This is a genomic window from Pseudorhizobium endolithicum (assembly GCF_902153245.2).
Classification (GTDB): Bacteria; Pseudomonadota; Alphaproteobacteria; order Rhizobiales; family Rhizobiaceae; genus Neorhizobium; species Neorhizobium endolithicum.
In genome coordinates this window covers 394744-436898 of record NZ_CABFWF030000010.1, presented here as the reverse complement: position 1 = coordinate 436898, position 42155 = coordinate 394744, and the positions used below count along the sequence as shown (strand labels likewise).

Here is a 42155-nt window from a genome sequence, read left to right as displayed (position 1 = left end):
ATCCGCCTTCACCCCCGAGGAATGCCGGAACTACTTCGAGGCCGCCGGATATGACCCGGACTAAGTCGAATCCGCTCTAGACCGCTGCCGCCTTTGGGCTATTCTTTTGGCGGTTGTGACGGCGGAAGCAGACGCGTGCTGCCACGTGCATCGGAGAGGATGGGCCGCTTCGACCAAGGCGAGGGCCTCGCCGTCTAACCGGAGGTGTGAGCTATGTGGTTCAAGCCATTTAGCATCACACTCACCATACGGAAAACCCGCACGAGCTGGCAGGCAAGCGTGCGGGTGCTATTCCGAAGGTGAGCAAGAGAGGCGGGCGAAAGCTCGCCTCTCCCTTCCTTATATAGTACCGGCGTCCGAAACCAGCAAGATCACGACATCGCCTGAACCAGATCAGCGCGTCGGCACGGGCGTTTCGCCGCGATAATCATAGAAGCCGCGGCCGGACTTGCGGCCGAGCCAGCCGGCCTCGACATATTTCACGAGCAGCGGGCAGGGGCGATACTTTGAATCCGCCAGTCCGTCATGCAGGACCTGCATGATGGAGAGACAGGTGTCCAGACCGATAAAGTCGGCGAGTTGCAGCGGCCCCATCGGATGGTTGGCGCCGAGCTTCATCGCCGTGTCGATCGCTTCCACCGAGCCGACACCTTCATAGAGCGTGTAGATCGCCTCGTTGATCATCGGCAGCAGGATGCGGTTGACGATGAAGGCCGGGAAATCCTCGGCGACGGTAATCGTCTTGTCGAGCGTCGCGACGAATTCCTTCGCCGTTGTGAAGGTTGCCTCTTCGGTTGCGATGCCGCGGACGAGTTCCACCAGCTTCATCACCGGTACCGGGTTCATGAAGTGGATGCCCATGAAGCGCTCGGGCCGATCCGTTGCCGAGGCGAGGCGGGTGATCGACAGCGACGAGGTATTCGTCGCCAGCAGCGCTTCCGGCTTCAGGATCGGGCAGATCTGCGCATAGATCTTGCGCTTGACGCTCTCGTCCTCGGTGGCGGCCTCTATGACGAGGTCCATCGGCGCCAGATCGTTGAGATCGGCGGAGCCGGTTATGCGCGACAGTGCCGCCTTCCGGTCCTCGTCCGACAGCTTGCCGTTCGTGAACTGGCGGGCAAGATTGCCGTTGATCGTGGCAAGGCCGGCCTCGATCCTCTCCTTCGAGAGGTCGTAGATGTTGACCTTGTAGCCGGCGATGGCGGAGACCTGGGCGATGCCGCAGCCCATCTGCCCCGCCCCGATCACGCCGATGTTCTGAATTGTAGCCAAACCCATGGATCTACTCCCCGAGGCGTCCGGCGGCGCCCGTAGTGATGCCGGTCCCCGCGGAACCGGCATGCCGTTGTTTCGGCCGACTGGCCTCAGTTCTAGCGTTTTTCGCAGGTGCGAAGCAACGCTTAAAGCGCCTTTTCGAGTTCCGGCAGGATTTCGAAGAGGTCGCCGACGAGGCCGTAATCGGCCACCTGGAAGATCGGCGCTTCCTCGTCCTTGTTGATGGCGACGATGACCTTTGAATCCTTCATCCCGGCGAGGTGCTGGATGGCACCGGAAATGCCGGCTGCGATGTAGAGATCGGGCGCGACGACCTTGCCGGTCTGGCCGACCTGCCAGTCGTTCGGGGCATAGCCTGCATCGACGGCGGCACGCGAAGCCCCAACGGCGGCGCCGAGCTTGTCGGCGACCGGCAGGATGACCTCGTTGAACTTCTCGGCCGACCCGAGGGCACGGCCGCCGGAAATGATGATCTTGGCGGATGTCAGTTCCGGGCGCTCCGACGAGGCGATTGCATCGGATACGAAGCTGGACAGACCGGGATTGGCCGCTGCCGAAACGGTCTCGACCGAAGCCGAACCGCCTTCGCCGGCGGCGGAGAAGGCTGCGGTGCGAACGGTGATGACCTTCTTGGGGTCGGTCGACTGCACCGTCTGGATCGCATTGCCGGCATAGATCGGCCGCTTGAACGTGTCCGGCGAGATCACTTCGATGATTTCCGACACCTGCATGACGTCGAGCAGGGCGGCCACGCGCGGCATGACGTTCTTGGCCGATGCCGTCGCCGGCGCAATGATCGTGTCGTAGCTGCCGGCGAGCGAGACGATCAAGTCCGCCAGCGGCTCCGCCAGGTTGTTGGCGAGATCGCCGCTGTCGGCGAGCAGGATCTTCGATACGCCGTCGAGCTTGGCGGCCGCATCGGCGGCGCCCTGTGCGCCGGAGCCGGCGACGAGGACGTGGATGTCTCCGCCGATAGCCTTGGCTGCGGTGAGCGCCTTGGCGGTCTGGTCGGAAACGGAGGTGTTGTCGTGTTCTGCCAGAAGAAGAATGGCCATGATGTTGTCTCCCTGATCTTCCGACTTAGAGCACGCCGGCTTCGGTCTTGAGCTTCTCGACGAGTTCGGCGACGGTTTTTACCTTGATGCCTGCCTTGCGACCGCCCGGCTCCTCGGTCTTCAGAACCTTGAGGCGCTGTGCGGTTTCGACGCCGAAATCGGCCGGCGACTTCTTGTCGAGCGGCTTCTTCTTGGCCTTCATGATGTTCGGCAGCGAAGCGTAGCGCGGCTCGTTGAGGCGCAGGTCCGTGGTGACGATCGCCGGAAGTTTCACCTCGATCGTCTGCAGGCCTCCGTCCACTTCGCGGGTGACCTTGGCGGCACCCTCTGCGACTTCGACCTTCGAGGCGAAAGTCGCCTGACCCCACTTCAGGAGTGCGGCAAGCATCTGCCCGGTCTGGTTGGAATCATCGTCGATGGCCTGCTTGCCCATGATGACCAGACCGGGCGCTTCGGCTTCGGCGACGCCCTTGAGGATCTTGGCCACGGCCAGTGGCTCGACCGTGTCGTCCGTTTCGACGAGGACCGCCCGGTCGGCACCCATGGCGAGTGAGGTGCGGAGCGTTTCCTCGGCCTTGGCCGGGCCGATAGAGACCACCACGACTTCCTCGGCCTTGCCGGCTTCCTTCAGCCGCAGGGCTTCCTCGACGGCGATTTCGTCGAAGGGGTTCATCGACATCTTGACGTTGGCGAGTTCGACGCCCGTCCCATCCGGCTTGACGCGGATCTTGACGTTGTAGTCGACCACTCGCTTCACAGGCACCAGGATCTTCATGGGGTCCTTCCTTGACTTGTCGAGCCGCAAGAACGCGGCCTCTCCCGTTCTTTCTCTAGTCGGTGGGCGACATGGATACCCATTTTTCCCGCGAATACAACGTGGTTTTGGGCCGCATGTCCTGCCCTTTCGTCATATCCCTATGACGTCCGTCTGTCTCGGTCGCGAGCCGGCGGACGGGACGCTCGTCCTTGTTTCCATAGCCTTCGGCAGAACAACCTGACGGTCGAACAGAGGCACACCCTTTCGCCGGAAGAAGATGACCAGTATCGCGCCTGCGAGGATGCCGCCTACATGGGCGCTCCACGAGACCATGCCTTCCATGTCGAGCGCGAGCATCGCGAACTGCTGGAGGAGCCAGAGCGTCAGCGGAATGAAGGCGGGGAGCGGCAGCGGGATCCGGAACAGCACCAGCACCCAGAGCCGGACGCGCGGATGCAGCATGAGATAGGCTGCGACGACGCCCGATATGGCGCCCGATGCGCCGATCAGCGGTCCCTCCGAGACGGGCGCTATGACGGCATGCAGCATTGCTCCGGCGGCTGCGCAGAGAAGGTAGAAGACCAGGAAGCGCCAATGTCCGAGCGCGTCCTCGACATTGTCGCCGAAGACCCACAGGAACAGCATGTTCGAAGCGAGATGCCAAATGTCCAGGTGCAGGAACGCATAGGTGAGGTAGGTCAGGCTCTCCGGCACCAGGACAAGTCCCGGATCGAGATAGGCATGATCGTAAACAACGGCCGGGATGAAGCCGAGCCCCAGTGCAGCCAATTCGCCCACCATTTCCGGTGCCACGGCGGTGAAGGCCCATATCACGGTATTGAGAGCGATCAGGCCGATCGTCACGTATTGGACGCGGATATGCTTGAGCGTATTGGCGTCATGCAGCGGGATGAACATCGGCCGTCTCACCGCTCCCGTCAGCGGTTCTTGCCCGGCACCCACAGCACGTCGGCGCGGCCGTCATCGTTGGCGTGGCGGGCCGCGACGAACAGGAAGTCCGACAGCCGGTTGATGTATTGCAGCGCAGGCTCCGCCACGCCCTCGCGCCGCGACAGTTCCACCATCAGCCGTTCGGCCCTCCGCGCCACCGTGCGCGCCAGGTGCAGGGCGGCCGCAGCCGGGGACCCGCCGGGCAGCACGAAGGAGCGCAGCGGCTCGATGACGGCATTGAGTTCGTCGATCTCCCCTTCTATCCGCGTCACCTGTGCCGGTACGACGCGCAGAGGTTCGTATTCCGGGTTTTCCGGCACCTCGGGATTGGCAAGGTCGGCGCCGAGGTCGAAGAGATCGTTCTGGATTCGGGCGAGCATGGCATCGAGCTTCTCCATCCCCGAGGTATGGAGCCGAGCCATGCCGACGGCCGAGTTCGTCTCGTCGACGGTGCCGTAGGCCTCGACGCGCAGGTCGTGCTTGTCCCGCCGCGGGCCGCTCACCAGCGAGGTCGTGCCCTTGTCGCCGGTGCGGGTGTAAATTCGGTTGATCCTGACCATGTTACCTGCCGCCGCCGGTGATCCAGAGGGTGAGCATGATGAGCACGATGGCGACCGCCTGGAGCATCAGCCGCAGTTGCATCAGCTTGTTCGACTTGTTGGCGTCGGTCCCCTTCATCATGTTGAACAGGCCTCGGATCAGGACCAGGACGACAAGTCCCATCACGATGACGGTGAGGATGGTGGTGAATGTGGACATTTGGATCTTGGGCCTTTTCGTTGTCAGTCCAGCCTGCGCATCAGTCGGTAGAAGAGATCGGCCGGGAGGAGCCGCTTGAGCAGGGCTCCCTGCTTGGCAGGTGTCGTGACCAGATAATGTGGTTTTGGGCGGGAGGCGGTCAAGGCATGCCGCAGCACCTCGTGGACCGCTTCGGGGCCGAGTCGGTGCCGGTTCCTCGGCCCCTGGCCGGTGAGGCGGGCGAGCTGCCGCTTGTATTCCTCGGCATGCGCCGAGTTCTCCAGATCGATGTGCTCCTCGATCTTCGCCAGCGCATTGGCGGTGAAGCGCGATGCGATCGGGCCGGGCTCGATCAGGCTGACATGGATGCCGCTCCCCTGCAGTTCCATCCGCAGCGTCAGCGTCAGGCCCTCCAGCGCGTATTTCGAGGCGGTATAGGCGCCGCGATAGCGATAGGGAAGGAGTCCGAGGATGGATGAGCAGTTCACGATCCGCCCATGGCCCTGCTCGCGCATGGGCGGGATGACCTGGCGGGTCAGTTCATGCCAGCCGAACAGATTGGTCTCGAACTGCTCGCGCAGCACGTCGGTTGCGATGTCCTCGACCGCACCGGGCTGGCCGTAGGCGCCGTTGTTGAAGAGGGCATCGATCCTGCCTCCCGTCCGTGTCCGGACGGCATCGACCAGGGCGGCAATCGTGTCGCTCTTCGTGTAGTCCATCAGCAGGGTCTCGATCCCCTCGGCCTCCAGCCTGGCCAGGTCTTCGGTCTTTCGTACCGTCGCGAAGACCCGCCAGCCTTCGGACTTGAGCGCGCGGGCGCAATGGGCGCCGATGCCGGAGGAGCAGCCGGTGACGATGATGGTTCGGGGGTGCGGCATGAAAGGGTCCTGTACAAGGTGCCCGTGCATCCCATATTTCGGAGGCAGTGACAACGGAGCCGGTTTTGGCCGAGAAGAAGAGCAGGATCCGCGGGCTGGGGCTCGCCTACAAGGTTGCCTATGACGCCTACTGTCACTTCAATGAGGACGACGGGTGGGCGATGGCGAGCCATGTCGCCCTATCCGGCCTGCTCGCCCTCTTTCCGTTCCTGATCTTCGGGACGGCTCTCGCCGGTCTCCTGGGAGCAGACACGTTTTCGGAGACGGCGGTGCATCTGCTGTTCGATACCTGGCCCGAGGATATCGCCGAACCGCTCGCGGCGGAGATCCGCCAGGTGCTGACCATTCCGCGCGGCGGCCTGCTGACCGTCTCGGTGCTCGCGGCGGCCTATTTCGCCTCCAATGGCGTGGAGGCTTTGCGCGTATCGCTGAACCGTGCCTATCGCGTCACCGAGACACGCTCCTGGTATGTCACGAGGCTGGCGAGCCTCGGCTATATGCTGGCGGCGGCAATCATCTTCGCGTTCATCAGCATTCTGCTGGTCGCCGTCCCCGTCGCCCTGCACTATGCGGAGCGGTTCTTTCCGTGGCTGGAGGACGTGTTGCGGGCGGCCTCCGACTGGGGCGTGTACGGCACCGTCATCGTGCTGATGATCGGCCTCATCCTGTCCCACAAATGGCTGCCGGACGGGCAGCGGCGCATCATCGACGTGTTGCCGGGAGTCGTGGTCACCCTGGTTTTCTGGACCATCGGTGCGTTGATCTTCGCCTCCTACCTCGCCACCTTTGCGAACTATGCAGCCACCTATGCGGGGCTCGCTTCGGTGATGATCGTGCTCGTCTTCCTGTACATGGTCGGCGTGATCTTCATGCTGGGCGCAGAGATCAATGCCGCGCTGATGAAGTACCGCGTCTATTCCGTTGTCGTGCATGCGCGCCGCAGGCGCAACAACAGAGAGAGCCGCATCAAGGATGCCTCAGAGCCCGATCCGTCGGCGAATCTCGGCAGTTGAGACGCCGGCCTCCCGGAGTGACGCGAGCCCGGTCGAGCGCTCGCTCTTGGAGAGCTTCCGACCGTCAACGCCCAGGACCAGCCGGTGGTGGTGGTAGATTGGTTCCGGCAGGCCGAGCAGTTCCTGCAACAGCCGGTGGACGGAGGTCGCATGGAAGAGGTCCAGGCCGCGTACGACGTGGGTGATGCCCTGCAGCGCATCATCCACCACGACCGACAGGTGATAGCTGGACGGGGCATCCGAACGCGACAGGACGACATCGCCCCAGGCGGATGGATCAGCCCTTTCGGTTTTCGCGTCGGCTCCGCCGGTCTCCTGCCAGTTCAGAGGCTTCCCGACGAGGGTCAGCGCCCTGGCCATGTCGAGGCGCCACGCGTGCCGGACTCCGTCCGCCAGCAGGCGCCGGCGCTCCGCCGGGCTTCTTTCGCGGTCTTCGCCGGGATAGTGCGGCGAGCCGTCCGGGTCGCGGGGCCAGTATCGCCCTTGCGCCCCATGGGCGGCGACGATCGATTTCACTTCGCCGCGCGTCATGAAGGCGGGATAGACGAGGTCCATTTCCTTCAGCCGCTCCAGCGCCGCAGCGTAATCGGCGAAATGCTGCGACTGGCGCCGGACGGGTTCCTCCCATCGCAGCCCCAACCATGCGAGATCTCGATAGATCGCCGCTTCGTATTTCGGGGTGCAGCGGGCGCCGTCGATGTCCTCGATGCGCAGGAGGAATCGTCCGCCGCTTGCCTGCGCCATGTCGTGATTCAGGACGGCGGATAGCGCATGGCCAAGGTGCAGGAGGCCATTGGGACTTGGAGCGAAACGGAAGACGGGTCTTTGACCGGGTGTCGCAGGCATGGTTTCTTCTGGCACGAAAATTCACATCCGGCCACAGGGAGAAGACATGCGGATCATCCGAGACGCCGAGGATGTAGGAGCTGGCCTCACGATGCTCGCAGCGGCGGACCCCCGGCTCGTGCCCGTGATCGCGGTCGCGGGACCCGTCCCCTTGCGGCTCATGGAGCCGGGGTTTGCCGGCCTTGCCTTCATCGTCGTGTCGCAGATGATCTCCAAGGCAAGCGCTGCCGCGATCTGGAATCGCATTTGTGCGGCAGGCCCCGCCACGGCGGAGGGCTATCTCCTCCATGACCCCGACCGCATCGCCACCTTCGGCCTGTCGCGCGCCAAGGCCGCCACGCTTCACAACCTCGCGAGGCTTGTGGCCGATGGCGATGTCGACCTTCACGGCCTGGCGCAGGCCGAGCCCGAGGCCGCGATGGCGCAACTGACGGCGCTTCCCGGGATCGGGCCATGGACGGCGGAAGTCTATCTGATGTTTTGCGGCGGCCACGCGGACGTTTTCCCGGCAGGGGACGTCGCCTTGCAGGCTGCCGCCGCCGCTGCCTTTGGTCTGCCGGAAAGGCCATCGGCGCGGGAGCTTTCGGAGGTCGCAGCCGCGTGGCGCCCCTGGCGATCGGTCGCGGCGCGTCTTCTTTGGGCCTATTATTCCGCTCGCCTTCGCAAAGATGTTGCCCCAGTTGTAGTTTAAACTCCGTTCCTCATTGTTATTTCTGCTTCACAATTCTGTGGCAACGGACGTAATATAATTCTGCAGATGCCGAATCGGTAAGGAGTACCCTTGACGATTGCAGTCTCTCCCCAGGCCTTGCCGGCGCTCGTGCTGAATGCCGACTACAGGCCGCTGAGCTATTATCCCTTGTCGCTGTGGTCCTGGCAGGACGCGATCAAGGCGGTATTCCTCGACCGGGTCAACATCATCGCCGAATACGAGCACTCGGTCTCCTCGCCCAGCTTCTCCATGCGTCTGCCGAGCGTCGTCAGTCTCAAGACCTATGTGCAGCCGACCCGTCATCCGGCTTTCACCCGGTTCAATGTCTTCCTGCGGGACCGGTTTGAGTGCCAGTATTGCGGCTCCCGAGACGAACTGACATTCGATCATGTGATCCCGCGGGCGCATGGCGGCCAGACGACCTGGGAGAACGTCGTAGCGGCCTGCTCTCCCTGCAACCTGCGCAAGGGCAGCAAGCTGCCGAAACAGGCGGGGATGTTTCCCAGCCAAAGGCCCTATCCGCCCACGGTGCAGGATCTCCACAACAACGGCCGGCTCTTCCCGCCGAACTACCTGCATGAAAGCTGGATGGACTATCTCTACTGGGATACCGAACTGCAGCCCTGAGGCCGTTCAGGCCGCTTTTCTCGTCGCGCCGAGGAAGGCGAGGGCGGCCAGAATGATGCTCGCGATCACGTTCCAGCCCGCAAACGATAGGCCGAGCACCCGCAGGGAAGCCTGCGTGCACGAAGGGCCATGGAAGGCATTGAGGTCGTCCAGGAGGCTGCCGGCATTGGTGGTTATGCCTGGTGAACTCGTGGCACAGGTTGCCGGGCCTTCCCAGAAGCCCCATTCAACGCCTGCGTGATAGACACCCATTCCCGCGCCGACCAGCATCATGATGCCGACGAGCACGAGCAGACTGCGGCTCACCCAGGCGGGCAGGCGAAACATGCTCGCCAGAATAGCGGCGATGCCGACGGGGATACCGTAGTAGTAGGGATCGCGCTGCAGAAGGCAGAGTGCGCAGGGGATGTAGCCCCCGATATGTTCGAAGGCGAGCGCGCCGCCCACGGTGGCTACCATGCCCAGGGTCACCGCGGAAGCAGCGATCACACCATGTGGAAGGGCAGGGGAGCGTTGTTCGGATGCCATGCACGTCTCCGGGGCCGGAAGCCAATCAGCGTCGACGCTCTCTAGAACATCAGGCGTGACGGCGCAATTCTCCCGTGTCGGCGCATGTTATCCGCGCCCCATCTTCGTGAAACGGTTTCCGGATGTGGAGGACCCGGCAGGTGATGCTCCGTGCCGGCGCCTAAGGTTCTCGATGATCCGAATAAATCAATCGGTTAAGCTTCCTTATCTGTCTCGCTCTGTAGCACCTCCCTCTAGCAAACTTAAGAGGAACGACGCCGGTGCTGCGTTGGCGAGTAGTGCGAGGAGCCACAGCAGGCCGAGAAGTGAGCAGCCGGAATAGATGCCTTGCGCGATGAAGTATTCGGCTTGAGACATCCCGATCTTGTTCCGCAGAGCGGCCATGTGAGCTGCCGATGGAACGATCGCGAGAGCCGTGGTCAGAAGGCAAGGAACTGAGTGACCTTGATGATCATCTTTAGGTCTGCTGTCTGCTCTCTGGTTAGGTGCGGCGTGTTTCCAAGTAGTGCCATAGACCCGCTGTGATCGCACCAGCGGCAATGCAGATGGCAATACCTATCGGCGTGTTCCCTCCGGCATATCCGAATGCAGCGCCTAAAATGACACCCCCGAGAATGCCCCAGATCAGCTTTCCAGCCATGATGATCTCCTCAAGTTGTGGACGAACCATCTGCCACGGCAATTTGATCATTTCTGGACAGAGGACAGGTAACGCGTGCCAAGTTAACGTCCTGCAAGGCGGCAGTGTCGGAGGCAAAGCCGATTCTCGCCGCCAAATAACCTGCTTCTATCCAGACGATCTTGACGTGAGCTGATTGCTTGATCTTGTAACGCAAGAGGCGGTCCAAAGTGGAGCGCCGTTAGCCGCAACGTTCATCTGAACGTGTTTTCAATCACGCATTGAATGGTATTGGAGAGCCGTCACGGGGAGGAATGCTGGAAGGCGCTTCGAGCTACCGTGAGGACGCCTTCCGCGATCGGTTCTCCTAAGCTCCACCGATGGCTTCGATAAGCCGTCTCAGAGGACTAGGTTTGCCAACAATGGGAGCCTCAACAAGGGCCTCAGAGTGCTGCCCTGACGCTGCCGCCAACGGACTTGATCATCCATGGCTGTACGGCTGGTGCCTTAGCGAGAATGCCCTTTTTCTTCGCAAAAGCGCGGATCGCATCGCGAGCTGCCCTAAGAGGTTTTAGACCGTCATGCGCCATGTAGCAGGTCTTTAGTGCCGCCTCATGAACAAGATCACGCTCCCGTTCCGGCCAGTCCTCCAGAAAGTCGATGGCCTCCTCGACTGCAACAATCTCGCGAACGAGATCTTTGCGTTCTTTCAGATAGACAGGACGATCGAAAAGCTTCGAGATCATTTCTACCTCACTGACTCTGTTGGTGATCAACAAGGAAGGCGCTGCGTCAACGCCGATCGATCATGTGGTTCGTCGCACCTTCTCGTTCAAGTCGTGCGACCTGTTGCGGCCAGCCGCGCGATCGTTGTCAAAGAGGACCATTCCGGTGCGTGATCGCGAGGGAGTAAAATCCTGATCGAAGGATCTTGAACAGCCAATTTCTGCCAACCAGATTAATCGCATCGGCAGCCTTATAGGGGCCGATAAGCCGGAGACGCAGGTTTCGGTGGCGTCTCCAATCCATGTTGCTTTACGGAGGATATGGTAATGAGAACGGAACTTGATTTCGCACCCCTGTTTCGGTCCAGCATTGGCTTCGACCGTGTCTTCAATCTCCTCAACAACGCGCAACGCCTTCAGGCGGTTGATCTCTGGCCACCTTATGACATCCTCAAACTTGGTGACAACCAGTATGAGATCACCATGGCAGTTGCGGGCTTCGCTCAAAGCGACCTCGACGTCACTCAGGAGCGCAACGTCCTGATCGTCAAGGGCGGCAAAGCAGAGAAGAAGGAGGGAGAGTACCTCCACCGGGGCATCGGCGGGCAGTCGTTCGAGCGCCGCTTTGAATTGGCTGACCACGTTCACGTCGAGACGGCAACTCTTTCCGATGGGCTCCTGCGAATTGTCTTGAAGCAGGAGATCCCGGAGGCGATGAAACCCCGGCGGATCCAGATTGGAGCTACCTCGGAGACAGCCCCGCCGTTGCAGATCGAAGCCGATAAACACGTGGCCTAACTGGTTCACATCTCCGGTGCTGAGAGAAAGTTCGGAAACGGGGCCCGCTTCGCGCGGGCCCGCAGTACCCCCCTTCGCCTCTCATAGGTACATTGGGCCGCCTCGAAACTTTTTCTCGGGCTCAGGGACCTCCAGATTTCTCGGCGTCCGAACGACCCAACAATGTCAGCAGGTACAGGAGCGCGGAGGTAGTAGGTGCGGCCTCTCAGGGCTAACCAAGGATAAGATGTCACGTCGTCTTTGCCTTCGCTGTAGCAGTTTGCTGTAGCAGAGGAAGACTTAAGCCCTTGATTTTCCTTCATGTCCTTGAATAACATAAAGAATTTTGGTGCCCCGTGCCGGAATCGAACCAGCACTCCTTTCGGAACCTGATTTTGAGTCAGGCGCGTCTACCAATTCCGCCAACGGGGCACGGAAGGTATGGGAAGGCGTCTATCATGGGCGTGCATCGCCGCGCAAGGGAGGAAGTCGCTGGCGAGGAGGCCTGCTGTCCGCATCCGGCACACCGGCCCTGGCTTCGAGGATCCTCTTAACCATCCCCGAGTGGCGGAGCCGCCGGCCGAAACATTCCTGCTTTTCTTCAGTTTTCATTCCTGCCCGCCATGATGTGCGGGCTTTACGTGGAGGAATGAGCATGACGACAAGAAGAAGAATGCTACTCGTCACCGCCTGCCTTGTCCTGCCGGCGCTGGGGTCGGCGGGCGCGCAGGAGACGGGCCTATCGGTCGGCGGCGTGAGCGTTGGCGTCGATACCAGTGATGGTCTGGGCGTCGGAGCCTCGGTCGGCGGCGCCGGGGGTATCAATGCGGATGCAACGGTCGGGGGCAGCGGCGGTATCGCTGATGTCGGTGCATCGGTGGGTGGAGCGGACGGCGTGAATGCCGACGCGAATGTTGGTGGTAGCAGCCTTGCTGACGTCAACGCATCGGTCGGCGGGGCCAGCGGTTTGAACGCCAACGTGAATGCCGATGTCAGCGACGGCGTGGATGTCGGTGCCACGGCTTCCGTCGGCGGGGCCAGCGGGCTCAATGCCGGTGCCGGCGTGGGTATCGGCGGCGGGTCGGGCGCCGGCATCGACGCGAATGTCGGCATCGGCGGGGCAGCGCCCGGTGCGGGTGGTCCCGGCGCAGGCGGTCCTGGCGCGGGCAGCTCCAGCCCTGGTCTTACCCCTGCGCAGCAGCAGGCCTTCAACGCCATGTCGGATACGGAGAAGGCCCGCCTCCTCAACCGCTGCTCCGACCTGCTCGCCGGCGGTACCGATGCGGAACTGGCGGCATTGTGCCGGATGCTGCGGATGACCGCGCAGCGATAAGGCAAGAGGCATGATGATGGGCCGGGGGAGCAGCCATGGCTGCTCCTTGTGGCCGGCCGCCGCCGGTGGTAGCAGAGCGCAACGCTGAAAGCGAAACCTTGCATGCTGCTTCCCGCCCGATCCTCCTATCCCGATACCTTGCGCCATTTCGAGTGGCAGATTCCTTTCGTCTTCAACATCGGCGAAGTCGTAAGCGATGCCTGGGCCGCGAAGGAGCGTTCGCGCGTCTGCCTGCAGCGTTTCAGCCCGGACGGCCGGCATCTCCAGATGACCTATGGCGAGCTCTCGGACCGATCCTCTTCCCTCGCAAACGGCCTACGGTCCCTCGGTGTTCGTCGTGGAGACCGCGTGGCGCTGTTGCTGCCGCAGGGCTTCGATACCGTGGTCGCGCACGTCGCCATCTACAAGCTCGGCGCCATCGCGCTGCCGCTGGCGCTGCTGTTCGGGGAGGAGGCGCTGGAGTACCGGCTCCAGGCATCCGGCGCATGTGCCATCGTCACCAATGCCTTCGGGCTGTCGCGGCTCGACGCGATTGGCGATGAGCAGCCGGCCCTGCAGCATGTCCTGCTGACGGAACCCGTGCGAGCTGGCGACGGGTGCATATCCTTCCACGACCTCATCGCGCAGCAGCCGCCATCGTTCGAGGCGGTGCAAACCGGCCCGGATGATCCGGCCCTCATGATCTTCACATCCGGCACCACCGGGCCGCCCAAGGCTGCCCTTCACGGTCATCGGGTCCTGGCGGGTCATCTTCCGGGTTTCCAGTTCGGCCACGACTTCGCGCCGCAGGATGGGGACCGTATCTGGACACCGGCCGACTGGGCCTGGGCGGGCGGCCTCCTGAACGTGCTCCTGCCCGCGCTGATGCTCGGCATTCCGGTCGTGTCCTCGCCGGCCCAGAAGTTCGATCCCCACATGGCTTTCCGCATCATCTCCGAGATGGAGGTGCGCAACGCCTTTATTCCGCCGACGGCGCTCCGCCTCATGAAGGCGGTGGAGAACCCGCGTCTCCGCTACGGCTTTCGGCTGCGCACCGTCGCCTCCGCCGGCGAATCGCTGGGGCGCGACACCTGCGAATGGGCGCGGGAGGCGCTGGGCGTTGCTGTCAACGAACTCTACGGGCAGACGGAATGCAATTTCGTCCTCGGCTCCTGCGGCGCGCTCGGCGTCAGCCGCCCGGGATCGATCGGGCGGGAAGTGCCGGGGCATGTGGTGGAGGTTCTCGACGAAGCCGGAAACAGCCTCCCCGCCGGAGCCGTGGGCGAGATCGCGGTCAGGAGTCCGGACCCGGTGATGTTCCTCGGCTACTGGAACGATCCCGATGCGACGGCGGAGAAGGTCAGGGACGGCTGGCTGCGGACGGGAGATCTGGGCCGCAAGGATTCCGACGGGTTCATCGCCTTCGTCGGACGCGACGACGATGTCATAACATCCTCCGGCTACCGTATCGGCCCCGGCGAGATAGAGGATTGTCTTGTTGGGCATGCCGCCGTCCGACTCGCTGCGGTCGTGGGAAAGCCTGATCCGCTGCGCACGGAGATCGTGAAGGCCTTCGTCGTCCTTCAGGCCGGATACCTGCCGAGCGAAGAACTTGCGGCCGAACTTCGCGACTGGGTGAAGCACCGGCTGTCGATGCACGAATATCCGCGCGAGGTAGCGTTCGTCGACGAACTTCCCCTCACCACGACAAGCAAGGTGATCCGCAGGCTGCTTCGGGAACGTGCAGCAGCGGAATGAGGTGAGCCTTAGCCGGGCCTGCCCGCGATCGACAGGATCTTCTGCCGCAGCAGGCGGGCCATGTTGCGGGTGCTTTTGTACATATGGAGCTGTGCCGCGACCTGCCGGACGTCCCGATCGGTATTACTCGCAAGCCCGATGACCAGGGTGCCCATCTCTTCCCGTTCACGCCAGAAGCGGCTCATGATCGGATGGTCTTCCCTGGCGCAGGAATCGGTGCGCAGGATGTTGGCGTCGTCGAGATGCCATTCGGTCAGCTTCATCATCAGCAGCTTGCCCGGCGACCATTTGGCGAAGGTCTCGTCATAGGCGGTCTTCCAGGTATATGCCTCACCCGCCATGACGAAGACGATCACAGAGGCGATTGCGCGACCGTCGAGGTCCAGCGTGTGGATGCGCACGGCATCGATCTCGGCAAGATTTGTAATGGCTTCGCGGGCAAAGGCCGCGCGGTAGCGGTCGCTGATCAGTGCGGATCGCTTGCGCCCCTTCCATCCCCCCGCCTCCAAGGCAAGGAATTCCTCCATCCGAAGCCTGACCTCTTCCGGCTGGCGCGCGACGCAATATTGGAGCTGGCCCTTTTCCGCGAGCTTGCGCCACTGGCGCCGCATCTCGCCATAGTGATGCGACGAGATTGCCGTCCGAAGATAGGTCTCGGCAGGCGCGAGGCTTTCCAGCATCGGCCGGACATCCCGTTCGGCCAGCGTCAGCGGCAGGTCCCGCCCCACCGCGACGGCGCGGGCAAGCTGTGCGAACCGTCCGTTGATGCGCACTTGTGGCAGAACGAGAACGGAGGGTAGGTGCATGTCGTGCCTGCCCAGTGCCTCCAGCAGGTTGTCGATCGTTTCGGCCGCGTCCTCCGCGTCCACCAGCGGCGTACCGAGCGGACCGAAGGGATTGGCCCAGGCCCGTGTGATTGCGGGGCCAACGGAGAAACCGGGCTTCTCGATCGTGAAGGGCATCAGAAGCCGCATCCGGCTGTGAGTCCCGCTTTCGTCGCGGATCACTGCAAATTGCACATGCCGGTCGTCGATCCGCGGCATGGCGGGCGCAAGCAGCCGCGCGCTGAAGAAGATGTTGGGCTCCATCGCGCGATTGGTGAGGAATTCCAGCTCCTGCTGCAGTTCATAGCCGAGGGCCGCAGAATAGAGGCAGAGTTCGCGTCCGGGACGTCCCACCTCGGCTCTCTTCTCGGCCTCGGGACGGGAAGCCCCAAGTGCGGGCGCCAAGGGCGGCGGCCAGGACTCCGTTGCGACCTGGCGATTGTCGGGAGGTACCGCCATCGTCATTCAGCCTTTGCCTGCGGGAGGACGGGATTTGCGAGGGCGAACATGGAAAATCCGAGCGTGCGCCGGAGGGCGACATGCAGCAATACGGCCTCCAGCATCATCGCACAGGCGGTTGCCGAAGCCGCGCCGGCCAGTCCGAACCGTGGGATGAGAATGATGTTCAGGATGATGTTCGTGAGCAGGATGATGCCATAGAGCAGCACGCAGAGGTTCTGGCGGCCTGCCATGCTGAGGAGGACTTCTGCAGGCCCGACGAGCGACTTGGCGAGGATGCCGGCGAAGAGGATGGGCAGCAGCCAGTATCCCACGGTGAAGGCGGGGCCGAAGAGCGCCAGCAGGTGTTCGCCGACGAGCAGGATCGCGAGGCCGATCGCCAGCGCGGGCCAGAAGCTCCATCGTGCCGTTTGGCCGGCGAAGGCCGACAGAGCGGCAGTCTCTCCGCCGGCCAGCATGGCGGAGAAGCGGGGGCCTGCGGCGGCCTTGACGGCAAAGGCGACGAACTGGACCAGCACGATCGTCTTGGCCGCGGCGAAGTAGACTGCGACCTGGTCCGGCGGCAGGTAAAGGCCGACCACGACGACGTCGGCATTGGTCACCAGGAAGCCTATCCCGTCGATCAGGAAGACCGGCAGCGAATAGCCGAACCAGTCTCCGGTGCGCAGCCGCAGCGGGCCGCGGCCATAGGTGCGCCGCAGACGGCGGCGCAGCCGGACGTACTGCAGCAGCGTCGTCACATAGGTGGCGGCAAGCGCCGCCTCCATCGCCGTCACCGCCGTGTCCGGCGCCCCGAGCCGGACCGCGCCGATCATGAAGAGCAGGATCAGCGTCGGGCGGATCAGGAAGGTGGGGCTGAGCGCCGTCACGGTCCATCCGCTCGCCCTGGCGGTTCCGTCGAGGACGTCTCCCAGCGCGATCATCGGCAGCGTGAACAGCGCCAGGAACAGCGGCGCAAGCCAGTAATCCTCGAAGGAGCCGGCGAACAGGCGCAGGAAGAGCAGCCCGAGCAGTGCCAGGATGCTCGCGGAAAGCATGGAGAAGATGCGGGCGGTGAAATGCAGCCCGCGGGCCGAAGCAAGGTCCCCCTCCGCCTGGTGCTGAGGCAGGAACCGGATGATGGAGGTATGGAAACCGAGGCAGGACAGGTTGCCCGCCAAGACGACGATCACCCAGACGAAGGCGAAGATGCCGTATTCGAATTCGCCCATCATCCGCGCGAGGACGACCTGGGAGATGAAGGCGATGGCGGCGCTGACGACACGGATGGCAAATGCTGTGAGCGCCTGCCGCTGCGCGCGGGCGGTTTCGCTGTCGGAAGCACCCGAGGAGCCAAGCAGCCGGTCGACGAGGGGCCGCAGCCTGGCGCGCAGGCCCGGCGGCAGACATCTCTCCGCTGTCTCGAGAACCGCCATGATCGGCACGCTATACTCACATCAACCGGATACGGAACGCCCATCCTGCCACGACAGGGTTAACAATCCTTTGGGAGCGCGCCGTACTTCGTCGGCAACGAAAAATGCCGCCCGGAGGCGGCATTCAGAAGTCTATCCCAGCGTTCTCAAACCTGCTCGAAGGCGCCGTGGCAGTGCTTGTACTTCTTGCCCGAGCCGCAGGGGCAGGCCTCGTTGCGGCCCACCTTGCCCCAGGTCTCCGGATTACCGGGGTCGCGATCATCGGGCGGTACCTGCAGGCCGGAATCATTGCCGCCGGCGAAGTCGTCGTCACCGGTGGAGGCATCGATATGATGCGGCTCCATCACGGGAGGGGGCGTCGGTGCCGGCTGGTCCTCGCGCACCAGTTCGACGCGCATCATCTGCGCGGTCACGGCCTCGCGCAGGTTGGCGAGCAGCGCCTGGAATAGCTCGAACGCCTCCGACTTGTATTCCTGCAGCGGGTCGCGCTGGGCATAGCCGCGGAAGCCGACGACGGAACGCAGGTGATCCAGGTTGACGATGTGCTCGCGCCATAGATGGTCCAGCGTCTGGAGCACGATGGAGCGCTCGACATAGGTCATGATGTCGGCGCCGAAGCGCTCGGCGCGGTCTGCGGCAGCCTTGTCCGCCGCCTCGGTGATCCGCTCGCGGATATCGTCTTCGCCGATCCCCTCTTCCTTTGCCCAGTCATCGACGGGCAGGTCGAGGTTCAGCAGGCGCTGCACCTCGTTCCTCAGCCCGGCCGTATCCCACTGCTCCGCATAGGCGCGCTCGGGAATATGCTTGGCAACCATCACCTCGATCACCTCGTTGCGCATGTCCGCAACGATCTCCTTGAGGTCGTCTGCATCGGCGTCCATCAGCTCGATGCGCTGTTCGAAGATCACCTTGCGCTGGTCGTTGGTGACGTCGTCGTACTTCAGGAGGTTCTTGCGGATGTCGAAGTTGCGGGCCTCGACCTTGCGCTGCGCGCGCTCCAGCGCCTTGTTGATCCACGGGTGGACGATCGCCTCATCCTCCTTCAGCCCAAGCTTCTGCAGCATGCCGTCCATCCGGTCGGAGCCGAAGATGCGCATCAGGTCGTCCTGCAGCGACAGGTAGAACTTCGAGCGGCCGGGGTCGCCCTGGCGGCCGGAACGGCCGCGCAACTGGTTGTCGATGCGGCGGCTTTCGTGACGTTCCGTGGCGATGACGTAGAGCCCGCCGGCGGCGAGTGCCTTTTCCTTGAGCTGCCGGACTTCCTCGCGTACCGAGGCTTCCTTCGCGTCACGCTCGGGGCCGGGTTCCATGCCTTCGAGCTCCCGCTCCAGCCGCATGTCGATGTTGCCGCCGAGCTGGATGTCCGTGCCGCGGCCCGCCATGTTCGTGGCGATCGTGACGGCACCCGGAACGCCGGCCTGGCTGACGATATAGGCTTCCTGCTCGTGATAACGGGCATTCAGCACCTGGAACTTGTCGAAGCCGGACTGCCGCAGCATGTTGGCGAGCAGCTCCGACTTCTCGATGGAGGTCGTGCCAACCAGAACCGGCTGGCCACGTTCGTGCGCGGCCTTGATCTCGGCGATGATCGCCTTGAACTTCTCGTCGAAGGTCCGGTAGACCTCGTCATCCTCATCGATGCGCTGGATCGGCAGGTTGGTCGGAACCTCCACGACTTCCAGCTTGTAGATGTTGCCGAATTCCTCCGCTTCCGTCGCAGCCGTTCCGGTCATGCCGGCCAGCTTGTCGTACATACGGAAGTAGTTCTGGAAGGTGATCGAGGAGAGGGTCTGGTTCTCCGGCTGGATCTGCACCTTCTCCTTGGCTTCCAGTGCCTGGTGCTGGCCTTCCGAATAGCGGCGGCCCGGCATCATGCGGCCGGTGAACTCGTCGATGATGACGATCTCCCCGTTGCGGACGATGTAGTCCTTGTCGCGGGTGAAGAGCTTGTGGGCCTTCAGCGCGTTGTTGATGTGGTGGACGATGGCGACGTTCTCGACGTCGTAGAGGCTTTCGCCCTTCAGCAGGCCGGCCTGACGCAGCAGGTTCTCCAGCTTTTCTGTGCCGACCTCGGAGAAGTTGGCGGAGCGCTGCTTCTCGTCGATCTCATAGTCGCCCTCGTCCAGCATCGGGATGAAGGCATCGATCGTGTTGTAGAGTTCGGAGCGGTCGTCCAGCGGACCGGAGATGATGAGCGGCGTGCGCGCTTCATCGACCAGGATGGAGTCCACTTCGTCGACGATGGCGTAGTTGTGACCGCGCTGCACCATCTGGCCGCGGTCGTATTTCATGTTGTCGCGGAGGTAGTCGAAGCCGAGTTCGTTGTTGGTCGCGTAGGTGATGTCGCAGGCGTAGGCCGCGCGGCGCTCCTCGTCGCTGAGGCCGTGGACGATGACGCCGGTGGTGAGGCCGAGGAAGCCGTAGAGGCGCCCCATGGTGGCGGCATCGCGGCGAGCCAGGTAATCGTTCACGGTAACGACATGCACGCCCTTGCCGGCAAGGGCGTTGAGGTAGACGGCGAGTGTCGCGACCAGCGTCTTGCCTTCGCCGGTCTTCATCTCGGCGATCGCGCCGTCGTGAAGGATCATTGCACCAGTGAGCTGCACATCGAAGGGGCGCATGCCGAGAACCCGTCGCGAAGCTTCGCGAACGACGGCAAAGGCGGGAACGAGAATGTCGTCGAGGCTCTTTCCGGCCGCAAGCTGTTGGCGGAATTCGGCCGTCTTGCCCGCCAGTTCGGCGTCGGACAGAGCCTTCGTCTTCTCCTCGAGGGCGTTGACAGCATCGACGCGGGACTTGTAGGAGCGGACGCGGCGCTCATTCGCCGAACCGAAAAGTTTGCGGGCCAATCCGCCAAAGCTGACCATCCGAATGGTCCTTTCTGATTATACGTACTTGTGATCGCAGGCCCGCCGGCGGCTCTGCAGAACCGTCAAAATCGCCCGCTACGCCCGGAAAGTCATCTGGACGCAAAGTTGCGTGACAGATAAGAGGGGGGTCGATTGATGTCAACGGTAACGGCCGATACACAAAGGCCACATTCCGATGTTTCTGAAGGCTTTCCGGCCCGGGTCAGGCACTGCCGAGACCGGCTAACATTCTTGAAAGGTGACTTGATGCTGCGCCACAAACTTCTCGCAACGGCCGCCCTTGCCGTCGCGCTTTCCCTCGGTGCTTCCGCCTTCGCGCAGGAAGACGCCGTGGTCGCCAAGGTCGGCGATCTGGAGATCCGCCAGTCCGAACTCGATCTGGCCGTGGCCAATCTCGATCCCCAACTGCAGCAGCTTCCGGACGAGCAGAAGCGTGTCGCGGCCCTGTCCGGCGCCATCGACGTGAAGCTGCTTGCCCAGGGCGCGGTGGAGGAAGGTCTCGGCGAGACCGAGGACTTCAAGAAGCGGATGGACTATATCAAGGATCGCGAGCTGCATAACTCCTACTTCCGCAAGCATGTAGTCGATGCCGTTACCGACCAAGAGGTCAAGGCACGCTACGAGAAGGAGATCGCGGCCCTGCCGAAGCAGGAAGAAGTGAATGCCCGCCATATCCTCGTGAAGACCGAGGAAGAAGCCAAGGCCGTCATCGCAGATCTCGATGCGGGCAAGGATTTCGCCGAACTGGCGAAGGCCAAGTCGGAAGATTCCAACAAGGACGACGGCGGCGACCTCGGCTGGTTCTCGAAGGGTCGCATGGTGCCGGAATTCGAGGAGGCAGCCTTCGCACTGGAGAAGGGGGCCTACACGAAGACCCCGGTCAAGTCGCAGTTCGGCTTCCATGTCATCAAGCTCGAAGACCGCCGGGACGTGCAGCCGCCGGCTTTGGATCAGGTGGAGCCGCAGGTCCGCCAACTGGTGATGCGCGACAAGTATCTCGCCCTGATCGAGAAGGCGAAGGCCGAGCAGACCGTCGAGATCGTGGACGAGACGCTGCGCAAGGGTTATGAGGACGTCAACAAGGCGCCCGAAGCCGATCCCGCAGCGGGTGAGGCACCTGCGCCCCAGCAGTAATTCTTCAACAAGGGCCCGGTTTTCCGGGCCCTTCCATATTCAGTCTGGATGCTTCCGATGTCCGCTTCCGTCTCGCCGCTCGCTCCGAAATCCTTCCCCAAGATGCCGCCCATCCGCGGCCTGCGCATGGCGACCGCCGCCGCCGGGATCAAGTACAAGAACCGCACGGATGTCCTGCTGATGGTGTTCGAGCGGCCGGCGGCGGTGGCAGGCGTCTTCACGCGTTCCAAATGTCCCTCCGCGCCGGTCGATTTCTGCCGCGCCAACCTGCCCCACGGCGTGGCGCGGGCGGTGGTGGTGAATTCCGGCAATGCCAACGCCTTCACCGGGATCAAGGGCAGGGCCGCGACGGACCTCACGGCAAAAGCGGCGGCGTCTGCCGTGGGATGCAGCCAGAATGAAGTCTATCTGGCTTCGACCGGGGTGATCGGCGAACCGCTCGACGCCGGCAAGTTCGCGGGCGTCCTGGGCGACATGAACGGCCGGGCCCAGCCGGATTTCTGGCTGGAAGCGGCCAAGGCGATCATGACCACCGACACCTATCCAAAGGTCGCAACACGATCCGCGGCCATCGGCGGCGTCACCGTGACGATCAACGGCATTGCCAAGGGCGCCGGCATGATCGCGCCGGACATGGCGACGATGCTCTCCTTTGTCGCAACCGACGCTGACATTGCGCCCGACGTGCTGCAGCAACTGCTGTCGGCCGGCGTCGGTCCCACCTTCAATTCCGTAACGGTCGACAGTGACACGTCCACGTCCGATACCCTGATGCTCTTCGCCACCGGCGCCGCCGCGGTCGATGGCCAGGCCAAGGTCACCTCTGCCGAGGATCCCGCCCTGGCCGATTTCCGTACTGCCCTGAACGACCTCCTGAAGGACCTGGCGCTACAGGTCGTCCGCGATGGGGAAGGTGCCCGCAAGATGGTGGAGGTCACGGTAACGGGCGCCGAGAGCAACGCTGCCGCAAAACGGATCGCGCTGTCCATCGCCAATTCGCCGCTGGTCAAGACGGCGGTGGCGGGCGAGGACGCCAACTGGGGCCGGGTTGTCATGGCCGTCGGCAAGGCCGGCGAGCTGGCCGATCGGGACCGGCTCGCCATCTGGTTCGGGGACGTTCGGGTGGCCGTCAACGGCGAGCGCGATCCGGACTATTCCGAAGCGGCGGCCAGTGCGGTCATGAAGGAAGAGGACATTCCCGTCCGTGTCGACCTCGGCCTGGGGACCGGCCGTGCCACCGTCTGGACCTGTGACCTCACCAAGGAATATGTCGCGATCAACGGCGACTACCGGAGCTGATGCAGACGATGCAGGCAACGTCCCCCGGCGGCAATCTGCCGCTCGTGCGAAGGCTGGAGGCCGTGGGCTTCCGGGCCTGGCCTGCTGCAACCGTCATCTATGACGGCAGCTGGCAGATCCGCCTGTCCGGTGGGCATCCTTCGAAGCGACTGAACTGCGTCGTTCCGCTCGATCCTTCCGATCATCGCGACCTCGCGCTGCGCCTGGAAAAGGCGCGTAAGCGCTTCCACAGCTACGGAAGGCCGCTGACGTTGCGCGAAACGCCGCTCGCTCCCCCGCAGCTGATTGACCATCTTTCGCAGCAGGGCTGGTCTCGGTTCGAGACGGTGAAGGTACTCACAGCCAATCTGGCGCAACTGGAACTGCCGGAAACGCTGGATCGTCTGCCCAGCCACGACATCGGCCGCTTCATCGACGTCAGCCTGTCGCTTGCGGGCGAGGACCCCGGCCTGAAGCCGGCGCTGGCCGAGGTGCTGACCGCCATCAAGCCCCCGACCGGACTGTTCATGATCGAAAACGCAGAGGGTGCGCCGCTGGCCGTCGCCCTTTGCGTCCAGGACAACGATCTGGCTGGGGTGCTCGGCTTCAGCGTTTCGGCGGGCCAGCGACGGCAGGGGCTGGGGACGGAAATACTCTCGTCCGCCCTGCGCTGGGCCCGTATCAGCGGCGCCCGAACCGCCTGGCTGCAGGTGGTGACCGACAACGAGCCGGCCCTTGCGCTCTACCGCAAGTTCGGCTTCCAGGACGCCTACGAATACCACTACTGGCGGGAGGCTTGACCATGGAAACCCAGCAGAGGCGCATGCTGCTCGTCGCTGCCTGCGCCCTCGTGGATTCGGACAACCGCATCCTGCTGGCCCAGCGGCCGCAGGGGAAAGAACTGGCGGGCCTCTGGGAATTCCCCGGCGGCAAGGTCGAGCAGGGCGAGACGCCGGAGGAGACGCTGATCCGCGAACTGCAGGAGGAGCTCGGGATCACCACCAGGATTCCATGCCTGGCACCGCTGACTTTCGCCAGCCACACCTATGAGAGCTTCCACCTGCTGATGCCGCTCTATATCTGCCGGCGCTACGAGGGCATTCCGGTGGGACAGGAAGGTCAGGCGATCAAATGGGTCCGCAGCCGCGACCTTCGCAACTACCCCATGCCGCCGGCCGACGAGCCGCTGATCCCCTTCCTCCAGGACCTGCTGTAGATCGGAAGCAACAACTGCAGCAAACCGTCAATCGGCGTTAACAGATCGTTTATCCAAATCCGCTAGTCTCGGAGCTCACCAAGGCAGTATTTGCGTCGATGAGGCTTTGCGACAATGGACGAGGAATTGTGGAAGACTGTGCGCGTCCGGAAGCGGGCAACGTACAGGTCCGGCAAGACCGGCGCCCTCAATATGGCCCTTCTCTTCGGGACCGCGGCGATCGCGCTATCCCTGATCATCACCCCCATGCTGGCCGAGACCGATGACGCCCGCCGGCTCGCCCATGTCCAGGAGGAGTTCGACCGCATCACCACCGGTTCGATCGCTCCGGCGGAGAAGGGTACCAAGCACTACACCATCCGCCGCAGCATCCTTCAGGAGACGCCAGGCTCCGTCTGCATCATCCAGCCCTACGACATCGACAAACGCTGCTGAACCCATGTCTCATGAGGAGACCTTGCCGAAAGGAGAAATTCGCATGCGTCTTCTCTGGTCGCTGTCGCGGCGCACTGACGGTGCCACGGCCATCGAATACGGATTGATTGCCGCAATTATCGCCGTCGTGCTGGTCGCAGGTTTCGGCGGACTGTCCGATAGCCTGGTGGACGTCTTCGACACGATCGAAGGTTATCTCACCGACGCAATGAGCTAGGAACCGCCGGCGTCATCGTCTCGTGGTGCCCGCAGGGCATCCGCCAGCCGCATCTTTGCCGAGCCGGGCTTCAACGGCTGCTGCTGGCTCTCGTGCGGCGCCCAGCCGGAAGCGTAGATGACCGAGAAGGTGGCGCGGATGCGCCCGTCGGGATCGGCGTAGCGTTCGGCGTAGAGCTCGGCTGCCCGGACGAAGAAGCGCTGGCTCATCGGAATGCGGCTGCGCCCGACCAGCGGATTGGCCATGCCCATCGCGCGGATGTCCCGCATCAGCGGAAATAGGGAATCGTAGCGGACCGTATAGGTCTCGACATCGACTACGGGCAGGGCGAAGCCGGCCCGTTGCAGCAGCGAGCCCACGTCGCGAACATCGGCAAACGGGATCACGCGCGGGCTGGCTCCCCCTGTCAGTTCTGCTTCGGCGGACAGCAGAACATCACGCAATTCCGCCAATGTGCCGGCGCCGGGGATCGCTGCCATGAACAGGCCGTCCGGCTTGAGCGACCTGCGGATGCGCACCAGTGCGCCGGGTATGTCGTTCACAAGGTGCAGCGACAGCGGCGAGAGAACGAGGTTGACCGAGGCCGGCTCGATCGGAACCTCCTCGAGAGGGGCGACCGTCAGGTCCTCTCCCGGCCGGGCAAACATGCTGCTGGTCTCGATCCGCCGGAGGCGGGTGATCTTGCCGGTCTGCGATGCCATCCTTGCGGCGGCGCCTGTTCCGCCATGCAGCTCGACCGCGTCCTCGAAGTTCCGCTCCACCACGGAAAGGCGCTCCGCCAGTTCCTTTGCCACCAGGTCGATCAGGAAGGAGGCGCCCTTCTCTTGTTTCCGGAAGGCCCGCTCGCGCCGCGCCGCCGCCAATGCCTGATCGAATATCGTCTCCATGGGAGCATCTGCCTTCTCAAGAATCCGATTGCGCAATGGCGCTCCATCGAGCCTAATGTCAATCCATGGCAGCAGACCCGCCGCTCATCCGTACTCTGCTAACGACGCGGCCTTACGACTGGTTGCAGCGGTTGGGCGACCTCGTCTATCCGGCTACGTGTCCCGGCTGCGGGATACTGACCGGCGGGCACAGCGGTTTCTGCCCGAACTGCTGGACGGAGATCCGTTTCATCGAGCGCCCCTATTGCGAGGTGCTGGGTATCCCCTTTTCCTACGATCCCGGGGAGGGCATGGTCTGCGCCGATGCGATCGCCGATCCGCCGGTCTTCGACCGGCTGCGCTCGGTCGCGATCCACGAGGGGCCTGTGCGCCATCTGGTGCACGGCCTCAAATACCGCGACCGCACCGACCGTTCGGCGATGATGGCGCACTGGATGCTGCGGGCATCTCACGGTTTCGTCGCTGGTTGCGATGCGGTCGTGCCGGTGCCGCTGCACCGCTGGCGGTTCGCCAGCCGCAGGTTCAACCAATCCGCCGAGCTCGCGCGGCACCTGGCGCGGCTCTCCGATCGGCCCTTCCTGCCGAGCACGCTCGTCAGGGTGAAGAACACCTCCCGGCAAGTTGGCCTTACCGCCCGGGGCCGCGTGGAGAATGTCCGGGCGGCTTTCAAGGTGGTGCCGGGGCGGGAGACCGATGTGGCCGGCAGGCACATCCTCCTGGTGGACGACGTGTTCACCACCGGTGCCACCGTCTCTTCGGCGACCCGCGCCTTGAAGAAGGCAGGTGCTTCCGAGGTCACCGTTTTGACCTTTGCAATGGCCATTTCCGGGCCTATATGAGGGCCGAATGGCAGTTCAATGCGCGGTTCTTTCCCGCCCAGCCGCGCCAGGAGAAGTTCATGGCAGACGTCACCATCTATACCCGCCAAGGCTGCGGCTACTGCTCGCGTGCCAAGGCCTTGCTTCAATCGAAGGGCGTCGACTTCATCGAGCATGATGCGACCTCTTCCCCGGACCTGAGGCAGGAAATGATCGGCAAGGCGAATGGCCGGTCGACCTTCCCGCAGATCTTCATCAATGGCGAGCATGTCGGCGGCTGCGACGATCTCCATGCGCTGGACCGGGCCGGCAAGCTCGATCCGATGCTGGCAAACTGAGGGAAAGCGACCATGACGTTCAAGGCTGCCGCCATCCAGATGTGTTCCGGCATCGATCCGGAAAAGAACGCCGCCGATATGGCCCGGCTGGTGCGGGAGGCGGCCAGCCAGGGCGCTGTCTATGTCCAGACGCCGGAGATGACCGGGGCTGTCCAGAAGGACCGTCCGGGGCTGATGGCGGTGTTGCGGGACGAGGCGAGCGATCGGATCGTTTCCACCGCGCAGGAACTTGCCCGCGAGCTCGCCATCCATGTGCATGTCGGCTCCACCGCGATCGCGCTGCCCGACGGCAAGATCGCCAATCGCGGTTTCCTGTTCGCCCCCGGCGGCGGGCGGATCTGCACCTATGACAAGATCCACATGTTCGACGTCGACCTCGACAACGGCGAGAGCTGGCGCGAGAGTGCCGTCTACCGACCGGGTGGCGAAGCGCGCGTGGCTGAGCTTCCCTTCGCCAAGCTGGGCTTTGCGATCTGCTACGACGTGCGTTTCCCGTCCTTGTTCCGGACCGAAGCGGTCGCCGGCGCCGAAGTGCTGACCGTTCCCGCCGCCTTCACCCGGCAGACCGGCGAGGCGCACTGGGAGGTGCTGCTCCGAGCCCGCGCCATCGAGAACGGTGCCTTCCTGATCGCCGCAGCTCAAGCCGGCGTGCATGAGGACGGGCGGGAGACCTTCGGCCATTCGATGATCATCGATCCCTGGGGCAAGGTACTGGCTTCGGCCGGCGGCAGCGGCGAGGCGATCGTCGTCGCCGAGATCGACGTCGAGCAGGTGAAGGCCGCTCGCGGCAAGATCCCGAACCTCAAGAACGCCCGCGACTTCACGCTGGAGACGGTGACGGCGGAGGCGAAAGGGGTCGCCGCGTGATCCGCTACTCGCTCGTCTGCGACAATGCCCACGGCTTCGAAGGCTGGTTTTCCGGAAGCGCTGATTTCGACCGGCAGATGGAAGCCGGCCTCCTGACCTGCCCGAGCTGCAATTCGGCTGCGATTTCCAAGTCGCTGATGGCGCCCTCCGTTTCTACCGCCCAGAAAAAAGAGGAAAAGCAGGCGGTCGCCATGGACCTCGCCCAGAAGCAGGTGATGGCGAAGATCCGCGAAGCGGTGGCGGCCATCAAGGCCAATGCCGAGGATGTCGGGGAGAAGTTCCCCGAGGAAGCCCGAAAGATCCACTACGGCGAAGCCGATGCCCGGGGCATAGTCGGGCAGGCGAGCTTTGCAGAGGTGCGCGACCTTCTCGATGAGGGCATCGAGGTGGCGCCGCTGCCGATCCTGCCGGAAGATGCGAATTAACGTTATTCCGCCTTCTTCGCCAGCAGCATGTAGTTGACGTCCATATCGGGAGAAAGGTTCCAGCGGTCCTGGAGCGGGTTGAAGAAGACGCCCGTGCGGTGAACGATGCTCATGCCACTCGCCGAAAGTGGTGTCTCCAACTCGTCGGGACGGACCAGCTTCTCGTATTGATGTGTACCCCGGGGCAGCCAGCGCAGGATGTTCTCCGCCGCGAAGATCGCCAGCGCGCGCGCCTTCATCGTGCGGTTGATAGTCGCGACGAACATCAGTCCGCCGGGTTTCACCATGGAGGCGCAGGTGCGCATGAAAAGATCGACGTCGGCGACGTGCTCGACCACTTCCATGTTGAGGACCACGTCGAACAACTCGCCGGCTTCCGCCAGTTGCTCGGCGGTGACGGCGCGATAGTCGACGCTCGTGCCGGTCTCGTCCGCATGGGTGGAGGCGATACCGATATTCTTCTCGGAGGGATCGGCGCCGACGACCGCGGCGCCCATGCGGGCGACCGGCTCTGCGAGGAGGCCGCCGCCGCAGCCGATGTCGAGGATCCGCAAGCCGGAGAGCGGCAGATGAGCTTTCGGGTCGCGACCGAAATTCTCTGCCACCCGGTCACGGATATAGGTAAGGCGCACCGGATTGAACTTGTGCAGCGGCTTGAATTTGCCGGCCGGATCCCACCATTCCGCGGCCATGGCGGAAAAGCGGTCGACCTCGCTCTGGTCGATAGTAGTCTTTGCGGCATCTGTCATAGGTCGTCACCTCCAGCGTCTGCGCCTGAGGTCGGACGATCGAGGGCAGAAGTCAAGGGCCGTTTCCTCCGCGTCGCTATGATCCCCGTTACGAGGCTCCAGCGACGGGCGGGTTTCTTGACAAAGTCCTGTTCCACAGCCTCCTGCGCTTGTTGGGAGAGCTGATGGAACCTCGTGTCGAGATTGGCCGCACAGAGCGGCAGCTTCGCTCAGGCGGAGCATTTGTTGCACCCCGCCGATCTGTCTGATGCGGCGAGGACAGCATCGGTCTGCTGCAGACGCGTCTTCGGCGACGCTGGTGGAAGTGGGAGATCCTGCGCGGGATGTGGATCAGGGCTGGGGCTGACGGCAGACTTCTTCATGTTTTGGGGCACGCATTTTCTCGCAGGGAGGTGAAACATCCCGGAGAGCCGTTTGACCGGGGGGAAGGGAGTCGTAGCCACCGAGGCATCGTGCCTGTGAGCTACGGGTGCATCTGAAGCGGGTGTTTCTTTTGGCAGCCACGGGCCGACACAGTCCATGCGCTGGACGCTGCCTGCTTCCGCGACCATTTAAAACGTGTGCCGCCGTTCATGGGCGGTTCAGGGGCTGAGCGGAACAATGGCGGGTGTCCGACATTGAGTGGAAACAAGAGCGGCAAGCTCGTCATTTCGCAGGAGAAAACACGTGAGGAAGTATCTGTTCAGTGCCGCTGCTGCCCTGTGTGCAGTGGTGGCCGCGCCTTCGCTGGCCGATGCGGCCGTGCGGGGACATTCCACGGCCAACGTCAACATGCGCTCGGGCCCGAGCACCTCCTACCCGGCTGTGACTGTCATTCCGGCCGGGTCTCCGGTGACGATCTACGGATGCATGAGCAGCGTCAACTGGTGTGATGTCGCCTTCTCTGGCGGCCGCGGCTGGGTCTCGGGCCGCTACGTCCAGGCGAGCTATCGCGAACGCCGCGTCTATATCGGCCCACAATATTATCGCCCGCTCGGAATCCCGACCGTCACCTTCGAGATCGGCAACTATTGGGACCGGCACTACCGGGGCCGCGACTTCTACCGCGACCGCGATCGCTGGGACCGTGATCGCCGAGACTGGGACCGTGATCGCCGGGATCGGGATCGTGGCGACTGGGACAGGGATCGTGACCGGGATCGGGATCGCGCGGATCGTGACCGGAATCGTGAGCGCGACCGGGATTTCCGTCGACCGCGAGGGGCTAATCCCGGCGGGGACGCCAACTGCTTCCCTCGCTGCCCCTAATGGTCGGTCATTGAGATTACCGACCGCCCTGACTGCAGTCGGAGAACCATTCAACTCGGAACGCCCGCGACGGGCGTTCTTTTTCTTTCAGGTCGCCAGGCTTCGCTCTTGCCGCCATTGCGCCCCACCCCCCTTTTCGATAAGAGACGCGGCGAAATCCCGCCTTGCCTGCAAGACGGGCAAAGACAGCCGCTCCCGCGGGAGCGAACGGGTGGTATTGATCAGCATGGCTCGCATCGTCATGAAGTTCGGCGGCACTTCGGTCGCCAATCTGGAACGCATTCATAATGTCGCGCGCCATGTGAAACGCGAGGTCGATGCCGGTCACGAGGTGGCCGTGGTCGTCTCGGCAATGTCCGGCAAGACAAACGAACTGGTGGGCTGGGTTCAGGACATGCCCAAGGTCGCCGGCGGCGATTCCCCCTTCTATGACGCCCGTGAGTATGACGCAGTGGTCGCGTCCGGCGAGCAGGTGACGTCAGGGTTGCTCGCCGTCGCGCTGCAGTCTATGGGCGTCAACGCGCGTTCCTGGCAGGGATGGCAGATCCCGATCAAGACAGATAATGCACATGGCGCCGCGCGCATCCTTGAGATCGATGGCACGGACATCATCCGTCGGATGGGCGAGGGGCAGGTCGCGGTGGTTGCCGGTTTCCAGGGTATAGGCCCTGACAATCGCATCGCCACCCTTGGACGCGGCGGCTCTGACACGTCCGCAGTCGCCATTGCTGCTGCGGTCAAGGCAGACCGTTGCGACATCTATACGGATGTCGACGGCGTCTATACCACGGACCCGCGCATCGTGCCGACGGCTCGGCGGCTGAAGAAGATCACCTTCGAGGAAATGCTGGAAATGGCGTCGCTCGGCGCCAAGGTGCTGCAGGTTCGCTCCGTCGAACTTGCCATGGTCCACAAGGTCCGCACCTTCGTGCGGTCGAGTTTCGAGGATCCCGATGCGCCGGGCATGGGCGACCTCCTGAACCCGCCCGGCACATTGATTTGCGACGAGGAAGAGATCGTGGAACAGGAAGTCGTTACCGGCATAGCCTATGCCAAGGATGAGGCGCAGATTTCGCTCCGCCGGCTGGCCGACCGCCCCGGCGTTTCGGCCGCCATCTTCGGACCGCTTGCGGAAGCCCACATCAACGTCGACATGATCGTGCAAAACATTTCCGAGGACGGATCGCGCACCGACATGACCTTCACGGTTCCCTATGGAGACGTGCAGAAGGCGCTCAGGATCCTCGAGGACAACAAGGAAAAAATCGGCTTCGACGTCGCGCAGAACGAATCAGGTCTCTGCAAGGTGTCGGTCATCGGCATCGGCATGCGCAGCCATGCCGGGGTCGCTGCGCATGCTTTCAAGGCACTTGCTGAAAAAGGCATCAACATCAAGGCGATCACGACATCCGAAATCAAGATTTCCATTCTTATCGACGGCGCATACTCGGAACTGGCCGTTCGGACTTTGCATTCCGCCTACGGTCTCGATAAGAGTTGAACATGAGCCGAAGGGCTGCGCTTTCCTGCAGGGAAGGGGCGGTGCCGACGGGTGGGGCACCTTGTTTCGGGAGCGATGATGCCGATGAGAGAGCTGTCGGCGGGTCCGCGCGTTCTGCTGCGGCGGCTGCGCGAACTGATGGCGGAGCCGCTCGATCCGCAGGAGCGCCTTGACCGCATCGTCCGCCAGATCGCCAGCAACATGGTGGCGGAGGTCTGCTCGGTCTATGTGCTGCGATCGGACGGGGTGCTGGAGCTCTACGCCACCGAGGGTCTCAATCCCGAAGCCGTCCATCTGTCGCAGCTGAAAATGGGGCAGGGGCTTGTCGGCACCATCGCCGCCTCGGCCCAGCCGCTCAACCTTTCGGACGCGCAGGCGCATCCCGCCTTCCGCTATCTCCCTGAAACGGGAGAAGAAATCTACCATTCCTTCCTCGGCGTCCCGATCTTGAGAGCCGGTCGCACTTTGGGCGTCCTCGTCGTTCAGAACAGGGCGAGTCGGACCTATCGCGAGGATGAGGTCGAGGCGCTTGAAACGACCGCGATGGTAATTGCCGAGATGATTGCGACGGGGGAACTGAAGAAGATTACCAAGCCGGGCCTCGAGCTCGACCTGACGCGTGCCGTCACCATCGGGGGTGACGGCTACAACGAAGGCATCGGTCTCGGCCATGTGGTTCTGCACGAGCCGCGCGTGGTGGTCACCAATCTGCTCAACGAGGATGCCGAGAGCGAGGTCCGGCGGCTGGCCGAGGCGCTCGGCTCGCTCAGGATCTCGATCGACGACATGCTGTCGCGGCGGGACGTGGCGACCGAAGGCGAGCATCGTGAGGTCCTCGAGACCTACAGGATGTTCGCCTACGACCAGGGCTGGGTGCGCCGCATGGAAGAGGCGATCCACAACGGCCTGACGGCGGAAGCGGCGGTCGAGAAGGTCCAGAGCGATACCAAGGCGCGGATGATGCGCCTGACCGACCCTTATCTTCGGGAGCGGATGCACGACTTCGATGACCTCGCGAACCGGCTGCTGCGGCAGCTGACCGGGTTCAGCGGACGGGCGATCAGCGAGGGACTGCCGGCGGATGCGATCATCTTCGCGCGCGCCATGGGTGCGGCCGAACTTCTCGATTATCCGCGGGAACGGCTGCGTGGGCTCGTGCTGGAGGATGGCGCCGTGACCAGCCATGTGGTGATCGTGGCACGGGCGATGGGCATCCCGGTGGTCGGCCAGGCCGCCGGGGCGGTGGCGCTTGCCGAGAACGGTGATGCGGCAATCATCGACGGCGACGACGGCCAGCTTCACCTGCGGCCGGTGCCCGACGTGCTGAAGGCCTACGAGGAGAAGGTCCGGCTTCGCGCTCGCCGCCAGGAACAGTTCCGGGCGCTGCGCGACGTCGATCCCGTTACGAAGGATGGCAAGCGCATCAGCCTGATGATGAATGCCGGGCTGATCGTGGACCTGCCGCATCTGCCGGAATCGGGGGCGGACGGCATTGGGCTGTTCCGCACGGAACTGCAGTTCATGATCGCCTCGACCATGCCCAAGCTGGAGGAGCAGGAGGCATTCTATCGCACGGTCATCCGGCAGGCGGGCAGCCGGCCCGTGACGTTCCGGGCGCTCGATATCGGCGGCGACAAGGTGGTCTCCTATTTCCGTGCGCACGAAGAGGAGAATCCGGCGCTAGGCTGGCGGGCGATCCGCCTGTCGCTCGACCGGCCGGGCCTGTTGCGCACGCAGCTGCGGGCGCTTCTGCGGGCTTCGGCGGACTCCGAGCTGCGAATGATGCTGCCGATGGTGACGGAAGTGGCCGAAATCCATGCGGTACGCGAACTCCTGCAGAAGGAGGTGCAGCACCTGTCGAAGTTCGGACACAGCCTGCCGCGCAAGCTCTCGTTCGGCGCCATGCTGGAAGTGCCGGCCCTGATGTGGCAGCTGGACGAGCTGATGGCCGAGGTGGATTTCGTTTCCGTGGGCTCCAACGACCTCTTCCAGTTCTCGATGGCGGCCGACCGCGGCAATGCCCGGGTCTCCGACCGCTTCGACATGCTGGGCAAGCCGTTCCTGCGGATCCTGCGCGATATCGTGAGGGCGGCCGATCGCAACAACACTCCGCTGACGCTGTGCGGCGAGATGGCCGGCAAGCCGCTTTCCGCCATGGCGCTGATCGGTCTCGGCTTCCGCTCCGTATCGATGGCGCCGACCTCGATCGGGCCTGTCAAGGCCATGCTCCTGTCGCTCGATGCGGGCAGGCTGATGGAGACGCTGAACGCGGCGCTGGACGATACGCGGACGGGAGAGCCGGTCCGTGATCTGCTCATCCGTTTTGCGGCCGAGAACGGTATCCCGCTCTGACAAGAGCAATGATGGAGTAGATCCGGGTGGCGAAGCTTCCTGTAGACAAGATGCGCGAGCTGGAGCGCCGCTTCGGCGAAATCGAGGCCCGAATGTCCGAAGGCCCGGCCTCCGACGTCTATGTCAGGCTGGCTTCGGAATATGCGGAACTGCAGCCGGTCGTCCGCAAGATCCGCGATTTCGAGAAGGCAACGACCGAAGTGGCAGGCCTCAAGGCGCTGCTGGCGGACAAGGCGACCGACCGAGAGATGCGCGAGCTGGCCGAGATGGAACTGCCGGACGCCGAGGAGAGGGTCGAGGCGCTGGAGAAGGACATGCAGGTCCTGCTCCTGCCGAAGGATGCGGCGGACGAGAAGAGCGCCATTCTGGAAATCCGCGCCGGCACCGGCGGCAACGAGGCCGCGCTCTTTGCCGGCGACCTGTTCCGGATGTACGAGCGGTATGCGGCGGGCAAGGGCTGGAAGGTCGAGGTGCTTTCCGCCAGCGAGGGCGAGGCCGGCGGCTTCCGTGAAATCATCGCGACCGTCAGCGGGCGGGGCGTCTTCTCCAAGCTGAAGTTCGAGTCCGGTGTCCATCGGGTCCAGCGTGTGCCGGATACGGAGACGCAGGGGCGGATCCATACCTCGGCCGCGACCGTCGCGGTCCTGCCGGAAGCGGAGGAGATCGATATCGAGATCCGTCCGGAGGACATCCGCATCGATACGATGCGCTCCTCGGGTGCCGGCGGACAGCACGTCAACACGACGGACTCCGCCGTCCGCATCACCCATCTGCCGACGGGGCTGGTGGTGACCAGTTCGGAAAAATCGCAGCACCAGAACAGGGCGAAGGCCATGCAGGTGCTGCGCTCGCGCCTCTACGACATGGAACGGCAGAGGGCCGAGAGCGAGCGGTCCGCGGATCGCAAGAGCCAGGTGGGCTCCGGCGACCGGTCCGAACGCATCCGCACCTACAACTTTCCGCAGGGACGGATAACCGACCACCGCATCAACCTGACGCTCTACAAGCTCGACCGGATGATGGAAGGGGAGATCGACGAGGTGGTCGACGCGCTTATCGCCGACTATCAGGCGGGGCAGCTGGCGCAACTCGGCGAGCAGCAGGGGTGACGACGCTCGGGGCACTTGTCGGAGAGGCGAGGGCTCGCTTCGCGGCGGCCGGGCTTCCCGATGCGGCGATCGAGGCGCGTATCCTTATCGGAGGGCTACTCGGCCTGACCCATACCGAGGTCTTCACCGGTGCGGACCGTGCCGTTTCGGCGGCGGAGAGGGCCGACATAGAAAATGCCATCGCACGCCGCTTGAAACGCGAGCCGGTACATCGCATATTAGGAGTGCGTGAATTCCACGGAATGCCGATGCGGCTATCCCGAGGCACGCTGGAACCCCGCTCGGATACGGAAGTTCTCGTCGATGCCATGCTGCCTTATGCAAGGCAGGTCGCGGCGGCCAAGGGTGCGGTACGCATCCTGGACCTCGGGACCGGAACGGGCGCAATCCTGCTCGCACTCCTGAAGGAATGCCCGGAAGCGACCGGGCTTGGCGCCGATATCTCTGCGGATGCCTTGCAGACGGCTCAGGCGAATGCCGCGGCTCTCGGTCTTCAAGACCGGTTCGAAGCGGTTCGCAGCGATTGGTTCCAGAACATTGGGCAGCGGTTCGACATGATCGTGTCAAATCCACCCTATATACGGACTGACGTCATCGCGACACTGGAACCCGAGGTCAGGAACTTCGATCCCCTGGCTGCCCTTGATGGCGGCCCCGACGGAATGGATGCCTATCGGACGATCGCGGCAGGTGCTGCGGAAGTTCTCGAACCCGGCGGAACGGTAGGTGTGGAAATCGGGTTCGACCAGAAGGATGCGGTGAGCGAGCTTTTTACCTCGAAAGGGTACGTGCCTGGGCAGTCGGTGTGCGACTTCGGCGGCAACGACCGTGTGCTCGTGATGACGCGGCAGGGGCCGGATACCTGATTTTGCACAGCGAAAGAAAAGGCTTGGATTTCCAGAGGAAGCACGATAGTTTGCGGCCACGTACCGGGGCGGCTGGGAATGAACGGAGATTCGTTCGGGTTAAGGTCAACCCTGAAACCGGCTCTTTTGAGTTTCAAAGGTTGAACATTTCCTGGTGCGTGATTCAGGTAATTTGACTTTCACAAGCGGCAGGCGGCTTGGTGTCCTCCTGTCCGCGGCGCGCGAAGTCTTGGTCTGGCGGAAGCCAGCATGGCTGCGCGGCCCCTTATCAGCGGACAACAGACAATTCAGGTGATCTATCTATGAGGCCAGGACAGCAGAACAAGCGCGGTCGAGGGCGCGGCGGCAGCAACAATGGCGGCGGCGGCAATAACTTCAACCGCAAGGGCGGCAACCCTCTTACCCGCACCTATGACAGCTCCGGCCCAGACGTGAAGATCCGCGGGACGGCCCAGCATATTGCGGAAAAATATGCGGCCCTGGCGCGCGATGCCCAGAGCTCCGGCGACCGGGTGATAGCCGAAAACTACCTGCAGCATGCGGAACACTACAACCGCATCATCGCCGCCGCGCAGGCACAGATGCAGGAGCGCTTCCAGCGTGACGATCGCGGCGAGTTCCAGGATCGCGACGGCCAGGAGGGCGACGACATCGAAACGACCGAGGGCGACGACGAAGGTTCGTTCCGCCAGCAGCCTTCGGCGGAGGCTCAGCCGCAGCGTCGGGACAACCAGCAGCAACGTGAGCAACAGCGCGAGCGTCAGAATCGCCGCGAACGTGACCAGCTTCCTGCTGCCGAGGCAGCACCCGCCATCGACGGCTCCGGCCCCCAACCCGTGATCGAGGGTATCCCCGCAGAAGTGGCCGCGGAATCGGAAGAGCAGGGCGCGCAGGCCGAACGGCAGCCGCGCCGCCGCAATGCCGGCAATCGGCCGCGTCGCCCCCGTAGGGGAGAAGAAGGTGCTGCCCAGGAGGACGGTGCTGCCGAACCCCGGCCCGAACTGGCTGACGCAGCGGGCGAGTAAGACTGTCTTCTTAAATAAGACATTGCAAAGCTCCGGTCGGAAGGCCGGGGCTTTTTTCGTGCCGGAGCCTAGCGAATCGCAGTCTGGAGCTGGCCGCGGGCAGCTATCGTGTCGCGGCCAGCCAGCTCCTTTAAATCTGCGAAACGACCTCCCATATCATTTTCAACGCCGGGCAATCCGGCGACGGGCTCGCCTTTGAGGGAGCTCAATCTCAATCATCGGTCCGTGCCTTACGAAGGGCGGAACGATCTGTGGAGGTTCGACATGAATATCGAGAAATATTCCGAGCGGGTTCGCGGCTTTCTGCAGTCGGCGCAGACCCATGCGCTTTCCGAGGGACACCAGCAGTTCACGCCCGAGCATGTGCTGAAGGTGCTGCTCGACGACGACCAGGGCATGGCGTCCTCGCTGATCACCCGTGCCGGCGGCGACCCCAAGGAAGCGCGGCTCGCCAATGATGCGGCACTTGCCAAGCTGCCCAAGGTTTCCGGCGGCGGTGGTCAGGTCTATCTGTCGCAGCCGCTCGCCAAGGTGTTCACCACCGCCGAAGACGCGGCAAAAAAGGCGGGCGACAGTTTCGTCACCGTCGAGCGGCTGCTGCTGGCGCTCGCCATCGAAAGCACGGCATCGACCTCCGCGACGCTCAAGAAGGCCGGCGTGACGGCTCAAGCCCTCAACCAAGTCATCAACGAGGTCCGCAAAGGGCGCACGGCCGACAGCGCGAACGCCGAACAGGGTTTTGACGCGCTGAAGAAATATGCGCGCGACCTGACGGCGGAGGCCCGCGAGGGCAGGCTCGACCCGGTCATCGGCCGCGACGACGAGATCCGCCGCACGATCCAGGTGCTTTCCCGCCGCACCAAGAACAATCCGGTGCTGATCGGCGAGCCCGGCGTCGGCAAGACGGCTATCGCCGAAGGCCTGGCACTGCGCATCGTCAACGGCGACGTGCCGGAAAGCCTGAAGGACAAGAAGCTGATGGCGCTCGACATGGGTGCCCTGATCGCCGGCGCGAAGTATCGCGGCGAATTCGAGGAGCGGCTGAAGGCTGTTCTCAACGAAGTCCAGGCGGAAAACGGCGAAATCATCCTCTTCATCGACGAGATGCATACGCTGGTCGGCGCCGGCAAGGCTGATGGCGCGATGGATGCGTCCAACCTGCTGAAGCCTGCGCTCGCCCGCGGGGAACTGCACTGCGTCGGCGCCACCACGCTCGACGAATACCGCAAGCATGTCGAGAAGGATGCAGCCCTTGCCCGCCGGTTCCAGCCGGTGATGGTGGACGAGCCGACGGTGGAGGATACGATCTCGATCCTGCGCGGGCTGAAGGAGAAATACGAGCAGCACCACAAGGTGCGGATCTCCGACTCCGCCCTGGTGGCTGCCGCGACCCTTTCCAACCGCTACATCACCGACCGCTTCCTGCCGGACAAGGCGATCGACCTGATGGACGAGGCCGCCTCACGGCTTCGCATGCAAGTGGATTCCAAGCCGGAGGAACTGGACGAACTGGATCGCCGCATCATCCAGCTGAAGATCGAGCGCGAGGCGCTGAAGAAGGAAACCGACACAGCGTCGGCCGACCGGCTCTCGCGACTCGAAAGCGAGCTTGCCTCTTTCGAGGAAGAGGCCGATGCGCTGACAGCTCGCTGGCAGGCGGAGAAGCAGAAGCTGGGGCTGGCAGCCGACCTCAAGAAGCGGCTCGACGAAGCGCGCAATGAGCTGGCGATCGCCCAGCGGCAGGGCGAGTTCCAGCGAGCCGGCGAGCTTGCCTATGGCGTGATCCCCGGCCTGGAGAAGGATCTGGCCGCCGCGGAAGCGCAGGATACCGGCGCCAATGCCATGGTGCAGGAGGTCGTGACGCCCGACAACATCGCCCATGTCGTCTCCCGCTGGACCGGTATCCCGGTCGACAAGATGCTGGAGGGCGAACGCGACAAGCTGCTTCGCATGGAAGACGAACTGGCGAAGTCCGTCGTCGGCCAAGGCGACGCCGTGCAGGCGGTGTCGCGTGCCGTTCGCCGCTCGCGTGCCGGGCTGCAGGATCCGAACCGGCCGATCGGCTCGTTCATCTTCCTTGGACCCACCGGCGTCGGCAAGACGGAACTGACGAAGTCGCTCGCCCGCTTCCTGTTCGATGACGAGACCGCGATGGTGCGCCTCGACATGTCGGAATACATGGAGAAGCACTCGGTCGCCCGGCTGATCGGCGCGCCTCCCGGCTATGTCGGCTATGAGGAAGGCGGCGCACTGACGGAATCCGTCCGCCGCAAGCCCTACCAGGTCGTGCTGTTCGACGAGATCGAGAAGGCGCATCCGGACGTGTTCAACGTGCTCCTGCAGGTGCTCGACGACGGGCGCCTCACGGACGGACAGGGCCGGACGGTGGACTTCAAGAACACGATCATCATCATGACCTCGAACCTCGGGGCCGAGTATCTCACCAGCCTGCCGGAAGGCGCGGATACCGCCCAGGTGCGCGACCAGGTGATGGACGTGGTCAAGGCCTCGTTCCGGCCGGAGTTCCTGAACCGCGTCGACGAGATCATCCTCTTCCACCGCCTGCAGCGGACGGAAATGGGCGCGATCGTCGATATCCAGATGAAGCGGCTGGTCTCGCTGCTCGCCGAGCGCAAGATCGTCATCGAGCTCAACCCGGACGCGCGCGAGTGGCTGGCGGACAAGGGTTACGATCCGATCTACGGGGCGCGGCCGCTGAAGCGGGTGATCCAGAAGTTCGTGCAGGATCCGATGGCCGAGCAGATCCTCGGTGGGCAGATCCCCGACGAATCCACGGTCGCCGTCGATGCGGGCTCCGATCGGCTGCTCTTCCGCGTCAGGCGGCAGGTCAGCGAAGCGGCATAAGCCTCCGTCGTTCTGGAAAGAAGTGCGGGGGCCTCCAGTGCGAGGCCCCGTTTGCTTGCGCCGGGCCTGGTTCTGACGGTCAGAGCAGTGCAGCCACGGGCGTTGCCAGATCGTCCGCCACCCGCCGAACCTGCTGCCGGTCGGACGTCCAGTCCATGTCACCGAGGCCGAGATATTGGAGCTTCGCCTGCCGGATCAATGCTGCTCTCCGTCCCGGCAGCAGGGGCATGACCCAGTCGGCGGCGGCATCCTTGGAGACGAAGTCACCGGCTGCGAGCGTCCGCCACATCTGCACCAGATAGGCGGCGACAAGCGCCTCGGGGAAGCATTGCCGGATCAGCTCCAGCGCCTCTTTCGCCTCATGGGAACGGGATCGGATACCATCGCCGCCCGCTACCGGCTGGCGACCTCCGCCGGATCGCCGCCGAGCAGCGCGTCGATGCGGCTGCGCTCTTCCTTGAAGCGGGCGAGGTTCTCCCCCTCCAGCGACTTGCCCCCCGGCAGGCGGATCTTCATCGGGTCCACCTTGGTGCCGTTGACCATGAGCTCGTAATGCAGGTGCGCACCGGTCGAAAGCCCGGTGGAGCCGACATAGCCGATGACCTGACCCTGGGTCACCTTGGCGCCCGGCTTGATGCCGCGGGCGATCGCGCTCTGATGGTTGTAGGAGGAGACATAGCCGTTGGCGTGGCGGATCAGCGTCTGGTTGCCGTAGCCGCCCTTGTCCCAGCCCGCCGATTCCACCACGCCGTTGCCGGCGGCAATGATCGGCGTGCCGCGCGGTGCCGCCCAATCGGTGCCCGTATGCATGCGGGCATAGCGCAGGATGGGGTGGCGGCGCATGCCGAAGCCGGAGGTCATGCGGCCGTTCGGAACCGGATTGCGCAGCAGGAACTGCCGGATGCTGCGGCCGTCGGCGTCGTAATAGTCGATGCCGCCGTCGTCGGGGTTCTGGAAGCGGTAGAAGCGGGTCGTCGTGTCACCGAAATGGGCGTTCACGTACAGAAGCTCGGACTGTTCGCTCGCCTGGCCGCTTTCGTCCTGGACGGAAAAGAAGGCCTCGATACGGTCGGTCGGCTTCAACTGCGCCTGCAGGTCGACGCTGCTGGCCAGCAGCTTCACGAGCAGGCCGGTCATGTCCGCCGTCATGCCGTAGGAGAGGGCGGCCCTGTAGATGCCGTCATAGACACGCGGCAGTTCGCGGCCGGTGGCGACCTGGGGTGGCTGATCACTGAAGGCACCCGCGACCGCGTCGATCATCGGCGGCTCCTCGGCGTCGACGATCCGGCCGTGATCGTTGAGCGCGATAGTGACGTCATGCCGCCCATGGCGGTAGACGGAGGCGCGGACGACCATCACCATCTCGCCCTGCTGCAGCACGCCGATGCGCAGCACGTCGCCGGGCAGGAGCTTCGGCTCGCTCAGCCGGTTGCCGAGATGGCCGGCGATCTCTTGCGCCTTGCCTTCGGGATAGCCGACATCCGTCAGGGCGGTGGCGATTTCCTTCTCCGAACGGATCGGGATGATGTCGTCGGCGTAGTCGCGGGTCTGCGGCGTCACCGGTTCGGCCGGGCTCACCGACATGTTCTGCTCGAGGATACGCGCGGTCAGGCCGGCGGTAAGGTCCAGCCCGTCCTCCGCCGTCGAAAAACGCTGCGGATCGACATAGTAGAGGGCGGAAAGCTGGGTGTGGCCATCGGTCAGGACGGAGCCGTTGGAGCGGATGTTCTCCTCGACCTCCTCCAGTGACATGGACGGTGCATAGGGATAGCGGGCGCCGCTGGCCGGGAAGGGGAGCGCGCGGAGGCTCACCTCCGATTCGACCTCCGACCCGTAGATGACCCCCGTGCTCCCTGCGCTGGGCGCCGGCCCCTCGCTCGAGGCGAAGATGGTGAGAGGATCGAAATCGGGATAATCCTCCTGCGCCACGTGATTGGCCGCAAGGTTCATCTTCACATGCGCGAAGGGACGGCGGCGGATGACCTCCTTATTGCCCTCGTGGACGACGGTGGAGACCTCCATCACCTTGCGGTCCGTCGGCATGGCGACGATGTTGCCGCCGAGAAGGCGCCCGCCGCGGGTGACGCTGTCGGCCTCCTCCTCCATCGGAAGCATGGCGGAGGCTTCGGCGGGCGTCGCCAATTGCTGGCGCCCGTCGAGCGCGGCAAAGAGGGCCACCCCCATGAGAACCGAGGAGGTGATGCCGGTAAGGAAGGTGCCGGAGAGCCAGCGCAGTGAGATTTCGCGCCGATCGGGCGCCCGCCGGCCATCGGCCAGGAGGGGCGGCTCGTTGCCGAGCGTCCGGATCATGCTGCGGGCGTTGATCATGCGGTCGTTTCTGTCCCCTGTTGCCCTCTTGGACGGGTGCATTGTCGCGGCGGGAATTTGCGCAAACATGTGCCCCTTTCGCCCTGCCGTGTCAAATCGGCAAGCGGTGTGCCGCCGCTCCGGCCCCGGCCCATTTCACGGATTGGGGTATAGACCTTACAAATGTGAAGATCTGGGGGCGGAGGGGGTGTGGGGGGATGGGATGGATGGCGGGTAGGGCGCGCGGTTTTTGCTGGTGGGGGAGTGGTTTTCGGCGGTTCGTCTAATTCGCCGTTATCTACCAATGGCTTAGCGGAAATCTTTGCGGGGGCGGAAAAAGCGTGTTGACTTGTTTTGGAGGTTGGGACTATAAACCGCT

Annotated in this window: 43 protein-coding genes and 1 tRNA gene; 23 read left to right on the top strand and 21 right to left on the bottom strand. The window is 63.7% G+C overall.

The features are described 5' to 3' along the window. Positions 1-393: 393 nt before the first annotated feature. From RTCK_RS07965 to RTCK_RS07935, 7 genes are all read right to left on the bottom strand, one after another. Positions 394-1278, bottom strand: a complete 885-nt coding sequence (locus RTCK_RS07965; protein ID WP_142592405.1) for a 3-hydroxybutyryl-CoA dehydrogenase — start codon at positions 1276-1278, stop codon at positions 394-396. A gap of 122 nt (positions 1279-1400) precedes the next feature. Continuing rightward, a complete protein-coding gene (locus tag RTCK_RS07960; RefSeq protein WP_142522746.1) occupies positions 1401-2330 on the bottom strand; it encodes an electron transfer flavoprotein subunit alpha/FixB family protein in 930 nt (309 codons plus the stop codon). Positions 2331-2355: 25 nt separating this feature from the next. Next, positions 2356-3105, bottom strand: a complete 750-nt coding sequence (locus RTCK_RS07955; RefSeq protein WP_142522747.1) for an electron transfer flavoprotein subunit beta/FixA family protein — start codon at positions 3103-3105, stop codon at positions 2356-2358. A 132-nt stretch (positions 3106-3237) separates the two neighbouring features. After that, positions 3238-4005 (bottom strand): rhomboid family intramembrane serine protease, encoded by a 768-nt coding sequence (locus tag RTCK_RS07950; protein WP_142592404.1) that lies wholly within the window; start codon positions 4003-4005, stop codon positions 3238-3240. A gap of 20 nt (positions 4006-4025) precedes the next feature. Next, positions 4026-4598, bottom strand: coding sequence for a cob(I)yrinic acid a,c-diamide adenosyltransferase (locus RTCK_RS07945; protein WP_142592403.1), 573 nt, complete (start codon positions 4596-4598; stop codon positions 4026-4028). Position 4599: 1 nt separating this feature from the next. Continuing rightward, on the bottom strand, positions 4600-4797 hold the full coding sequence (locus RTCK_RS07940; protein ID WP_052640291.1) for a twin transmembrane helix small protein: 198 nt from the start codon (positions 4795-4797) through the stop codon (positions 4600-4602). Positions 4798-4820: 23 nt separating this feature from the next. Continuing rightward, positions 4821-5654 (bottom strand): SDR family oxidoreductase, encoded by an 834-nt coding sequence (locus RTCK_RS07935; RefSeq protein WP_142522750.1) that lies wholly within the window; start codon positions 5652-5654, stop codon positions 4821-4823. Positions 5655-5740: 86 nt separating this feature from the next. Between RTCK_RS07935 and RTCK_RS07930 the strand changes: the two genes are divergently transcribed. Continuing rightward, positions 5741-6667, top strand: a complete 927-nt coding sequence (locus RTCK_RS07930) for a YihY/virulence factor BrkB family protein (protein WP_408004516.1) — start codon at positions 5741-5743, stop codon at positions 6665-6667. Here RTCK_RS07930 and gluQRS read toward each other — a convergent pair. Beyond that, the gene (gluQRS, locus tag RTCK_RS07925) at positions 6632-7513 is read right to left on the bottom strand and encodes a tRNA glutamyl-Q(34) synthetase GluQRS (RefSeq protein WP_142522752.1); all 882 of its coding nucleotides are present in this window, start codon (positions 7511-7513) and stop codon (positions 6632-6634) included. The genes RTCK_RS07930 and gluQRS overlap by 36 nt on opposite strands. A gap of 46 nt (positions 7514-7559) precedes the next feature. Between gluQRS and RTCK_RS07920 the strand changes: the two genes are divergently transcribed. Beyond that, the gene (locus RTCK_RS07920; RefSeq protein WP_142522753.1) at positions 7560-8204 is read left to right on the top strand and encodes a DNA-3-methyladenine glycosylase family protein; all 645 of its coding nucleotides are present in this window, start codon (positions 7560-7562) and stop codon (positions 8202-8204) included. A gap of 90 nt (positions 8205-8294) precedes the next feature. Continuing rightward, entirely contained in the window at positions 8295-8852 is a 558-nt protein-coding gene (locus tag RTCK_RS07915; RefSeq protein WP_142522754.1) for an HNH endonuclease, read from the top strand. Between the two features lie 6 nt (positions 8853-8858). Here the strand turns inward: RTCK_RS07915 and RTCK_RS07910 are convergent, their stop codons facing one another. The 4 genes from RTCK_RS07910 to RTCK_RS07895 all read right to left on the bottom strand — a co-directional run bounded on the left by RTCK_RS07910 (position 8859) and on the right by RTCK_RS07895 (position 10745). Beyond that, on the bottom strand, positions 8859-9380 hold the full coding sequence (locus RTCK_RS07910) for a disulfide bond formation protein B (RefSeq protein ID WP_142522755.1): 522 nt from the start codon (positions 9378-9380) through the stop codon (positions 8859-8861). A 481-nt stretch (positions 9381-9861) separates the two neighbouring features. Then, positions 9862-10020, bottom strand: coding sequence for a hypothetical protein (locus RTCK_RS07905; RefSeq protein ID WP_185927944.1), 159 nt, complete (start codon positions 10018-10020; stop codon positions 9862-9864). 10 nt (positions 10021-10030) lie between these two features. Further along, complete coding sequence (locus RTCK_RS07900) at positions 10031-10216, bottom strand: hypothetical protein (RefSeq protein ID WP_142522756.1); 186 nt, start codon at positions 10214-10216, stop codon at positions 10031-10033. Between the two features lie 226 nt (positions 10217-10442). Further along, positions 10443-10745: a DUF982 domain-containing protein gene (locus RTCK_RS07895; RefSeq protein WP_142592402.1), complete on the bottom strand. Its 303-nt coding sequence runs from the start codon at positions 10743-10745 to the stop codon at positions 10443-10445. 306 nt (positions 10746-11051) lie between these two features. On the opposite strand from RTCK_RS07895, the gene RTCK_RS07890 reads away from it, so the two are divergent. Next, positions 11052-11522 (top strand): Hsp20 family protein, encoded by a 471-nt coding sequence (locus RTCK_RS07890; RefSeq protein ID WP_142592401.1) that lies wholly within the window; start codon positions 11052-11054, stop codon positions 11520-11522. 5 nt (positions 11523-11527) lie between these two features. Here the strand turns inward: RTCK_RS07890 and RTCK_RS21170 are convergent, their stop codons facing one another. After that, on the bottom strand, positions 11528-11824 hold the full coding sequence (locus tag RTCK_RS21170; RefSeq protein WP_408004515.1) for a DUF6538 domain-containing protein: 297 nt from the start codon (positions 11822-11824) through the stop codon (positions 11528-11530). A 24-nt stretch (positions 11825-11848) separates the two neighbouring features. After that, positions 11849-11933, bottom strand: a tRNA-Leu gene (locus RTCK_RS07885). A 223-nt stretch (positions 11934-12156) separates the two neighbouring features. Between RTCK_RS07885 and RTCK_RS07880 the strand changes: the two genes are divergently transcribed. Together RTCK_RS07880 and RTCK_RS07875 are read left to right on the top strand one after the other, a co-directional pair. Beyond that, positions 12157-12834: a hypothetical protein gene (locus RTCK_RS07880; protein WP_235988611.1), complete on the top strand. Its 678-nt coding sequence runs from the start codon at positions 12157-12159 to the stop codon at positions 12832-12834. A 102-nt stretch (positions 12835-12936) separates the two neighbouring features. Next, entirely contained in the window at positions 12937-14571 is a 1635-nt protein-coding gene (locus RTCK_RS07875; RefSeq protein WP_142592399.1) for an AMP-binding protein, read from the top strand. 8 nt (positions 14572-14579) lie between these two features. On the opposite strand, the gene RTCK_RS07870 is transcribed toward RTCK_RS07875, so the two are convergent. From RTCK_RS07870 to secA, 3 genes are all read right to left on the bottom strand, one after another. Continuing rightward, positions 14580-15854, bottom strand: coding sequence for a GNAT family N-acetyltransferase (locus RTCK_RS07870; RefSeq protein WP_142592435.1), 1275 nt, complete (start codon positions 15852-15854; stop codon positions 14580-14582). A 2-nt stretch (positions 15855-15856) separates the two neighbouring features. Continuing rightward, a complete protein-coding gene (locus RTCK_RS07865) occupies positions 15857-17269 on the bottom strand; it encodes a lipopolysaccharide biosynthesis protein (RefSeq protein WP_142592434.1) in 1413 nt (470 codons plus the stop codon). A 146-nt stretch (positions 17270-17415) separates the two neighbouring features. Next, positions 17416-20136, bottom strand: coding sequence for a preprotein translocase subunit SecA (gene secA / locus RTCK_RS07860; protein WP_142592398.1), 2721 nt, complete (start codon positions 20134-20136; stop codon positions 17416-17418). Positions 20137-20385: 249 nt separating this feature from the next. Here secA and RTCK_RS07855 point away from each other — a divergent pair, with 249 nt between their 5' ends. The 6 genes from RTCK_RS07855 (at position 20386) to RTCK_RS07830 (ending at position 24419) form a co-directional block, all read left to right on the top strand. Further along, complete coding sequence (locus tag RTCK_RS07855) at positions 20386-21273, top strand: peptidylprolyl isomerase (RefSeq protein ID WP_142592397.1); 888 nt, start codon at positions 20386-20388, stop codon at positions 21271-21273. Between the two features lie 57 nt (positions 21274-21330). Beyond that, positions 21331-22572, top strand: coding sequence for a bifunctional glutamate N-acetyltransferase/amino-acid acetyltransferase ArgJ (gene argJ / locus RTCK_RS07850; RefSeq protein WP_142592396.1), 1242 nt, complete (start codon positions 21331-21333; stop codon positions 22570-22572). Between the two features lie 8 nt (positions 22573-22580). Continuing rightward, a complete protein-coding gene (locus RTCK_RS07845) occupies positions 22581-23351 on the top strand; it encodes a GNAT family N-acetyltransferase (RefSeq protein ID WP_142592395.1) in 771 nt (256 codons plus the stop codon). A gap of 2 nt (positions 23352-23353) precedes the next feature. Continuing rightward, positions 23354-23767: an 8-oxo-dGTP diphosphatase MutT gene (gene mutT, locus RTCK_RS07840; protein ID WP_142592394.1), complete on the top strand. Its 414-nt coding sequence runs from the start codon at positions 23354-23356 to the stop codon at positions 23765-23767. Between the two features lie 114 nt (positions 23768-23881). Then, positions 23882-24202: a hypothetical protein gene (locus RTCK_RS07835; protein WP_142592393.1), complete on the top strand. Its 321-nt coding sequence runs from the start codon at positions 23882-23884 to the stop codon at positions 24200-24202. A 43-nt stretch (positions 24203-24245) separates the two neighbouring features. Continuing rightward, positions 24246-24419 (top strand): Flp family type IVb pilin, encoded by a 174-nt coding sequence (locus tag RTCK_RS07830; protein ID WP_142522767.1) that lies wholly within the window; start codon positions 24246-24248, stop codon positions 24417-24419. Here RTCK_RS07830 and RTCK_RS07825 read toward each other — a convergent pair. Next, positions 24416-25306, bottom strand: a complete 891-nt coding sequence (locus tag RTCK_RS07825; protein WP_142592392.1) for a methyltransferase domain-containing protein — start codon at positions 25304-25306, stop codon at positions 24416-24418. The genes RTCK_RS07830 and RTCK_RS07825 overlap by 4 nt on opposite strands. Before the next feature lie 65 nt (positions 25307-25371). Between RTCK_RS07825 and RTCK_RS07820 the strand changes: the two genes are divergently transcribed. From RTCK_RS07820 to RTCK_RS07805, 4 genes are read left to right on the top strand one after another with little or no spacing between them, the layout of a single operon-like run. Next, positions 25372-26145 carry a ComF family protein gene (locus RTCK_RS07820; protein WP_142592391.1) on the top strand — a complete coding sequence of 258 codons (774 nt, stop codon included), beginning with the start codon at positions 25372-25374 and terminating at the stop codon, positions 26143-26145. A 59-nt stretch (positions 26146-26204) separates the two neighbouring features. Then, on the top strand, positions 26205-26462 hold the full coding sequence (grxC, locus tag RTCK_RS07815) for a glutaredoxin 3 (protein ID WP_142592390.1): 258 nt from the start codon (positions 26205-26207) through the stop codon (positions 26460-26462). A 12-nt stretch (positions 26463-26474) separates the two neighbouring features. Beyond that, positions 26475-27329 (top strand): carbon-nitrogen hydrolase family protein, encoded by an 855-nt coding sequence (locus tag RTCK_RS07810; RefSeq protein WP_142592389.1) that lies wholly within the window; start codon positions 26475-26477, stop codon positions 27327-27329. Further along, positions 27326-27754, top strand: a complete 429-nt coding sequence (locus RTCK_RS07805) for a DUF1178 family protein (RefSeq protein ID WP_142592388.1) — start codon at positions 27326-27328, stop codon at positions 27752-27754. Before RTCK_RS07810 ends, RTCK_RS07805 begins: the two co-directional genes overlap by 4 nt. A 2-nt stretch (positions 27755-27756) precedes the next feature. Here the strand turns inward: RTCK_RS07805 and ubiG are convergent, their stop codons facing one another. Next, positions 27757-28503 (bottom strand): bifunctional 2-polyprenyl-6-hydroxyphenol methylase/3-demethylubiquinol 3-O-methyltransferase UbiG, encoded by a 747-nt coding sequence (gene ubiG, locus RTCK_RS07800; RefSeq protein ID WP_142592387.1) that lies wholly within the window; start codon positions 28501-28503, stop codon positions 27757-27759. A gap of 666 nt (positions 28504-29169) precedes the next feature. Between ubiG and RTCK_RS07795 the strand changes: the two genes are divergently transcribed. The 7 genes from RTCK_RS07795 (at position 29170) to clpB (ending at position 39469) form a co-directional block, all read left to right on the top strand. After that, positions 29170-29751, top strand: coding sequence for an SH3 domain-containing protein (locus tag RTCK_RS07795; RefSeq protein WP_235988610.1), 582 nt, complete (start codon positions 29170-29172; stop codon positions 29749-29751). A 226-nt stretch (positions 29752-29977) separates the two neighbouring features. Beyond that, entirely contained in the window at positions 29978-31252 is a 1275-nt protein-coding gene (locus tag RTCK_RS07790; RefSeq protein ID WP_142592432.1) for an aspartate kinase, read from the top strand. Positions 31253-31336: 84 nt separating this feature from the next. Beyond that, positions 31337-33604, top strand: a complete 2268-nt coding sequence (gene ptsP / locus RTCK_RS07785) for a phosphoenolpyruvate--protein phosphotransferase (protein WP_142592431.1) — start codon at positions 31337-31339, stop codon at positions 33602-33604. 26 nt (positions 33605-33630) lie between these two features. Beyond that, positions 33631-34713, top strand: coding sequence for a peptide chain release factor 1 (gene prfA, locus RTCK_RS07780; protein ID WP_142592386.1), 1083 nt, complete (start codon positions 33631-33633; stop codon positions 34711-34713). Further along, the gene (gene prmC, locus RTCK_RS07775; protein ID WP_142592385.1) at positions 34710-35579 is read left to right on the top strand and encodes a peptide chain release factor N(5)-glutamine methyltransferase; all 870 of its coding nucleotides are present in this window, start codon (positions 34710-34712) and stop codon (positions 35577-35579) included. The genes prfA and prmC overlap by 4 nt, the downstream gene beginning before the upstream one ends. A 302-nt stretch (positions 35580-35881) precedes the next feature. Beyond that, positions 35882-36604, top strand: coding sequence for a DUF4167 domain-containing protein (locus tag RTCK_RS07770; protein ID WP_142522776.1), 723 nt, complete (start codon positions 35882-35884; stop codon positions 36602-36604). A gap of 264 nt (positions 36605-36868) precedes the next feature. Next, complete coding sequence (gene clpB, locus RTCK_RS07765; protein WP_142592384.1) at positions 36869-39469, top strand: ATP-dependent chaperone ClpB; 2601 nt, start codon at positions 36869-36871, stop codon at positions 39467-39469. A 79-nt stretch (positions 39470-39548) separates the two neighbouring features. Here the strand turns inward: clpB and RTCK_RS07760 are convergent, their stop codons facing one another. Both RTCK_RS07760 and RTCK_RS07755 read right to left on the bottom strand, forming a co-directional pair. Further along, entirely contained in the window at positions 39549-39848 is a 300-nt protein-coding gene (locus RTCK_RS07760; RefSeq protein WP_142592430.1) for an aminoglycoside adenylyltransferase domain-containing protein, read from the bottom strand. A 14-nt stretch (positions 39849-39862) separates the two neighbouring features. Continuing rightward, positions 39863-41797, bottom strand: a complete 1935-nt coding sequence (locus RTCK_RS07755) for a M23 family metallopeptidase (protein WP_142592383.1) — start codon at positions 41795-41797, stop codon at positions 39863-39865. Positions 41798-42155: the final 358 nt, after the last annotated feature.

Coding starts and splice junctions, on each gene's coding strand:
- RTCK_RS07965 (WP_142592405.1), bottom strand. CDS start 1,278: ATGGGTTTGGCTACAATTCAGAACATCGGCGTGATCGGGGCGGGGCAG.
- RTCK_RS07960 (WP_142522746.1), bottom strand. CDS start 2,330: ATGGCCATTCTTCTTCTGGCAGAACACGACAACACCTCCGTTTCCGAC.
- RTCK_RS07955 (WP_142522747.1), bottom strand. CDS start 3,105: ATGAAGATCCTGGTGCCTGTGAAGCGAGTGGTCGACTACAACGTCAAG.
- RTCK_RS07950 (WP_142592404.1), bottom strand. CDS start 4,005: ATGTTCATCCCGCTGCATGACGCCAATACGCTCAAGCATATCCGCGTC.
- RTCK_RS07945 (WP_142592403.1), bottom strand. CDS start 4,598: ATGGTCAGGATCAACCGAATTTACACCCGCACCGGCGACAAGGGCACG.
- RTCK_RS07940 (WP_052640291.1), bottom strand. CDS start 4,797: ATGTCCACATTCACCACCATCCTCACCGTCATCGTGATGGGACTTGTC.
- RTCK_RS07935 (WP_142522750.1), bottom strand. CDS start 5,654: ATGCCGCACCCCCGAACCATCATCGTCACCGGCTGCTCCTCCGGCATC.
- gluQRS (WP_142522752.1), bottom strand. CDS start 7,513: ATGCCTGCGACACCCGGTCAAAGACCCGTCTTCCGTTTCGCTCCAAGT.
- RTCK_RS07920 (WP_142522753.1), top strand. CDS start 7,560: ATGCGGATCATCCGAGACGCCGAGGATGTAGGAGCTGGCCTCACGATG.
- RTCK_RS07910 (WP_142522755.1), bottom strand. CDS start 9,380: ATGGCATCCGAACAACGCTCCCCTGCCCTTCCACATGGTGTGATCGCT.
- RTCK_RS07905 (WP_185927944.1), bottom strand. CDS start 10,020: ATGGCTGGAAAGCTGATCTGGGGCATTCTCGGGGGTGTCATTTTAGGC.
- RTCK_RS07895 (WP_142592402.1), bottom strand. CDS start 10,745: ATGATCTCGAAGCTTTTCGATCGTCCTGTCTATCTGAAAGAACGCAAA.
- RTCK_RS07890 (WP_142592401.1), top strand. CDS start 11,052: ATGAGAACGGAACTTGATTTCGCACCCCTGTTTCGGTCCAGCATTGGC.
- RTCK_RS21170 (WP_408004515.1), bottom strand. CDS start 11,824: ATGAAGGAAAATCAAGGGCTTAAGTCTTCCTCTGCTACAGCAAACTGC.
- RTCK_RS07880 (WP_235988611.1), top strand. CDS start 12,157: ATGACGACAAGAAGAAGAATGCTACTCGTCACCGCCTGCCTTGTCCTG.
- RTCK_RS07875 (WP_142592399.1), top strand. CDS start 12,937: ATGCTGCTTCCCGCCCGATCCTCCTATCCCGATACCTTGCGCCATTTC.
- RTCK_RS07870 (WP_142592435.1), bottom strand. CDS start 15,854: ATGGCGGTACCTCCCGACAATCGCCAGGTCGCAACGGAGTCCTGGCCG.
- RTCK_RS07865 (WP_142592434.1), bottom strand. CDS start 17,269: ATGGCGGTTCTCGAGACAGCGGAGAGATGTCTGCCGCCGGGCCTGCGC.
- secA (WP_142592398.1), bottom strand. CDS start 20,136: ATGGTCAGCTTTGGCGGATTGGCCCGCAAACTTTTCGGTTCGGCGAAT.
- RTCK_RS07855 (WP_142592397.1), top strand. CDS start 20,386: ATGCTGCGCCACAAACTTCTCGCAACGGCCGCCCTTGCCGTCGCGCTT.
- argJ (WP_142592396.1), top strand. CDS start 21,331: ATGTCCGCTTCCGTCTCGCCGCTCGCTCCGAAATCCTTCCCCAAGATG.
- RTCK_RS07845 (WP_142592395.1), top strand. CDS start 22,581: ATGCAGGCAACGTCCCCCGGCGGCAATCTGCCGCTCGTGCGAAGGCTG.
- mutT (WP_142592394.1), top strand. CDS start 23,354: ATGGAAACCCAGCAGAGGCGCATGCTGCTCGTCGCTGCCTGCGCCCTC.
- RTCK_RS07835 (WP_142592393.1), top strand. CDS start 23,882: ATGGACGAGGAATTGTGGAAGACTGTGCGCGTCCGGAAGCGGGCAACG.
- RTCK_RS07830 (WP_142522767.1), top strand. CDS start 24,246: ATGCGTCTTCTCTGGTCGCTGTCGCGGCGCACTGACGGTGCCACGGCC.
- RTCK_RS07825 (WP_142592392.1), bottom strand. CDS start 25,306: ATGGAGACGATATTCGATCAGGCATTGGCGGCGGCGCGGCGCGAGCGG.
- RTCK_RS07820 (WP_142592391.1), top strand. CDS start 25,372: ATGGCAGCAGACCCGCCGCTCATCCGTACTCTGCTAACGACGCGGCCT.
- grxC (WP_142592390.1), top strand. CDS start 26,205: ATGGCAGACGTCACCATCTATACCCGCCAAGGCTGCGGCTACTGCTCG.
- RTCK_RS07810 (WP_142592389.1), top strand. CDS start 26,475: ATGACGTTCAAGGCTGCCGCCATCCAGATGTGTTCCGGCATCGATCCG.
- ubiG (WP_142592387.1), bottom strand. CDS start 28,503: ATGACAGATGCCGCAAAGACTACTATCGACCAGAGCGAGGTCGACCGC.
- RTCK_RS07790 (WP_142592432.1), top strand. CDS start 29,978: ATGGCTCGCATCGTCATGAAGTTCGGCGGCACTTCGGTCGCCAATCTG.
- ptsP (WP_142592431.1), top strand. CDS start 31,337: ATGAGAGAGCTGTCGGCGGGTCCGCGCGTTCTGCTGCGGCGGCTGCGC.
- RTCK_RS07770 (WP_142522776.1), top strand. CDS start 35,882: ATGAGGCCAGGACAGCAGAACAAGCGCGGTCGAGGGCGCGGCGGCAGC.
- clpB (WP_142592384.1), top strand. CDS start 36,869: ATGAATATCGAGAAATATTCCGAGCGGGTTCGCGGCTTTCTGCAGTCG.
- RTCK_RS07755 (WP_142592383.1), bottom strand. CDS start 41,797: ATGATCAACGCCCGCAGCATGATCCGGACGCTCGGCAACGAGCCGCCC.